At 70.7% G+C, this 57,671-nt stretch carries 51 protein-coding genes, 1 pseudogene and 1 riboswitch (2 of these 53 cut by a window edge); of the genes and pseudogenes, 19 read left to right on the forward strand and 33 right to left on the reverse strand.

The annotated features are described in order from the left end of the window. On the forward strand, nt 1-176 hold the end of the coding sequence (locus O1W71_RS11180) for a sulfurtransferase (protein ID WP_269267908.1). Its footprint begins 676 nt before the window's first position; only the last 176 of its 852 coding nucleotides appear in the window; its start codon lies off the left edge, out of view; the stop codon is at nt 174-176. Between the two features lie 36 nt (nt 177-212). Further along, on the forward strand, nt 213-680 hold the full coding sequence (gene rraA, locus O1W71_RS11185; protein WP_114588582.1) for a ribonuclease E activity regulator RraA: 468 nt from the start codon (nt 213-215) through the stop codon (nt 678-680). Nucleotides 681-684: 4 nt separating this feature from the next. Here rraA and O1W71_RS11190 read toward each other — a convergent pair whose 3' ends face one another. Beyond that, entirely contained in the window at nt 685-1,221 is a 537-nt protein-coding gene (locus tag O1W71_RS11190; protein ID WP_269267909.1) for a hypothetical protein, read from the reverse strand. 95 nt (nt 1,222-1,316) lie between these two features. Here O1W71_RS11190 and O1W71_RS11195 point away from each other — a divergent pair, with 95 nt between their 5' ends. Continuing rightward, nucleotides 1,317-3,272: an ABC transporter ATP-binding protein gene (locus O1W71_RS11195; RefSeq protein WP_269267910.1), complete on the forward strand. Its 1,956-nt coding sequence runs from the start codon at nt 1,317-1,319 to the stop codon at nt 3,270-3,272. Between the two features lie 107 nt (nt 3,273-3,379). On the opposite strand, the gene O1W71_RS11200 is transcribed toward O1W71_RS11195, so the two are convergent. After that, entirely contained in the window at nt 3,380-5,278 is a 1,899-nt protein-coding gene (locus O1W71_RS11200; protein WP_269267912.1) for a phosphoenolpyruvate carboxykinase (GTP), read from the reverse strand. A gap of 118 nt (nt 5,279-5,396) precedes the next feature. Between O1W71_RS11200 and O1W71_RS11205 the strand changes: the two genes are divergently transcribed. Then, on the forward strand, nt 5,397-6,839 hold the full coding sequence (locus tag O1W71_RS11205) for an XRE family transcriptional regulator (protein ID WP_269267914.1): 1,443 nt from the start codon (nt 5,397-5,399) through the stop codon (nt 6,837-6,839). Nucleotides 6,840-6,928: 89 nt separating this feature from the next. Here O1W71_RS11205 and O1W71_RS11210 read toward each other — a convergent pair whose 3' ends face one another. Beyond that, a complete protein-coding gene (locus O1W71_RS11210; protein WP_269267915.1) occupies nt 6,929-8,053 on the reverse strand; it encodes a winged helix DNA-binding domain-containing protein in 1,125 nt (374 codons plus the stop codon). Nucleotides 8,054-8,300: 247 nt separating this feature from the next. Between O1W71_RS11210 and O1W71_RS11215 the strand changes: the two genes are divergently transcribed. The 3 genes from O1W71_RS11215 to O1W71_RS11225 are packed head-to-tail and all read left to right on the forward strand — an operon-like array spanning nt 8,301 to nt 10,785. Beyond that, nucleotides 8,301-9,155 (forward strand): ABC transporter substrate-binding protein, encoded by an 855-nt coding sequence (locus tag O1W71_RS11215; RefSeq protein WP_269267916.1) that lies wholly within the window; start codon nt 8,301-8,303, stop codon nt 9,153-9,155. 20 nt (nt 9,156-9,175) lie between these two features. After that, nucleotides 9,176-10,021: an amino acid ABC transporter permease gene (locus tag O1W71_RS11220; protein ID WP_269267917.1), complete on the forward strand. Its 846-nt coding sequence runs from the start codon at nt 9,176-9,178 to the stop codon at nt 10,019-10,021. A 41-nt stretch (nt 10,022-10,062) separates the two neighbouring features. After that, entirely contained in the window at nt 10,063-10,785 is a 723-nt protein-coding gene (locus O1W71_RS11225; RefSeq protein ID WP_269268044.1) for an amino acid ABC transporter ATP-binding protein, read from the forward strand. Between the two features lie 85 nt (nt 10,786-10,870). Here O1W71_RS11225 and O1W71_RS11230 read toward each other — a convergent pair whose 3' ends face one another. Beyond that, the gene (locus tag O1W71_RS11230) at nt 10,871-11,752 is read right to left on the reverse strand and encodes a bifunctional methylenetetrahydrofolate dehydrogenase/methenyltetrahydrofolate cyclohydrolase (RefSeq protein ID WP_112617598.1); all 882 of its coding nucleotides are present in this window, start codon (nt 11,750-11,752) and stop codon (nt 10,871-10,873) included. A gap of 142 nt (nt 11,753-11,894) precedes the next feature. Then, nucleotides 11,895-13,169, reverse strand: coding sequence for a serine hydroxymethyltransferase (gene glyA, locus O1W71_RS11235; RefSeq protein ID WP_269267919.1), 1,275 nt, complete (start codon nt 13,167-13,169; stop codon nt 11,895-11,897). A gap of 40 nt (nt 13,170-13,209) precedes the next feature. Then, a riboswitch (ZMP/ZTP riboswitch) is annotated at nt 13,210-13,293 on the reverse strand. 71 nt (nt 13,294-13,364) lie between these two features. Here glyA and O1W71_RS11240 point away from each other — a divergent pair. The 5 genes from O1W71_RS11240 to O1W71_RS11260 all read left to right on the forward strand — a co-directional run bounded on the left by O1W71_RS11240 (nt 13,365) and on the right by O1W71_RS11260 (nt 18,291). After that, a complete protein-coding gene (locus tag O1W71_RS11240; RefSeq protein WP_269267921.1) occupies nt 13,365-14,909 on the forward strand; it encodes a family 20 glycosylhydrolase in 1,545 nt (514 codons plus the stop codon). Further along, entirely contained in the window at nt 14,897-16,057 is a 1,161-nt protein-coding gene (gene nagA, locus O1W71_RS11245) for an N-acetylglucosamine-6-phosphate deacetylase (protein WP_269267922.1), read from the forward strand. The genes O1W71_RS11240 and nagA overlap by 13 nt, the downstream gene beginning before the upstream one ends. Nucleotides 16,058-16,118: 61 nt before the next feature. Further along, nucleotides 16,119-16,517 (forward strand): YrdB family protein, encoded by a 399-nt coding sequence (locus O1W71_RS11250; protein ID WP_269267923.1) that lies wholly within the window; start codon nt 16,119-16,121, stop codon nt 16,515-16,517. Then, nucleotides 16,514-17,881 carry an FAD-binding oxidoreductase gene (locus O1W71_RS11255; protein ID WP_269267924.1) on the forward strand — a complete coding sequence of 456 codons (1,368 nt, stop codon included), beginning with the start codon at nt 16,514-16,516 and terminating at the stop codon, nt 17,879-17,881. Before O1W71_RS11250 ends, O1W71_RS11255 begins: the two co-directional genes overlap by 4 nt. Next, nucleotides 17,878-18,291, forward strand: a complete 414-nt coding sequence (locus O1W71_RS11260; RefSeq protein WP_162815470.1) for an NUDIX hydrolase — start codon at nt 17,878-17,880, stop codon at nt 18,289-18,291. Before O1W71_RS11255 ends, O1W71_RS11260 begins: the two co-directional genes overlap by 4 nt. 107 nt (nt 18,292-18,398) lie before the next feature. On the opposite strand, the pseudogene O1W71_RS11265 reads toward O1W71_RS11260, so the two are convergent. From O1W71_RS11265 to O1W71_RS11285, 5 genes and pseudogenes are all read right to left on the reverse strand, one after another. Then, nucleotides 18,399-19,163, reverse strand: a pseudogene (locus O1W71_RS11265) (ROK family protein); the annotation flags it as partial. After that, nucleotides 19,160-20,125: a carbohydrate ABC transporter permease gene (locus tag O1W71_RS11270; RefSeq protein ID WP_269267925.1), complete on the reverse strand. Its 966-nt coding sequence runs from the start codon at nt 20,123-20,125 to the stop codon at nt 19,160-19,162. The pseudogene O1W71_RS11265 and the gene O1W71_RS11270, both read right to left, overlap by 4 nt. After that, nucleotides 20,122-21,099, reverse strand: a complete 978-nt coding sequence (locus O1W71_RS11275) for a carbohydrate ABC transporter permease (protein ID WP_269267926.1) — start codon at nt 21,097-21,099, stop codon at nt 20,122-20,124. Before O1W71_RS11275 ends, O1W71_RS11270 begins: the two co-directional genes overlap by 4 nt. Nucleotides 21,100-21,158: 59 nt before the next feature. Next, complete coding sequence (locus O1W71_RS11280; protein WP_269267927.1) at nt 21,159-22,418, reverse strand: sugar ABC transporter substrate-binding protein; 1,260 nt, start codon at nt 22,416-22,418, stop codon at nt 21,159-21,161. A 94-nt stretch (nt 22,419-22,512) separates the two neighbouring features. Next, a complete protein-coding gene (locus O1W71_RS11285; RefSeq protein ID WP_269267929.1) occupies nt 22,513-23,661 on the reverse strand; it encodes an ROK family transcriptional regulator in 1,149 nt (382 codons plus the stop codon). A gap of 172 nt (nt 23,662-23,833) precedes the next feature. On the opposite strand from O1W71_RS11285, the gene O1W71_RS11290 reads away from it, so the two are divergent. The 3 genes from O1W71_RS11290 (at nt 23,834) to O1W71_RS11300 (ending at nt 26,355) form a co-directional block, all read left to right on the forward strand. Then, nucleotides 23,834-24,271, forward strand: coding sequence for a hypothetical protein (locus O1W71_RS11290; protein WP_269267931.1), 438 nt, complete (start codon nt 23,834-23,836; stop codon nt 24,269-24,271). Nucleotides 24,272-24,394: 123 nt separating this feature from the next. Beyond that, a complete protein-coding gene (locus O1W71_RS11295) occupies nt 24,395-25,834 on the forward strand; it encodes a L,D-transpeptidase family protein (RefSeq protein ID WP_269267933.1) in 1,440 nt (479 codons plus the stop codon). A 68-nt stretch (nt 25,835-25,902) separates the two neighbouring features. After that, nucleotides 25,903-26,355, forward strand: coding sequence for a GNAT family N-acetyltransferase (locus O1W71_RS11300; RefSeq protein ID WP_094260231.1), 453 nt, complete (start codon nt 25,903-25,905; stop codon nt 26,353-26,355). A 75-nt stretch (nt 26,356-26,430) separates the two neighbouring features. Here O1W71_RS11300 and O1W71_RS11305 read toward each other — a convergent pair whose 3' ends face one another. Next, entirely contained in the window at nt 26,431-28,647 is a 2,217-nt protein-coding gene (locus tag O1W71_RS11305) for an NADP-dependent isocitrate dehydrogenase (protein ID WP_269267936.1), read from the reverse strand. Between the two features lie 115 nt (nt 28,648-28,762). Between O1W71_RS11305 and O1W71_RS11310 the strand changes: the two genes are divergently transcribed. Together O1W71_RS11310 and O1W71_RS11315 are read left to right on the forward strand one after the other, a co-directional pair. Continuing rightward, entirely contained in the window at nt 28,763-29,743 is a 981-nt protein-coding gene (locus O1W71_RS11310) for an acetylxylan esterase (RefSeq protein WP_269267937.1), read from the forward strand. Further along, a complete protein-coding gene (locus O1W71_RS11315; protein ID WP_269267938.1) occupies nt 29,740-30,666 on the forward strand; it encodes an N-acetylglucosamine kinase in 927 nt (308 codons plus the stop codon). The genes O1W71_RS11310 and O1W71_RS11315 overlap by 4 nt, the downstream gene beginning before the upstream one ends. An 83-nt stretch (nt 30,667-30,749) precedes the next feature. On the opposite strand, the gene O1W71_RS11320 is transcribed toward O1W71_RS11315, so the two are convergent. The 8 genes from O1W71_RS11320 to O1W71_RS11355 form a co-directional block, all read right to left on the reverse strand. After that, nucleotides 30,750-32,561, reverse strand: coding sequence for an ABC transporter ATP-binding protein (locus O1W71_RS11320; RefSeq protein ID WP_269267939.1), 1,812 nt, complete (start codon nt 32,559-32,561; stop codon nt 30,750-30,752). Beyond that, the gene (locus O1W71_RS11325; RefSeq protein ID WP_269267941.1) at nt 32,558-34,423 is read right to left on the reverse strand and encodes an ABC transporter ATP-binding protein; all 1,866 of its coding nucleotides are present in this window, start codon (nt 34,421-34,423) and stop codon (nt 32,558-32,560) included. Before O1W71_RS11325 ends, O1W71_RS11320 begins: the two co-directional genes overlap by 4 nt. A 308-nt stretch (nt 34,424-34,731) precedes the next feature. Further along, nucleotides 34,732-35,277 (reverse strand): methylated-DNA--[protein]-cysteine S-methyltransferase, encoded by a 546-nt coding sequence (locus O1W71_RS11330; protein WP_269267942.1) that lies wholly within the window; start codon nt 35,275-35,277, stop codon nt 34,732-34,734. Then, nucleotides 35,274-36,788, reverse strand: coding sequence for an AlkA N-terminal domain-containing protein (locus O1W71_RS11335; RefSeq protein ID WP_269267943.1), 1,515 nt, complete (start codon nt 36,786-36,788; stop codon nt 35,274-35,276). The genes O1W71_RS11330 and O1W71_RS11335 overlap by 4 nt, the downstream gene beginning before the upstream one ends. A gap of 141 nt (nt 36,789-36,929) precedes the next feature. Next, nucleotides 36,930-37,586 (reverse strand): hypothetical protein, encoded by a 657-nt coding sequence (locus O1W71_RS11340; protein WP_269267944.1) that lies wholly within the window; start codon nt 37,584-37,586, stop codon nt 36,930-36,932. 4 nt (nt 37,587-37,590) lie between these two features. Then, nucleotides 37,591-38,292, reverse strand: coding sequence for a hypothetical protein (locus tag O1W71_RS11345; RefSeq protein WP_162815471.1), 702 nt, complete (start codon nt 38,290-38,292; stop codon nt 37,591-37,593). Between the two features lie 3 nt (nt 38,293-38,295). Next, nucleotides 38,296-39,987 carry an alpha/beta hydrolase gene (locus O1W71_RS11350; RefSeq protein ID WP_269267945.1) on the reverse strand — a complete coding sequence of 564 codons (1,692 nt, stop codon included), beginning with the start codon at nt 39,985-39,987 and terminating at the stop codon, nt 38,296-38,298. Then, the gene (locus O1W71_RS11355; protein ID WP_112617461.1) at nt 39,984-40,277 is read right to left on the reverse strand and encodes a hypothetical protein; all 294 of its coding nucleotides are present in this window, start codon (nt 40,275-40,277) and stop codon (nt 39,984-39,986) included. The genes O1W71_RS11350 and O1W71_RS11355 overlap by 4 nt, the downstream gene beginning before the upstream one ends. 255 nt (nt 40,278-40,532) lie before the next feature. On the opposite strand from O1W71_RS11355, the gene O1W71_RS11360 reads away from it, so the two are divergent. After that, nucleotides 40,533-41,960: a dihydrolipoyl dehydrogenase family protein gene (locus tag O1W71_RS11360; protein WP_269267946.1), complete on the forward strand. Its 1,428-nt coding sequence runs from the start codon at nt 40,533-40,535 to the stop codon at nt 41,958-41,960. A gap of 27 nt (nt 41,961-41,987) precedes the next feature. Here O1W71_RS11360 and O1W71_RS11365 read toward each other — a convergent pair whose 3' ends face one another. The 8 genes from O1W71_RS11365 to O1W71_RS11400 all read right to left on the reverse strand — a co-directional run bounded on the left by O1W71_RS11365 (nt 41,988) and on the right by O1W71_RS11400 (nt 47,132). Then, on the reverse strand, nt 41,988-42,713 hold the full coding sequence (locus O1W71_RS11365) for a hypothetical protein (RefSeq protein WP_269267947.1): 726 nt from the start codon (nt 42,711-42,713) through the stop codon (nt 41,988-41,990). An 80-nt stretch (nt 42,714-42,793) separates the two neighbouring features. Then, nucleotides 42,794-43,474 (reverse strand): hypothetical protein, encoded by a 681-nt coding sequence (locus tag O1W71_RS11370; RefSeq protein WP_269267948.1) that lies wholly within the window; start codon nt 43,472-43,474, stop codon nt 42,794-42,796. A gap of 77 nt (nt 43,475-43,551) precedes the next feature. Then, nucleotides 43,552-44,037: a hypothetical protein gene (locus O1W71_RS11375; protein WP_269267949.1), complete on the reverse strand. Its 486-nt coding sequence runs from the start codon at nt 44,035-44,037 to the stop codon at nt 43,552-43,554. A gap of 32 nt (nt 44,038-44,069) precedes the next feature. Beyond that, nucleotides 44,070-44,744 (reverse strand): hypothetical protein, encoded by a 675-nt coding sequence (locus O1W71_RS11380; protein ID WP_269267951.1) that lies wholly within the window; start codon nt 44,742-44,744, stop codon nt 44,070-44,072. Between the two features lie 10 nt (nt 44,745-44,754). Then, nucleotides 44,755-45,396 (reverse strand): hypothetical protein, encoded by a 642-nt coding sequence (locus O1W71_RS11385; protein WP_269267952.1) that lies wholly within the window; start codon nt 45,394-45,396, stop codon nt 44,755-44,757. Further along, nucleotides 45,396-46,523: a hypothetical protein gene (locus O1W71_RS11390; protein WP_269267953.1), complete on the reverse strand. Its 1,128-nt coding sequence runs from the start codon at nt 46,521-46,523 to the stop codon at nt 45,396-45,398. Before O1W71_RS11390 ends, O1W71_RS11385 begins: the two co-directional genes overlap by 1 nt. Then, entirely contained in the window at nt 46,520-46,822 is a 303-nt protein-coding gene (locus O1W71_RS11395; RefSeq protein ID WP_269267954.1) for a hypothetical protein, read from the reverse strand. The genes O1W71_RS11390 and O1W71_RS11395 overlap by 4 nt, the downstream gene beginning before the upstream one ends. A gap of 22 nt (nt 46,823-46,844) precedes the next feature. Continuing rightward, complete coding sequence (locus O1W71_RS11400) at nt 46,845-47,132, reverse strand: WXG100 family type VII secretion target (protein ID WP_112617469.1); 288 nt, start codon at nt 47,130-47,132, stop codon at nt 46,845-46,847. Nucleotides 47,133-47,721: 589 nt separating this feature from the next. Here O1W71_RS11400 and O1W71_RS11405 point away from each other — a divergent pair. Then, nucleotides 47,722-49,146 carry an HNH endonuclease signature motif containing protein gene (locus O1W71_RS11405; RefSeq protein ID WP_269267955.1) on the forward strand — a complete coding sequence of 475 codons (1,425 nt, stop codon included), beginning with the start codon at nt 47,722-47,724 and terminating at the stop codon, nt 49,144-49,146. Nucleotides 49,147-49,514: 368 nt separating this feature from the next. On the opposite strand, the gene O1W71_RS11410 is transcribed toward O1W71_RS11405, so the two are convergent. The 6 genes from O1W71_RS11410 to purH form a co-directional block, all read right to left on the reverse strand. Beyond that, nucleotides 49,515-49,772 carry a hypothetical protein gene (locus tag O1W71_RS11410; RefSeq protein ID WP_269267957.1) on the reverse strand — a complete coding sequence of 86 codons (258 nt, stop codon included), beginning with the start codon at nt 49,770-49,772 and terminating at the stop codon, nt 49,515-49,517. A 4-nt stretch (nt 49,773-49,776) separates the two neighbouring features. Beyond that, nucleotides 49,777-49,932: a hypothetical protein gene (locus tag O1W71_RS11415; RefSeq protein ID WP_269267958.1), complete on the reverse strand. Its 156-nt coding sequence runs from the start codon at nt 49,930-49,932 to the stop codon at nt 49,777-49,779. Then, nucleotides 49,929-50,819, reverse strand: coding sequence for a hypothetical protein (locus O1W71_RS11420; RefSeq protein WP_269267960.1), 891 nt, complete (start codon nt 50,817-50,819; stop codon nt 49,929-49,931). Before O1W71_RS11420 ends, O1W71_RS11415 begins: the two co-directional genes overlap by 4 nt. Before the next feature lie 129 nt (nt 50,820-50,948). Continuing rightward, nucleotides 50,949-55,526 (reverse strand): FtsK/SpoIIIE domain-containing protein, encoded by a 4,578-nt coding sequence (locus tag O1W71_RS11425; protein ID WP_269267962.1) that lies wholly within the window; start codon nt 55,524-55,526, stop codon nt 50,949-50,951. A gap of 41 nt (nt 55,527-55,567) precedes the next feature. Beyond that, nucleotides 55,568-57,007 carry an RDD family protein gene (locus O1W71_RS11430; protein ID WP_269267963.1) on the reverse strand — a complete coding sequence of 480 codons (1,440 nt, stop codon included), beginning with the start codon at nt 57,005-57,007 and terminating at the stop codon, nt 55,568-55,570. A 94-nt stretch (nt 57,008-57,101) separates the two neighbouring features. Continuing rightward, nucleotides 57,102-57,671, reverse strand: the 3' portion of a protein-coding gene (gene purH / locus O1W71_RS11435; protein ID WP_112617475.1) for a bifunctional phosphoribosylaminoimidazolecarboxamide formyltransferase/IMP cyclohydrolase. Its footprint extends 1,035 nt past the window's final position; the window shows 570 of its 1,605 coding nt (coding positions 1,036-1,605); its start codon lies off the right edge, out of view — the gene reads right to left on this strand; it ends in the stop codon at nt 57,102-57,104.

Below are 57,671 nucleotides of genomic sequence, written 5' to 3' on the forward strand. Positions count from 1 at the left end.
TCGCGGCGCTGGGCGCAGAACCCGGCGCGACGGTCGGCGTCTACTGCGGCTCGGGCGTCAGCGCCGCGCACGAGGCCATCGCCCTCAGCCTCGCGGGATACCGGCCGGTGCTCTACCCCGGCTCGTGGAGCCAGTGGTCGCAGCATCCCGATCGACCCATCGCGACGGGCGCCTGACGGCTTGGACTCGGCGGTGGCCGCTACCCTGTCGACATGACGACCGCCACCGCAGACCTCTATGACGAACGCGGCGACGAGCTCGACTCGCTCGGCGTCCAGTTCCTCGACCTCGGCGGCCGGACCTCCTTCGCGGGACCGATCCGCACCGTGCGCTGTCATCGCGACAACGCGCTCGTGAAGCGCGTGCTCGCGACGCCGGGCGGCGGCGCCGTGCTCGTCGTCGACGGCGGCGGATCGCTCGAGTCGGCTCTCGTGGGCGACCTGATCGCCGCGTCGGCGGTCGAGAACGGCTGGGCGGGCATCATCGTGAACGGGGCGATCCGCGATCGTGTCGCGATCGCGTCGCTCGACCTCGGCGTCAAGGCGCTCGGCTCGAACCCCCGCAAGAGCGCGAAGGACGGCCTCGGCGAGGTCGACGTTCCGGTCACCATCGGCGGCGTGGTCTTCACGCCGGGCCGACACGTCTGGGCTGACGCCGACGGCGTTCTCGTCGAGCGCTGAGGGGCTAAGCAGTCCGCTCCAGCGAGAGCGCGTAGATGGTGGGGTCGCCGGCGAGGTCCATGGTGACACTCACGCCCGGCTGCTCGATGGTCACGTCGAAGGCGATCGTGCTGTTGTCGCACGTCACGGGATCGCCCGATGACGCGCTGTCGATCGGGCCCGCGGTCACCGTGATCGTGCCGGCACCGCGGCACGCGACCTGCGCCTGGTACGTCCCGGCGGGGAGCGACGAGAACTGCGACGTCTGGTGTGCGGACGTGTGCTGACTCAGCCACCCCGACAGCGTCCCCATGCCGGTGGTGTCCGAAGACCGGGGCACCGCTGTCTTGGCCCAGTCCGCGATCTCATCGACCGGCAGGGGCAACTGCTGCTCGTCGGTGCGCGCGTCGGATGTCGGCGTGGGAGATGGCGTGGAACCGACGGATGCCGACGGCTCTGCCGCTTCGCGGTCTGCCACCGGGCCGGTGCAGCCGGCGAGCGTGAGCACGACGAACGCGGCCGCGGCAAGCGGTGCCGCCTGACGTTTCGTGATCGAACGCATCCGGGCACTCTTCCATCGATGCCGCGGACGGACAACCACCCTCGATGAAAGAAGTACGGTCGAAGGAGAGAGCTTCGCCGAACCGAGGGAACCGCATGTCCGACACCCGCAGCCGCATGCGCGGCGGCCGCCGCCGCACCGACGAGGGCCCGCGCGCCCGCCTGTCGCAGCTGCTCCCGTACCTGTTCGAGCACAAGGGCGTGCTGGTGGCGGTCGCGGTGCTCAGCATCGTCGAGGCGGTGGCCACGCTCGGCCAGCCGCTCGTCGTCGGGCAGGTCATCGAGCGTGTGCAGGTGGGTGACACCCTCGGCATCCTCGTGTGGGCGCTCGTGATCCTCGTCGTCGTCTCGTCGGCCATCGGCGCTTACCAGCACTATCTGCTCCAGCGCACCGGCACCGCGGTGGTGTTCTCGAGCCGCCGCAGGCTCATCGCGCGCCTGCTCCGACTGCCGATCTCCGAGTTCGACGCCCGTCGCACCGGCGACCTGGTCTCGCGCGTGGGCACCGACACGACGCTGCTCTACGCCGTGCTCACCCAGGGGCTCGCCGACTCGGTCGGCAACGCGCTCATCTTCGTCGGCGCGATCGTCGCGATGCTCTTCATCGACCCGCTGCTGCTGCTGCTCATCGTCATCGTGATCGGAGCCTCGGTCGCCGTCGTCGTGGGGCTCAGCACCCGCATCCGTCGCGCCACGCGCGAACAGCAGGAACGGGTCGGCGAGCTGGCCTCGGGTGTCGAGCGGGCGATCGGATCGATCCGCACGATCCGCGCGGCGGGCGCGACCGAGCGCGAGGAGGCCGCCGTCACGGAAGCCGCGCGCCAGGCGTACGACGCGGGCGTGCGCGTCGCGAAGGCGTCGGCCCTCGTCGTCCCCGTCGCGGGCGTCGCGCTGCAGCTGTCACTGCTCGTCGTGCTCGGCGTCGGCGGATACCGCGTCGCCTCGGGCGCCATCTCGATCGCGAGCCTGGTGACGTTCGTGATGTTCCTGTTCTTCCTCGTGCAGCCGCTCGCGTCGTTCCTCGGGGCGATCACCTCGGTCAATCAGGCGCTCGGCGCGCTCGGCCGCATCCAGGAAGTGCTCGACCTGCCCACGGAGGAATCGGCCGATCCGGATGCCGCAGCCGCCGTAGCCGTCTCGGGCGACAGCGATGTCGCGATCGAGTTCCGAGACGTGCACTTCCGCTACCCCGAGGCCGTCGTCGCCGCCCGGCGCTCGGCATCCGACGAAGCGTTGCGCACCCTCGCGGACGCCCGCGTCGACACCTCGGCGGTCGCTGCGGTCACGGCCGATGAGACGGGTTCGCCGGCGAACGGCGCAGACGCCGCCGCCTCGTCCGCAGCGACAGCCGGAGCGACCGCCGTCCCCGAGGGCGAGGTGCTCCGCGGCGTGAGCTTCCGCGTTCCCCGCGGTGCGCGCGTGGCCCTCGTCGGCCCGTCGGGTGCGGGCAAGTCGACGACCCTCGCCCTGATCGAGCGGTTCTACGACGTCACCGGCGGAGCGGTTCTCGTCGGGGGTGACGACATCCGGTCCCTCCCCCGGGCCGAGCTGCGCGCGCAGCTCGGTTACGTCGAGCAGGACGCCCCCACCCTCGCCGGCACGATCGCCGACAACCTGCGCCTCGCCTCGCCCGAGGCTACGGACGCGGAGTGCGAGCGTGTGCTGCGCGCCGTCAACCTCGGCGATGTGCTCCAGCGCAGCGAGCTCGGTCTTCAGGCGCCCGTCGGCGAGGCGGGCGTCATGCTCTCGGGCGGCGAGCGTCAGCGCCTCGCGATCGCCCGCGCGCTGCTCGCTGCGCCCCCGATCCTGCTGCTGGACGAGTCGACGTCCTCGCTCGACGGACTCAACGAGCAGCGGATGCGCGAGGCGATCGACGCCGTCGCGACGGGCCGCACCCTCGTGGTCATCGCGCACCGGCTCTCGACCGTCGTCGACAGCGACGTCATCGTGGTGCTCGACCACGGCCGGGTCGTCGGCCAGGGCACGCACTCCGAGCTCGTCGCCACGGTCCCGCTGTACCGCGACCTCGCGAAGCACCAGCTCCTGGTTTGACGGGCCGCGCCCGCCCGCCCTTCCCGCGAGAACGCACCATCGCCGCGAACGTGCACCCTTTCCGGTGCGTTCTCGCGGCGACGGTGTGTTCTCGTGGCGGGCCGGGGTCAGGCCCGGTGGCCGAGGCGGTAGCGCAGGGCCTCGAGCTCGGCACGCAGCGCCGCGGGCAGCCGGTCACCGAAGGTGTCGTAGAACTCCTCGGTGAGGTCGGCCTCGCGCAGCCACGAGTCCGTGTCGACCGCGAACAGCTCATCGAGATCGCGCTGCGGTACCTCGATGCCGTCGAGGTTGAGGTCCTCGGTGCGCGGGAGGCGTCCGATCGGGCTGTCGACCGCGCCGACCTCGCCGTTCAGGCGCCGCACGATCCAGTCGATGACGCGCGAGTTGTCGCCGAACCCGGGCCACAGGAAGCGCCCGTCGCTGCCCTTGCGGAACCAGTTCACCTGGAAGACGCGGGGGGCCCGGTCGAACCGCAGCTGCTGCCCGACCTTCAGCCAGTGGGCGAAGTAGTCGCCCATGTTGTAGCCGCAGAACGGCAGCATGGCGAAGGGGTCGCGGCGGAGTTCCCCGAGCGTCCCCTCGGCCGCCGCCGTGCGCTCCGACGAGATGTTCGAGCCGATGAAGACGCCGTGCGTCCAGTCGGTCGCCTCGACGACGAGGGGGACGTTCGTCGCCCGGCGACCACCGAAGAGGATGGCGTCGAGTGGCACGCCCTCGGCGGCATCCCAGTCCGACGCGATCTGCGGGCACTGAGCGGCGCTGACGGTGAAGCGCGAGTTGGGGTGCGCGGCCGGCCGACCCGAGTCGGGGGTCCAGGGCTTGCCCTCCCAGTCGATGAGCTCGGCGGGCGCCTCATCCGTGAGGCCCTCCCACCAGACGTCGCCGTCGGGACGCAGCGCCACGTTCGTGAAGATCGTGTTGCCCCAGAGCGTCTCGACCGCCGTGACGTTGGTCGACTCGCCGGTGCCCGGCGCGACGCCGAAGAACCCGGCCTCGGGGTTGATCGCCCACAGCCGGCCGTCGGATCCCGGACGCAGCCACGCGATGTCGTCGCCGAGGGTCTCGACGCGCCACCCCGGGATGGTCGGGCGCAGCATGGCGAGGTTCGTCTTGCCGCAGGCCGAGGGGAACGCCGCGGCCACGTGGTACGCCTTGCCTGCCGGGTCGATGACCCGGATGAGCAGCATGTGCTCGGCGAGCCAACCCTCATCGCGGCCGATCACCGACGCGATGCGCAGCGCGAAGCACTTCTTGGCGAGGATGGCGTTGCCGCCGTAGCCCGACCCAAACGACCAGACCTCGAGGGTGTCGGGGAAGTGGACGATGTACTTCTCGTCGTTGCACGGCCACGCGACATCCGCCTCGCCGGGTGACAGCGGCGCGCCGACCGAGTGGACGGTCTTGACCCAGGGCTTGCCGCCGGCGATCTCGTCGAGCACGGCCGCCCCGACGCGGGTCATGATGCCGATCGACGCCACCGCGTAGGCGCTGTCGGTGACCTGCACGCCGATGTGCGAGAGCGGGCCGCCGACCGCCCCCATCGAGAACGGCACGACGTACATGGTGCGCCCGCGCATCGAACCCGCGAACAGGGGTGTGATGGTCGCCCGGATGTCGTCGGGTGCGATCCAGTTGTTGGTGGGGCCGGCATCCTCCTCGCGCTCGGACGCGATGAAGGTCCGCGCCTCGGTGCGGGCGACGTCGCTCGGGTGCGAGCGCGCGAGGTATGACCCGGGCCGCCACTCGGGGTTGAGCTTGATGAGCTTGCCCTCGTCGACCATCTCGCGCAGCAGTGCGTCGTTCTCGGCCGCCGACCCGTCGACCCAGTGGACCCGATCGGGCTGCGTGAGCGCGGCGATCTCGTCGACCCAGGCGACGAGATCGCCGAGAGGACCGGATGCCGCCGACGGCCGGGCGCCGAGGTCGGGCCGCGCGCGGCGGGGAGCGGCGCCCGCTGCGGTTGTGCCGGTGGCGGCGGGGCGGGTGAAGAGGTCGGCGATGGCCATGTCGGTCTCCTACGTCGGCGGCGAGATCGGTGATACCTGACGATTCCAACGCACGAATACCCCGTCTTGCGGCATCCAATGCCTTCAAGAAACCCGATTCTTTCCCTATGATCAAGGAATGGCCGCATCCGGAATCGAACTCGCGACCCTCGGGCACCGCATCCGCCACCACCGCGTCGCCCGCGGGCTGACACTCGACGAGCTCGGCGCACAGGTCGGCGTCGCCGGCAGCCAGCTGAGCCTGATCGAGAACGGTCGACGCGAGCCGAAGCTCTCGCTGCTGCAGGCGATCGCGTCGGCGACCGGCACCGACGTGACCGACCTGCTCTCGCCCGAACCGCCGAACCGCCGGGCCGCCCTCGAGCTCGAGCTGGAGCGGGCGCAGGCCAGTTCCGTATTCCGACGGCTCGGCATCGCACCGGTGCGCGCGGGCAAAACGATGAGCGACGACACGCTCGAGTCCATCCTCGGACTGCATCGCGAACTGCAGCGCCGCGAGCGCGAGGCGATCGCGACCCCGGAGGAAGCCCGGCGTGCGAACACGGAGCTGCGCCTGCGGATGCGCGAGGTCGCGAACTACCTCCCTGACATCGAGCGCCTCGCCGAGAAGCAGCTCAAGGCGGCCGGACACACCTCGGGTGCGCTGACGCACCGCACCGTGAGCATCATGGCCGAGCAGCTGGGGTTCGAGTTGCTCTACGTCGCCGACCTCCCGCACTCCGCCCGCTCGGTCACCGACCTCGAGAACGGGCGCATCTACCTTCCGCCGGCCTCGATCCCGGGCGGTCACGGCCTGCGGTCGATGGCGCTGCAGGCGATGGCGCACCGCTTGCTCGGCCACACTCCCCCGAGCGACTACGCCGACTTCCTGCAGCAGCGCCTCGAGATCAACTACTACGCCGCGTGCTGCCTCATGCCCGAGACGGCCTCGGTCGCGTTCCTGTCGCAGGCGAAGAAGGACCGCAACCTCGCGGTCGAGGACTTCCGCGACGCGTTCGGGGTGACGCACGAGGCAGCCGGGATGCGCATGACGAACCTCATGACCCGGCATCTCGGCATCCCGCTGCACTTCCTGCGCGTGGATGGCGCGGGGGCCATCACGCGGGTCTACGAGAACGACGGCCTGCCGCTGCCGATGGACGTCACCGGCAGCGTGGAGGGCCAGGTCGTGTGCCGGGCCTTCTCGGCGCGGTCGGCGTTCGAGGAGCAGAACCGCACGGTCGAGCACTACCAGTACACCGACACCCCGGGCGGGACGTTCTGGTGCTCGAGCCAGACCGGGACCACCGCCGAGGGCGAGTTCTCGATCACCGTCGGCGTGCCGTTCGACGACGCCCGCTGGTTCCGCGGCCGCGAGACGCAGAAGCGGGCGACATCCACGTGCCCCGACGAGTCATGCTGCCGGCGGCCCGACCCCGACCTGACGTCGCGATGGGAGGGCAAGGCCTGGCCGAGCGCCCGCGTGCACATGCAGATGTTCTCGCCGCTGCCGCGCGGCAACTTCCCCGGTGTCGACGACGGCGAGGTCTACGCCTTCCTCGACCGCCACGCCGCCGGCTGACTCGCCGGCAGCGCTCGAGGTCCCACTTCGGCCGGGAATGACCCCGTGATACCCGGCCGGAGTGGGACCTCGGCGGGGCACGCGGGAGCTCAGCCGGCGAGGGAGCGTGAGACCCGGGCGAGCGACGCCTCGATCGCGGATGCCGCGACCGCTGGGTCTGTCACGAGCGCGGGCTCAGGTGGCAGATGGTGCCGCCCGGCGGCGGCGGAGTGGCGCCACGTGCCGATCACCTGTCCCCGGGAGACCAGGATCGGCGCGACTTGACCGTTCAGGGTGGGGCCGATCCGAGCCGCGAGGTCGGGGGCGCAGACGGTCGTCCGGTCGGCGTAGGAGAGGAAGTACTCGTCGAAGGCGGGGAGGGCGACGACATCCCCGCTGTCGCGCTCCGGGTCTACCCCGGCAACGGATGCCGGCACGCCGGGCCCCGCGCCCGGTGCCGCGAACAGCCCGGCCTCGATCTCGACCACGCGGTCGCCGGCCGCCTCGGCCGCACGTCGTGCCATTCCGATCGGCAGCCCCGCCCACCAGCGGAAGTCCTCGACGCGGGCCGGTCCGTGCGAGCGGATGTAGCCGGCGAACATCTCGGCCAGCGGATTATCGGGCACCCGTCCGGACGGCAACTCGTCCACGGCGACCAAGAACTGGTCGCGGGTCGGTCCGCCCTCGCGCGGCACCACCGGGCCGAAGGCGAGCACCCCGCGGACGGCGAGCGCCGAGAGGATGTGGTTGCCGCGCGAGCGCTCGGTCCCGATGCCGGCACCGCGCAGGAGGTCGGCGAACTCGTCGCGCGTGAGCCGGTTCCCGCCGCGCAGTGCCTGTCGGGCGGCACGCTCAGCCGTCGCCAGCACCGCCTCGTCGATCGCGAGCCCGCGCAGGATGCCCGCCGCGGCACGCTGCTGCCGGTCGGCGGTCACCGCAAGCATCCCGGCGAGGTCGACCGAGCGCACGATGTGCAGGGTGCCGCGTTGGGTCCATGAGCGCACGAGCGTGCCGTCCTCGAACGCGGCATCCACCTCGCTCAGAGCAGGCTCGCCGTCGGTGCGGACCGCCAGCGCCCATCGACCCGACCAGAACTCCTGCGCCTGCACGGCGAGCATGTGGGCCCCGGCCTCGCCGAGTGACGACGCGCGTTTGCTCAGCAGGTGCGAGCGCAGCCGCTGCGTCGTGATCGCGCCCGCTCTCCTGCACCCTCCCCCACCGCCGTCGTCTCGCACGCCGCCGATCCTGCCCGACCCCACCCCCGCGGGTCCACCCCCTGCGAGGTCCCACTTGGGCCGGGTGTGAGCCGCGCTCACCCGGCCCAAGTGGGACCTCGCGGGGTTCGGGCCCGCAGCCGGGCCTGCAGGGAGGCCGCGTAACACGACGACCCGCGCGCGCCGCGGCATCCCGGCCGGGTGAGAATGGATGCAGCCGCCGGTGACAGCACGCCGATGCGCGGCATCCGCACCCGGAGGTTCCCCGATGTCCCGCTCTCTCGTCCGCGCCGCCTCGATCGGCGTCGCCGCTCTCGCGATCGTCCTCGCCGGCTGCTCGTCCTCTCCCGCACCCGCTGCCTCGGGCGACGCCGCGTCGGGACCCGCCGCCGAGGACTACGTCACCCCCGGCAAGCTCACCTTCGCCACGGGCGAGACGGCCTACGAGCCGTACTTCGTCGACGACGACCCCGAGTCGGGCGAGGGCTTCGAGGCCGCCGTCGCCTACGCCGTCGCCGACAAGCTCGGCTTCGCACCGGACGACGTCGTGTGGGTGCGCACGAGCTTCGAGGCCGCGATCGCGCCGGGTCCGAAGAGCTTCGACATCAACGTCCAGCAGTACACGATCACCGACGAGCGCAAGCAGGGCGTCGACTTCTCCTCGCCCTACTACTCCGCGAGCCAGTCGATCGTCGCCATCCGGGGCGGCGTGGCCGACGGCGTCTCCGACATCGCAGGGCTGACCGACCTCACGATCGGCGCGATGGCCAACTCCACGAGCGCGCAGACCCTCGCAGAGGTCGCGCCCGACGCCGAGGCTCGCCTGTACAACTCGAACGAGGATGCCGTGGCCGCGCTCGGCGCGGGGCAGATCGATGCAATCGTGCTCGACACCCCCACCGCCTACCTCGCGGTCAACTTCTACATCGAGAACTCGTTCTTCGTCGGCGAGCTGCCGAAGGCGGGCATCGAGGACGAATGGGGCCTGCTGCTCGCGAAGGACTCGCCGCTCACCCCCGCCGTGACGGCCGCCGTCGACGAGCTGCGCGAGGACGGCACCCTCGCCGAGCTCGAGCAGAAGTGGCTCTCGGGGCTCACGGAGGGCGTGACGCTCCTCCAGTGAGGGCGCGCTAGCGTCTATCCGTGATCACCTCCGTCCCGAGCGCGCTCGAACTCGAGCGCCGAGCGTATCGGCGCGGCCGCGAGCGCCGGTCGGTCCTGATCGCCGTCGCTTCGACACTCGCCTTCGCCGCGGTCGTCTGGGTGACCGTGATCAACACGGAGGGCTGGGCGACCGTCCAGCGGAGCTTCTTCGACCCCGCCGTCGCGCTGCAGGCCCTCCCCGAGGTGTGGCAGGGCTTCCTCGTGAACCTGCAGGTGCTCGCCATCTCGGTCTTCACGGTCGCCGCGGTGGCGCTGGTGCTGGCGCTGCTGCGGACCCTGCGCGGACCGGTGTTCTTCCCGCTCCGGCTGATCGCCGCGGCCTACACCGACCTCTTCCGCGGCCTGCCCTTCGTCATCGTGCTGTATCTGATCGGGTTCGGGCTGCCGACGATCCTGAACACCCGCATCGATCCGGTGCTTCTGGGAGTCCTCGCCATCACGCTGACGTACTCCGCCTACGTCGCGGAGGTCGTGCGGGCGGGCATCGAGTCGGTGCATCCGTCGCAGCGTCTCGCCGCCCGCGCACTCGGACTCAGCTACCCGCAGACCCTCGTGCGGGTCGTGCTGCCGCAGGCGCTGCGCAAGATGACCCCGCCGCTCATGAACGATTTCATCTCCATGCAGAAGGATGTCGGACTGATCTCGATCCTCGCGGCGTTCGACGCGATCGCCGAGGCGCGGGGCGTGGTCGCGACGACCTACAACTTCACCCCGTACGTCGTGGCAGGCGTGCTGTTCGTGCTGCTCGCGATCCCGACGATCCGGCTGACGGACTGGTACACCGCGAGGCTCCGACGCCGCGAGCAGACGGGATCGATCCTGTGAGCCGGAACCGCCCCGGCACCGCGCCCGGCACCGTTGCCGACGTGCTGCACGCCCGCGGCATCCGCAAGTCGTTCGGCGACAAAGAGGTGCTGCGCGGCGTCGATGTGTCGCTCGCCCGCCACGAGGTCGTCGCCCTCATCGGCGCGAGCGGTTCGGGAAAGTCGACGCTGCTGCGCTGCCTCGGCCTGCTGGAGCCCATCGACGACGGGCAGATCCTGCTGGCCGGCGACGACATCTCCGACCCTCGCGTCGACGCGAACGCGGTGCGCGCGCGGCTGGGCGCGGTGTTCCAGAGCTACAACCTCTTCCCGCACCTGTCGGTGCTCGACAACGTGACCCTCGCGTCGCGCGTCGTGCACCGCGTGCCTCGGCGCGAGGCGGAGGCGCGTGCGCGCGAGCTGCTCGCGCGCATCGGGCTGGCCGACAAGGCCGGGGAGCACCCCGACCGGCTCTCGGGCGGTCAGCAGCAGCGGGCGGCGATCATCCGCGCGATCGCGACGGATCCCGAGGTGCTGCTGCTCGACGAAATCACCTCGGCGCTCGACCCCGAGCTCGTCGGGGAGGTACTCGAGCTCGTCCGCGACCTCGCCGTGGCCGGGTCGACGATCCTCATGGCGACGCACGAGATGGCGTTCGCGCGGGATGTCGCCGACCGCGTCGTCTTCCTCGACCAGGGCGTCATCGTCGAGGAGGGCGCGCCGTCGGAGGTGTTCGGCGCTCCCCGCGAGCCCCGGACCCGCGCCTTCCTCTCCCGCTTCCTCTGAGCTCCCGTCGACTCGCCAGAAAGTGCGGATGCCGGCCCGCCCGGATCCGCGTTCTCTGGCGAGTCGACGGGTGGAGGAAGCAGGCTCAGGCGGTCGCGCGCTCGGCGGCCTCGACCACGTTGGTCATCAACAGGGCGACGGTCATCGGGCCGACGCCGCCCGGGTTGGGCGAGAGGAAGCCCGCGACCTCGGCGACATCCGGCGCGATGTCTCCGTAGACCTTCGACTTGCCGGTCTCGGGGTCGTTCTCGCGGGTCACGCCCACGTCGAGGACGGCGGCGCCCGGCTTGACGTCCGCGGCGGTGACGAGGTGCTTCACGCCCGCGGCACCCACGATGACGTCGGCCTCGCGCAGGTGCGCGCCGAGGTCGGCAGTTCCGGTGTGGGTCAGGGTCACCGTGGCGTTGATCTCGCGGCGGGTCAGCAGCAGACCGATGGACCGGCCGATCGTGACACCGCGCCCGACGACGACGACGTTTTTGCCCGCGAGGTCGTATCCGTTGCGCTGCAGCAGCTCGATGACGGCACGCGGCGTGCACGGCAGCGGCGTCGTAATGGGGTCGTTGACATTGAGCACGAGACGCCCGAGGTTGACGGGGTGCAGGCCGTCGGCATCCTTCGCGGGATCGATGCGCTCGAGAACCCGGTCGGTGTCGAGGTGCTTGGGCAGCGGCAGCTGCACGATGTAGCCGTGGCACGTCGGGTCGGCGTTGAGGCGGTCGATGACCTCCTCGACCTCCGCCTGCGTCGACTCGGCCGGCAGCTCGATCTGGATCGAGTTCATGCCGATCGCCTCGGACTCGCGGTGCTTCATCCCGACGTACAGCTGAGATGCCGGGTCGGCCCCGACGAGCACCGTCGCGATGCCCGGGGTGACTCCGCGGGCCTTCAGCGCGGCGACGCGCTCGGCGAGTTCGGTCTTGATGGCAGCGGCGGTGGCCCGCCCGTCGAGCTTCTGCGCGGTCATGTCGTTCTCCGTTCGAGATGGTCGCGGTCGCCGGGGCGCGGTCGCCGAGAACATACGCTCCGGGCGAGAACGTACCGTGCCGGGTGCGTTCTCGCGGGGAGGGTGCGTTCTCGGCGACCGGCCGGCGACCGGCGACGCCGGGTTACTGCTGCAGGCCGGGGTACAGCGGGAAGGCGTCGGCGAGCGTCGCGACGCGAGCACGCAGGGCCTCGAGGTCGGCGCCGGGCTGCAGCGCGAGCGCGATGATGTCGGCGACCTCGGTGAACTCGGCGTCGCCGAAGCCGCGGGTCGCGAGAGCGGGCGTCCCGATGCGCAGGCCCGAGGTGACCATCGGCGGGCGCGGGTCGTTGGGCACCGCGTTGCGGTTGACGGTGATGTGGATCTCGTGCAGCAGGTCTTCGGCCTGCTTGCCGTCGATCGCGGCGTCGCGCAGGTCGACGAGCACGAGGTGCACGTCGGTGCCGCCCGAGCGGACGGCGATGCCGGCATCCGCGACATCCTGCTGCGTCAGTCGGTCGGCGATGATCGCGGCGCCGCGCACGGTGCGCTCCTGGCGCTCCTTGAACTCCGGCGTCGCTGCGAGCTTGAACGCCGTCGCCTTCGCCGCGATGACGTGCATGAGCGGGCCGCCCTGCTGGCCCGGGAAGACGGCGGTGTTGATCTTCTTCGCCAGGTCGGCGTCGTTGGTGAGGATGATGCCCGAGCGGGGGCCGCCGATGGTCTTGTGCACCGTCGACGAGACGACGTGGGCGTGCGGCACCGGCGACGGGTGCACACCGGCGGCGACGAGACCGGCGAAGTGCGCCATGTCGACCCAGAGGTACGCGCCGACCTCGTCCGCGATCGCACGGAAGGCGGCGAAGTCGAGCTGGCGGGGGTAGGCCGACCAGCCGGCGATGATCACCTTCGGCTTGTGCTCGAGGGCGAGGCGACGGACCTCGTCCATGTCGATCAGCGAGGTGTCGGGGTTCACGCCGTAGGCGACGATGTCGTAGAGCCGGCCCGAGAAGTTGATCTTCATGCCGTGCGTGAGGTGGCCGCCGTGGTCGAGCGAGAGGCCGAGGAGCGTGTCACCGGGGCGCGCGATCGCGTGCAGGACGGCGGCGTTGGCCGTCGCACCCGAGTGGGGCTGGACGTTGGCGAACTCGGCGCCGAAGAGCGACTTCGCGCGCGAGATCGCCAGCTCTTCGGCGACGTCGACCTCTTCGCAGCCGCCGTAGTAGCGGCGTCCGGGGTAGCCCTCGGCGTACTTGTTGGTGAGCACCGAGCCCTGCGACTGCAGCACCGAGACGGGCACGAAGTTCTCGGAAGCGATCATCTCGAGGTAGCCGCGCTGGCGGTCGAGCTCGCGCTCGAGCACCTGCGCGATCTCGGGGTCGACCTCCGCGAGCGGGGCGTTGAAGTACGAATCGGTCATGACGATCTCCTGACGACGGCTTTCACGAGCAGAGAAGTTCCACATCGGCCCAGGCGTGCGGTCGAATGCCGTGTCGGTCGCTCCCCGGTGGTGGCCCACCTCAACGCCAGTCGCGACGCGTCCGAGCATAACGGATGCCGCACTGATACGCTGGCTCAAAGTTTGTTAGGCACCCTTACAGATAGGGGCGCGCTGATGTCGCTGCCGCTGGTCCCGTTGCCCGCCTCGGTCACGCCCGCGAAGGGGGTGGCGTTCACCCTGACGGACGCCGTCTTCATAACCGGGGATGCGGATGCCGCGGGCGTCCTCCACCGGCTCGTCCTGACGCGGACCGGCCACCACCTCACCGCGGCCCCCGGCGCCGCGGAGCCCGACAGCACCGCGGAGCCCGACAGCACCGGGGAGCTCGACGGCGCCGCGATCGACCTCTCGGTCGACAGCGACGGACCGCCCGAGTCGTACCGGCTGTCGGTCGACCACCGCCGCATCTCGATCCGGGGCGCCGACTCCGCGGGCCTCTTCTACGGCGTGCAGACTCTCGGCCAGCTGATCACCCGCTCGTCCGACGGCTGGGTGATTCCGGGGGTCGACATCGACGACGCCCCCCGGTTCGGGTATCGCGGCGTGATGCTCGATGTCGCCCGCCACTTCCACGACGTCGCGACCGTCACCGCCTACCTCGAGCGGGCGGCGAGCCTCAAGTTCAACGTCCTGCACCTGCACCTCAGCGACGACCAGGGATGGCGGCTCGCGCTGACCCGCCGCCCGGAGCTCACCGCCCGGGCGGCGGCGAGCGCGGTGGGCGGCGGCGCCGGCGGCTTCTTCACGGCCGACGACTACCGCGCGATCATCGCCCACGCCGCGGCGAACCACATGACCGTCGTGCCCGAGTTCGATATGCCCGGCCACACCCACGCCGTCGGGCTCGCCTACCCCGAGGTCGCCGCGCCACCGGCGCTGGACGGGTGGGATGCCGCGGGCGGCCCCGCTCCCGTCGCCGGCGAGGCGTACACGGGCATGGGCGTCGGCTTCTCGTCGCTGCGCATCGGCGCACCCGAGACCGATGCCTTCGTCGACGACGTCCTGACGGAGCTGGCGGAGCTGACCCCCGGCCCCTACCTGCACTTCGGCGGTGACGAGGCGCACGGCACCCCCGCGGAGGACTTCGCGGCCTTCGTGGCCCGCACCTCGCGGGTCATCGCCGACCTCGGCAAGACGCCGATCGCCTGGCACGAGGCCGGCGCCGCCGCGGATCTCGCGCCCGGCACGATCGGCCAGTACTGGGGCCTCGTCTCGCCGACCGACGGTGCCGACGAACGTGCGCGGGCCTTCGTCGCGCGCGGCGGCCGCGTCATCCTCTCGCCCGCCGACGCCGTGTACCTCGACATGAAACCGACGGCCGATGCTCCCCTCGGCCTGACCTGGGCGAACGGTCCGACGAGCCTCGAACGGGCCTACTCGTGGGAGCCCGGCGAGGTCGTGTCCGGCATCTCGCAAGACAACATCCTCGGGGTCGAAGCGCCGCTGTGGACCGAGACCGTCCGCGACCTGCACGACATCGATGCACTCGCCTTCCCTCGCATCGCGGCGGCCGCTGAAGCCGCCTGGTCGGCTGCCACCGGCAGCGCAGACAGCCGCACGTGGGAGTCCTTCCGCGAACGCGTCGGCGCGCTCGGACCGCTGTGGACGACCCTCGGCATCCGCTTCCCCGCTTCCCCGGAGGTCGCATGGACGGCCTGAACCGCGTCATCCATTCCGTTCGGCTCGTCGACGGGGGCCGCGAGATGCCCGACTCCTGGCTCGTCGTTCGCGACGGGCGGGTCGCCGCGCAGGGCACCGGCGACGCGTGGCGCGATGCCGTCGCCGAAGAACCGGTCGACGAGGTCGTCGATGCCACCGATGCCGCCGGCCCCGGCGCGATCCTCACTCCCGGCTTCATCGACATCCACGGCCACGGCGGCGGCGGCGCGGCATACGACGACGGTGCCGAGGCGATCCGCACCGCGCGCGCGCTGCACCGGGCGCACGGCACGACCCGAGCGGTCGTCTCGCTCGTCACGGCATCCGTCGACGACCTCGCCCGACGGGTCGCCGCCATCGCCGACCTCGCAGAGACGGACGCCGCGGTGCTGGGGTCGCACCTCGAGGGGCCGTTCCTCGATCCCGGACACCACGGCGCCCACGATCCGGAGCTGCTCATCGGACCCGCCGCCGACGCCGTGGCGCGGCTGCTCGAGGCCGGCCGCGGCACCGTCCGCCAGGTGACGATCGCCCCCGAGCTGCCGGGCGCCCTCACCGCGATCGAGCGCATCGTCGCCGCGGGTGCGGCCGCCGCCGTCGGTCACACCGACGCCGACGCCGAAACCGCTCGACGGGCCTTCGACGCCGGCGCCACGATCCTCACCCACGCCTTCAACGCCATGCCGGGCCTCCACCACCGTGAGCCCGGTCCGATCGGCGCGGCCACCGCCGACCCACGCGTCACGCTCGAGGTCATCGCCGACGGCGTGCACCTCGCCCCCGAGGTGGTGCGGATCGCCTTCGCCGCCGCACCGGGGCGCATCGCGCTCGTCACCGACGCGATGGCGGCCGCCGGATCGGCCGACGGAGACTATGTGCTCGGGGCGCTCGCGGTGCGCGTCGAGAACACCGTGGCGCGGCTCGCAGACGGCACGATCGCCGGATCCACCCTGACGCAGGATGCCGCGCTGCGGACGGCCGTCGTCGCGGGGGTGACGCTGCCGACAGCCGTGACGGCGCTGACGGCCACGCCGGCGCGCGCGATCGGACGTCCCGACCTCGGCAGGCTCGAGATCGGGAGCCCGGCCGATGCCGTCCTGCTCGACGCCGACCTCCGCGTCCGGCGCGTGTGGACCGGGCGCGCGTGACCTGTTCGCCCGAGGTGCCTCCCGGGGCGGCGACGTGAGGCCGGCGCCTAGAATCGGAGGCATGTCCGAACTGCCGAACGTCCGTCCCGCCACCCCCGAGGCGCCGCAGCAGGCGGCCGGCACGCGACGGGCTCTCTCGGTGATCGACCTCCTCGCCTTCGCCTGCCAGCTCTTCGCCTTCGCCACCTTCGCGATCTGGGGCTTCGCGGCGTGGGACTTCCCCCTCAACCTGGTCTTCGGCATCGGCGCTCCGGTCGCCGCGATCCTCCTGTGGGCACTGTTCGTCTCGCCGCGTGCCGTGCTCATGGTGCACCCGTTCGTGCGCGCCCTCGTCGAGCTGTTCGTCTACGCCTCGGCCACCATCGCGTGGTGGAGCATGGACCAGGCGTGGGTCGGTCTCGTCTTCGGGGTCATCGCGGTGACCTGCGGTGTGATCGCCGGTCGCCGGCGCCTGTCATGACCGCTCCCGACGTCGTCGCCCGGCTCGTCGCCGAGCTCGGCGACCGCGTCGACGTCTCGGATGCCGGTCGGGCCGCCGCTCGGGCGGACAAGTCGGGCCAGGCGGCATCCGGATCGCCCCTCGCCGTCGTTCACGCCCGCACCGTCGAGGACGTCCAGGCGACGATGCGCATCGCCTCCGCGACCGGCACCCCGGTCGTGCCGCGGGGCGCCGGCACCGGCCTCGCGGGCGGCGCCAACACGGGCGCGGGTGAGATCGGGCTCTCGCTGCGTTCGATGGACCGCATCCTCGAGGTCCGCCCCGACGACCTCATCGCCGTCGTCGAGCCCGGCATCCTCAACGGGCAGCTGAACGCGGCGCTCGCGGAGCACGGCCTCTGGTGGGCGCCCGATCCCGCGAGCCGCGACATCTCGACCGTCGGCGGCAACATCGCCACCGGCGCGGGCGGCCTGCTCTGCGCGAAGTACGGGGTGGTGCGAGACGCGGTCCTCGGCCTCGATCTCGTGCTGGCAGACGGTCGCCTGATGCGTCTCGGACATCGCACCGTGAAAGGCGTGACGGGCCTCGACCTGACCTCGCTCGTCATCGGGTCGGAGGGCATCCTGGGCGTCGTCGTCGCGGCGACGCTGAAGCTCCGCCGCCTCGTCCCCGGCCAGGCCCGGACGATCGCCGCGACGTTCTCCGATGTGCGCTCCGCCGCGGTCGCGGCATCGGCCGTCACGGCGGCCGGCATCCAGCCGGCGATCATGGAGCTGATGGACGCGACCTCCCTCGCCGCCTCGCACCGCCTGCTCGGGCTTCCCGCCCCCACGCCCGGTGCCTCGCAGCTGACGGTCCAGACCGACGGCCCGGGCGCGACGGCCGAGGCGGAGGCCGTCGTCGCGGTGCTCGCGGCCGCCGGCGGCACCGTGCGCCTCGCCGCCGATGACGCCGAGGCCCAGCAGCTGTGGACGGTGCGGCGGTCGATGCATCCCGCGATGGAGACCCTCGGAACCGCGCTCATCGAGGACGTCTCGGTACCGCGCAGCGCCCTGCCCGCGATGTTCGACGAGATCGCCCGCATCGAGGAGCGCTTCGGTCTGACGATCCCGACCGTGTGCCACGCGGGCGACGGCAACTTGCACCCGAACTTCATCTTCGACGGCGACGAGGTCCCGGAGGTCATCTGGGAGGCGGCGGAAGACCTCTTCGAGTCGGCGCTGCGCCTCGGCGGAACGCTCACCGGCGAGCACGGCGTCGGCGTCCTCAAGCGGCGCTGGCTCGCGGACGAGCTCGGCGACGACCAGTGGGAGCTCCAGCGGCGCATCGCGCGGGTCTTCGACCCCACCGGCATCCTGAACCCCGGAAAGGTGTTCGCGCCGTGAGCGACTCCGTCCCGGCCGGGGAGGTCCACGTGAGTGCGGCGGTCGTGACCGACGGCGACGGGCGTACCCTGCTCGTCCGGAAGCGCGGCACCGAGCGGTTCATGGCGCCCGGTGGCAAGCCCGAGCCGGGCGAGTCCGCCGGCGCGGCCCTCGTCCGCGAGCTGCACGAGGAGCTCGGTGTCGTCGTGGCCGAGCCCGACCTCGTCTACCTCGGCCGGTTCGAGTCGGATGCCGCGAACGAGCCGGGCTTCCGCGTCGTCGCCGAGGCGTTCGCGATCACGCTCGACCCCGCGTCGGTCAGCGCCGCCGCCGAGATCGCCGAGGCGCGCTGGCTCACCGCTCCCGAAGCCGCGGCGTTGCCGCTCGCACCGCTCAGCACCGAGCACCTGCTTCCGCTCGCCTGGGCCTGAACGGCGGCACCCAGCGCCCCCACGGGCACGTCCCGGGGCGCGAGCTCGACCCGCTCGTCCAACCGCAGCGACCGCAGGAACGGCGACGCGCCGGCGGATGCGGCGAGAGCGGCCCGCACCGGGACGAGCAGCCGATCGGAGAGCGCGGCGACGCCCCCGCCCAAGACGACCACGTCGACGTCGGTCGTGAGCACCAGCAGCCGGACCGCCGCCTCGACGCCGCGCACCACGTCCGCTCTGATGCCGTCGGCGCGCTCGTCCCCGGCATCCGCGGCGTCGAAGACCGCGAGCACGGGCAGCGGCGAGGAACCGCCCCAGCGCTCCGCGACGGCTCCCCCGCCCGCGAACGCCTCGATGCATCCGCGCTGTCCGCAGCGGCAACGGGGCCCATTCGGGTCGATGGGGATGTGCCCGACCTCACCGGCCGCACCGCGCCCGCCGCGGCGCGGGCCCGTCTCGTCGACGATGCCCGCGGCGATGCCGGTTCCGAGGTTCAGGAAAGCGAGCGATCCTCCCCCGGCACGGCGTTCCCGCGCCCCCACCGCCGCGTACCGCACGTCGTTGTCGATCACCGGTCGAATGCCGATCCGCGCCGCGACGGCTCCCGCGAGGTCGTACCGGTCGATCCCGAGGTTCAGGGCATGCTCGACGACGCCGCTGCCCGGCAGGATCTGCCCGGGCACGCCCACGCCGACCGCGACGACCGATTCAGCCCCCGCGAGGTCGGCGACGACCGCCGCGACGCCGTCGGCGACGACATCGCCGCCCCATCCGGTGGGCCGGCGCAGCCGGGCGATCTCGTCGCCGTGGTCGTCGACGGACACGGCGAGGATCTTCGTGCCGCCCACGTCGACACCGATGCGCAGCGTCATCCCTTCACGGCCCCCGACACGAGGCCGCCCGACATCCGCCCCTGCACGATGAGGAAGAAGATGACGACGGGGATCGAGATGAGGGTGGATGCCGCCATCACGGCGCCCCAGTTGGTGGCGGCCGTCGCGGATTGGAACGACAGCAGCCACGGCGGAAGCGTCAGGTTGTAGCCCTTCATGAGCAGCAGCGCCATCGTGAACTCGTTCCACGACTGGATGAAGGCGAAGATGCCGGTCGCGACCAGTCCCGGAGCCAGCAGCGGGAACGTCACCTTCCAGAACGCCTGGGTGCGGGTGCACCCGTCGATCATGGCCGCCTCTTCGAGATCGGCCGGAACCCCGGCGACGAAACCGCGCAGCGTCCAGATCGTGAACGGGATGACGGCGGCCACGTAGACGATGCCGAGGCCGATCAGGGTGTTCATCAGGCGCCAGTCGTCGATCATGCCGTAGATCGTGAACATCATCGCCTCGCCCGGGATCATCTGCACGATGAGGACGGCGACGATGAACGACCGCCGGCCGCGGAAACGGATGCGGGCGACGGCGATCGAGGCGAGGAAGGCCAGCACCAGGGTGACGACGAGGACGCCGACGGTCACGAGGGTCGACGACAGCAGGCCGTGCACGAAGTCGGTCTGCCCCGGAGCCGCCTCGCGCGTCCACGCCGTGGCGTAGTTGCCGAGCGTGAAGTCGAAGGGGAGGAAGCTCGGGGTGCGGCTGATGATGCTCTCGCCGCGCGTGAACGACATGTTCAGCATCCAGTAGACCGGGAAGACCGAGAAGACGAAGACGATCAGCGCCGCGAGATTGAGCCCCGCTCGCGACAGGATGCGGCGACGCGGCGGTCGTCTCACGGCGAGCGAGCGCGGCCGCGGGCGCTTCGCCCGGCCGACCTCACCGACGACCTCGTCGACGCCGATGGTGCCGAGCTGGGTCGCCGGGGTGACCTGGGTGCTCACAGCTCCTCCTCCTTGAGGGTGGTGCGGATGTATCCCCATGACAGACCGAGGAGCAGCGCGACCATGAGCACGCCGATCGCGCTCGTGACGCCGAACTCCCCCGGGCCCTGCCGGAAGATGTAGGTGCCGAGCACGTTGGTCTCGGAGATGAGGCCGCCACGCTGCTGCAGCGCGTAGACCTGCGTGAAGATACGGAGGTTCCAGATGACTTGCAGCACCACGACGACCGTCACGACGTTGCGCAGATACGGGAACACGACGAGTCGGAAGCGCTGCCACCCGACCGCGCCGTCGAGGGATGCCGCCTCGAGCACCTCGGCGGGGACCTGCCCGAGCGCCGCGTACAGGGTGAAGGCCGCGAAGGGCACGCCCTGCCAGACCACGATCACCGTCAGGACGAAGAAGAACGACCACGGATTCGCCAGCCACGAGTGGTTGGTCCAGTCGGTCGAGCCGGTCATCGTGTTCAGCGCCCAGTTGACGATGCCGTACTGCGAGTCGAAGATCCATCCCCAGACCGTGGTCGCCGCCAGCGGCGGCATCGCCCAGGCGAGGAGGAGACCGAGCGAGACGAGGATGCGCCACCCGCGCCGCAGGCGCGTCATGAGCACCGCCACGAGGGCGCCGAGCCCCACGATCAGCACGGTCATGGCCACCATCAGCCCGAGGCTCCGGACGAGGACGGCCGGGAAGTCGGACTGCGTGAAGACCTCGAGGTAGTTCTCGAGACCGATGAAGTCGGGAAGCGTGCCCTGCACCTTGTTGCGGATGGCGTAGTCGGTGAACGACTGCACGAGCATCAGTACGGCGGGGTACCCGACCATCACCCCGAGGATGATGAGCGAGGGGCCGAGGAGCGTCAGCGCGCCGACGTTGTCGCGGCGACGCCGAGACCGTTGCCGCGCGGTAGGCGGCGGCCCGTGCTTCGCCCGCGGCTCGGGCCGTCGCGGCGTTCGGGTGAGCACGTTAGTCATCGTGCTGTCCTCTCTGCGGTGTTCGTGGGGCGCGGACTCCCGCGCCCCACGACTCACGACTACTTGTTGAGGATGGCTTCGATCTGACCGTCGAGCTCGGTCGCGATCGCCGTGACGTCGCCGCCCTGCGCGATCTTGACGAGAGCGTCCTTGATCACACCGGAAGACTCGACCTCGGACCAGTTGGGGCTCGCCGGAACGGCCTTCGACGATGCGACGGCCTTCGCCGCCTCGACCGTGATCTCGTCATCGGGCAGGAAGTCGGCGAACGAGGTCAGCGCGGGGATGAGCCCGTTCTCGGCGAGGATCTTCTGGTACCCCTCCGAGAGGATGATCTTCAGTGCGGCCTCGGCCTTGTCGGGAGCGTCCGACTTCGCCGCGATCGCGATGTTCGAGCCTCCCGCGAAGACCGGAGCGACCTCACCGGCGGTCATGCCCGGAAGAGCGAACGCCTTCAGGTCGGCGCCGACCGTCTCGGGGCAGCCCGGGGCCTTCGCGTCGTCGGCGGGCGCGAGGATCGACCACTTCACCCACGCCGGAGCCGAGAGGAAGCCGATCTCGCCGGCGCAGAACGGAACCTGCGGATCGGTCTCGTCCGCGTCAGCCGGCGCGATCGTCGCGTTCTGGTAGACGTCCTGGAGCATCGTCAGACCGGCGATGCCACCCGAGCTCGAGAAGCCGCCCCTCCAGGAGCCGCCGTCCTGCGTCGCGATCTCGCCGCCGTTCGCCCAGACGTAGGGCAGCGCGTTGTACCAGTCCTTGCCGGGGGCGTAGATGCCCGACTTCGTCGCGGTCGTCGCAGCGATGCCGTCGGCGACGTACTCCTCGAGCGTCGTCGGCACCTCGCCGCTGTACGAAGCGGGCGAGTAGAAGACGATGCGCGACCCCGCGTAGTAGGGAGCGGCGTACAGGCTGCCGTCCGCCGACCCGAGCTCGACGAAGCTCTGCAGCAGTTCGTCGCCGCCGAGGTCCGCCTGGAGGTCGGAGATGTCGAGGAACAGACCCTGATCGATGAAGCCGGGCGACTGCGTGTTGCCGACCTCGACCAGATCGGGCGCGTCGTTCGACGACAGCGCGGCGACGTAGTTGTCCGCGGTGTCGGCCCAGGTCTTCTCCTCGATCGTCAGCGTCCAGCCCTCGTTCTCTGCTTCGAACGTCTTCTTGAGGTAGTCGCGGGCGTCCTGAGGCGTGTCGGTGCCGACCAGCCATACGGTCAGGTCGCCGGTCTCGGCGCTCTGTCCCGCGTCGTCGCTCGCGCAACCGGCGAGCAGCAGGGCGGAGACACCGAGGAGCGACAGTGCTCCGAGGCTCTTCTTCATGGTGATTCCTTCTTCTCTGGTGTCGACGAGTCGGATGGCTCGCCCGGGTGTGGAGCTGGTGGTGCAGGTGGGGCTATGGAGCTGTGGAGCGAAGTCAGGAGACGCCGAGACGCCCTGACAGGACCATGACGGCAGCACCGCGCAGGACGATGTCCTGGCCCTGCTCCGTCATCCGCACCTGCAGCTCGTCGTGGAACGTGGCGAGCGTGCGTGTGCGCACCGTCTCGGCGGCGGCGCTCGCAAGCGTGCCGTCGAGAAGTTCCGCGGGGCCGGAGAGGACGATCTCCGACAGGTCGAGAGCACCCACGATGGGGGCCAGGGCGATGCCGAGACGTTCGCCCGCGTCTCGCAGCAGACCGTCGCGGTCGCTCGCGGCGCCGGCAGCGATACGCGCGGAGAGCGACGGAACCGAGATCCAGGCCTCGAGACATCCCACCTTCCCGCACGCGCAGTCGGGACCGCCGTCGGTGCCGACCGTCACGTGGCCGATCTCGCCGGCGGCCGAGCGCGCGCCGCGCAGCGGTTCGCCACCCGTGAGCAGGCCCGCACCGACACCGCGGCCGACCTTCACGAGGATGATGTCGTCGCCGGCACCGCCGAACGTGTGCTCGGCGAGCACCGCGGCGTTGGCGTCGTTGGCAACGAGCACCGGGGCGCCGACCGCCTCGCTCAGGATGCCGGTGAGGTCGAGGCGATCCCAGCCGAGGCCGGGTGCCGCGAGGACGACTCCGGTGTCATCGACGACACCGGGGGTGCCGACGCCGACGCCGAGCACCGGCGCGTGCGCGTCGTCGATCAGTGTTCGCGCGAGGTGCACGACCGCCGGCAGGATGTCGTCGTGGCCGCGGGGCACGGCGACCTCGTGACGAGCGACGATCTCGCCGTCGAGGGTCATCACCGCACCGAGGAAACGGTCGCTCCCCGAGAGGTCGAGGCCGACGATGCGGTGGCCGTCGCGAGCGAGGTCGACGAGGATCGCGGGCTTGCCCGGTCCGGCGGCCTCGCGGGTGCCTCGCTCACTGACGAAGCCGTCGCCGATGAGCTCGGCGACGAGGTCGGAGATCGTCACCCGGGTCAAGCCGGTCTCGCGAGCGAGGTCAGCACGGCTCATCGCTCCGCCGTGGAAGAGACGTTCGAGCACGAGCGCGCGGTTATGCGCCCGAGCGTGCTCGGGCAGGATCTTCGCGCCCGGGCGTCGGGTGCGCGTCGTGCGCCGCGGGGCCTCGGTATCGGTGCTCGCCATGTTTGTTAGTAGACCTTACGAATGTGGCGGACACAAGAGATGTGCCCAGGTTTGCTAGCGATGTTTACAAACCCGTTACATCCGCACATTGCCTCCCCTGCAGATGTCAAGGGGAACGTCCGATCGTCGCGCCTCCGTAGGGTGGAGAGATCGCTGCATCGAGGAGAACCCCATGAACCGTCGCCTGACCGCCCTCACCGTCACCGCGCTGGCGCTCGTCGCCCTGACCGGGTGCACCGGCGGAGACGGCTCCGCTGCTGGCGGCTCGACCCCCGCGAGCACCCAGTCGGTCGAGGAGGCGTGCACCCAGGTCAACGACGTCATGACCGAGGCGACGCAGGGAATCCAGGAGATCGACCCCTCCGATCCCGCCGCCGCCGCCGGCGCGCTGCGCACGATCTCGGACGGCATGGGCGACGCCGCCGCCCAAGTCACGAACGAAGAGGTGTCCGGCATCCTGCCCGACCTGCAGACGGCGTTCTCCTCGGCCGCCGAATCGATGGAGGCTGTGGCGGCCGGTGACACCGATCGTGCGACGGAGCTCACCACGGCGCTGAGTGACGTGCAGGGCAGCATCGACACCTACACCGAGCTCTGCGGCACGGAATGACGCACCGGCGCGATCCGGATCGCGCCGCCAGATAACGCTCTGGTTTCACTCAGGCCGCTCTCGGAGTGCCGTCGCGTACCATAAGAACCGAGTGCGCTTTCACGCGCAGACGGGGGTACAGCGGTGACGGATGTCGCGTCGAAGCACGATCACGAGAGCACGGCCGAGCGAGGCACGCCCTCGGACGATGCCGGGCAGCGCGTCGAATGGGCACCCGCGGAGCCGGCGCCCAAGAAGCGGCACCTCGGCTTGTGGATCGGCATTCCCGTCGGCGTCGTCGCGCTCGGCGCCGCCGCCGCATCGTTCTTCTTGATCGCCCCCGGCACCTCGATCGGCGGTGTTCCCGTCGGTTTCATGACGCCGGGCGCCGCCGCGGCCGCCGTACAGGACCGCCTCCACCAGACCACTGTCACGCTCGGCGACGGCGGAGACAGCGTCTCCGGTGCCGACCTCGGAGCACAGGTCGACGGCACGCAGCTGGCTTCGTCCGCCTTCGACGCGCGACCCGCCTGGAACGTCACGCAGTGGTTCGGCGAGCCCATCACCGCCCCCGTGACCCTCGATGAAGCCACGGCCACCACCGCCCTGCGCGGCGCCGCGGGCGACCTGTACGTCGAGCCCACGGCGGCATCCGTCTCCTTCGACGGATCCTCCTACGTCGCGAGCCCCGACGTCCCCGGCGCGGGCGTCGACCCCGAAGTGGCCCGCGCAGGCTTGCAGAGCGCCTTCGACGCCGGCACGACCGATACGGTCATCGACCCCGAGCTGACCCCCGTGACGGCACTGACCACCACCGCCGCCGCGGAGGAGACCGCCGCATCGCTCAACAGCATGCTCGACGGCGTCGGCTTCTACGTCGGCGACGAGCGCACGGTCCCCGTCGACCGCGCGACAGCCGCGAGCTGGCTCACGGTCGGCACGAAGGACGACGGCTCGTTCGAGGTCACGGCCGACCCCGCCGCCATCCAGCCCGTCGTCGACACCCTTCCCGGACTCGTCGACCGTGCGCCCGTGAACGGCGTGGTATTTGCCAACGCCGCCGGTGAGATCATCGACGACTCCGACGCCGGCCTCGACGGTCGCACGCTGACCTCGACCGACGGCATCGCCGCCGGTTTCGCGGAGCAGCTCGCGACGGGTGATGCCGCCTACCGCTTGCCCGTCGAGGTCGTCCCCGTCACGACGGAGACCATCACGCGGCTGCTCGAGGTCGACCTGAGCGAACAGCGCCTCTACCTCAAGGAGAACGGCGCCGTGGTCGACTCGTGGCTCGTCTCCACCGGCCGCCCCGGCGCCGACACCCAGACCGGCTACTACACGATCGGGTGGAAGACTCCGCGCCAGGACATGCGCGGCACCGCGGCCGACTCGGGCGTGAGCTACGTCCAGCCCGATGTGAAGTGGGCGATGTACTTCAACGGCGACCAGGCGTTCCACGGCGTCTATTGGCACAGCAACTGGGGGAACCGGATGAGTGCCGGCTGCGTCGGGATGCCCGACTCGCGCGCCGCCCAGATCTACGAGTGGGCTGTCGCCGGAACCGACGTCTACGTCCACGCCTGATCGACGCATCCGGGCCCATCCCCCGATCGACCGATGCGCGGTCGATCGATCACCGTTAGCCTGTGACCATGGCTGACCTCCGAGTGGAAGAACTGTCGGCGTCGACGATCGTCGCGGTGAACAACCTGTCGCTGAAGCCCGGGCAGGAGCGATTCGTCGTGCCCGAGAGCTACGCGATCGCGGCGACCGTGGTCGACCCGGCGACCTCGTGGCAGCGCGTGATCCTGGACGGTGACGAGGTCGTCGGCTTCGTCAGCGCGGGCTTCGACCCCGACGCGCCGCACGAGCACTTCCGCTCGGTGCTGTGGCGCATCAACGTCGACGCTGACGACCAGGGCCGCGGTGTCGGACGCTTCGCCGTCGAACAGCTCGTCGACGAGGCGCGCAAGCGAGGCTTCGACTGCCTCAACGTGATCTACGAGGCCGGAGAGGGCGGGCCCGAAGCTTTCTTCACCCGTGTCGGCTTCACGCCGGTCGACGAGACCGAGTACGGCGAGGTCGTCGCCGAGATCCGCTTCTGACGGACTCCCCCACGCACGACGCGAAACGCCCCGGGCGCCGAAGCGGCCGGGGCGTTTCGCTGTGTCAGAGCGGAGTCAAAGCCCGTCGATGATGCCGTTCAGCGTCGCCGAAGGCCGCATGACGGCCGCGACCAGCTCGGCGTCGGGACGGTAGTAGCCACCGATCTCGGCCGGCGAACCCTGCACCGCGATCAGCTCCTCCACGATCGCCGTTTCGTTCGCGCCGAGGGTCTCGGCGACCGGCGCGAAGGCGGCGGCGAGTTCGGCGTCGACCGTCTGAGCCGCCAGCTCCTGCGCCCAGTACAGCGCGAGGTAGAAGTGGCTGCCGCGGTTGTCGATCGTGCCGAGTGCGCGACCCGGCGACTTGTCCTGCTCGAGGAACGTGCCGGTGGCGGCATCCAGCGTGTCGGCGAGCACCTTCGCGTGAGCGTTGCCGGTGTACTCGGCAAGGTGCTCGAACGACGCCGCGAGGGCGAAGAACTCACCCAGCGAGTCCCACCGAAGGTAGTTCTCGGCCACGAGCTGCTGCACGTGCTTCGGAGCCGAACCGCCCGCGCCGGTCTCGAACAGACCACCGCCGGCCAGCAGCGGGACGATCGAGAGCATCTTGGCGCTCGTGCCCACCTCGAGGATCGGGAAGAGGTCGGTCAGGTAGTCGCGGAGCACATTGCCGGTGACCGAGATGGTGTCCTCGCCGCGGCGGATGCGTTCGAGCGAGTAGCGCGTCGCGTCGGCGGGAGCGAGGATCTCGATCGTGAGCCCGTCCGTGTTGTGCTCGGCGAGGTAGGTCTTCACCTTCGCGATGAGGTTCGCGTCGTGGGCACGGTTCTCGTCGAGCCAGAACACGGCGGGAACGCCCGTCGCACGCGCGCGGGTGACGGCGAGCTTGACCCAGTCGCGCACCGCGACATCCTTCGTCTGCGTCGCGCGCCAGATGTCGCCCGCCTGAACCTCGTGCGACAGCAGGACCGAACCGGACGAGTCGACGACCTCGACGGTTCCGGCGGCCGGGATCTCGAAGGTCTTGTCGTGCGAGCCGTACTCTTCGGCCGCCTGCGCCATCAGGCCGACGTTGGGCACCGAGCCGATCGTGGCCGGGTCGAGCGGGCCGTGCTCGATGACGTCCTCGATCGTCGCCTGGTAGACGCCGGCGTAGGAGGAGTCGGGGATGACGGCGATCGTGTCGTCCTCGCCGCCGTCGGCGCCCCAGAGCTTGCCGCCGTTGCGGATGAGGGCCGGCATCGAGGCGTCGACGATCACGTCGGAGGGCACGTGCAGGTTCGTGATGCCCTTGTCGGAGTTGACGTACGACAGACGGGGCCCGGAGGCGATGGCGGCCTCGAAGGCGGCACGGATCTCGTCGCCGTTCGCGAGCTGCGAGAGGCCCGCGAGGATGGCGCCGAGGCCGTCGTTGGGGGTGAGGCCGGCGGCGGCGAGGTCATCGCCGTAGCGAGCGAACACGTCGGCGAAGAAGGCGCGGACGACGTGGCCGAAGATGATCGGGTCGCTGACCTTCATCATCGTCGCCTTCAGGTGCACCGAGTACAGCACGTCGTCCGACGCGGCCTGCGCGACCGTGTCAGCGAGGAAGGCGTCGAGGGCTGCGGCCGAGAGGAAGGTCGCGTCGACGACCTCGCCCGGCAGCACCTTCAGGCCCGACTTCAGCTCGGTGACGGTGCCGTCCTGAGCCGTGAAGCGGATGGCGAGGACGTCGTCGCCTTCGATGACCGTCGAGGTCTCGTTCGACTTGAAGTCGTCGTGGCCCAGCGTCGCGACGCGAGTCTTCGACCCGTCGGCGAACGGCTTGTTGCGGTGCGGGTGCTTGCGGGCGTAGTTCTTGACCGAGAGCGGGGCCCGGCGGTCGCTGTTGCCCTCGCGCAGCACGGGGTTCACGGCGGAGCCCTTGATGCGGTCGTAGCGCGCGCGCACGTCCTTCTCGTCGACGTTCTGCGGCTCGTCCGGGTAGTTCGGGATGTCGTACCCCGCGGCCTGCAGCTCGGCGATGGCCGCCTTCAGCTGCGGGATCGAGGCCGAGATGTTCGGCAGCTTGATGATGTTGGCCTCGGGCAGCGTCGCCAGGCCGCCGAGCTCGGCCAGGGCGTCGCCGACCTGCTGCTCGGGGGTGAGGTTCTGCGGGAAGGCGGCGAGGATGCGGCCCGCCAGCGAGATGTCGCGGGTTTCGATGGCCACGCCGGCCGCACCGGCGAAGGCCTCGACGATGGGCAGGAAGGAGGCGGTGGCCAGTGCCGGCGCCTCGTCGGTGTACGTGTAGATGATGGTCGAGTCGGGCACGTGTCGTCTCTCCAAAAAGCGCGTCGAGGGTCGTTCCTCAGCGTATCGCACGGGTGTGGTTCTCTCGATGTCGAGATATCTCTCACGCCTGCGGGCTTCACGCTAGGGTGAGCGCGTGCCGCGCTTCGATCTCTCGCTCGCCGAACTTCAGGACTACCGCCCGGAGGTGAGCGAGCCCAGCGATTTCGACGATTTCTGGTCCGCCACGATCGCGGGCTCGCGTGAGGCCGGCGGTGAGGTGACCGTGTCTGCAGCATCCGAGCTGTACGCGACGGTCGACGTGCACGACGTGACCTTCCCGGGGTACGGCGGCGACCCCGTGAAGGCGTGGCTGATCCTCCCCGCGCATCGCGAGGGGCCGCTGCCGGCGGTCGTGGAGTTCGTCGGCTACGGGGGCGGACGCGGCCTGCCGACCGAGCGGCTCGCCTGGGCCACTGCCGGGTACGCCTCGTTCGTCATGGACACCCGCGGACAGGGCAGCGTGTGGGGCAGCGGCGGCGAGACTCCCGACCCCCACGGCTCGGGCCCCGCCGCGCCCGGCTTCATGACGCGCGGCATCGAGTCGCCCGAGACCTACTACTACCGGCGCGTGTTCACCGACGCCGTGCGCGCGGTCGACGCGGTGCGGTCGCTGCCGGAGGTCGACGCCTCACGGGTGTCGGTCACGGGCGGCAGCCAGGGCGGCGGCATCGCCATCGCGGCCGCCGGCCTGAGCGACGGACTCGTCGCGGCGATGCCCGACGTTCCCTTCCTCTGCCACTTCGAGCGCGCCATCGGTTTCACCGGCAGCGACCCCTACCAGGAGGTCGTGCGCTGGCTCGCCGTGCACCGCGGCGCCGAGGCGCGGGTCTTCGAGACGCTGTCGTACTTCGACGGCGTGAACTTCGCCCGCCGCGCCGACGCGGCGACCCTGTTCTCGGTCGGACTGCTCGATCCGGTGTGCCCACCCTCGACCGTCTACGCCGCGTTCAACGCCTACGGCGGCGCGCACAAGGAGATGTCGGTCTTCCCCTTCAACGAGCACGAGGGCGGCCAGGGATACCAGTGGGAGGCGCAGGCGGGCTTCCTGCGCCGCGTGCTCGGGGGCACCGCGTGAGCGAACGACGCGTGCTCGCGATCGACGCGGGGCAGAGCGGCATCAAGGTGCGCGCGACTGCGGCATCCGGTGAAGACCTGCTCTTCCCCGGCATCCGAACCGGTGAGCCGCTGCTCCCCCAGCTCGCCGCCGTCGTCGCCGAGACCACGGCGCGCACGGGCTCGCCCGCTGACATCGTGGTCGCGGGCATCTCGGGGCTGACCGACGCGAACGCCGACGCCGACGCGATGCTCGCGCTCACGGCGGCGCAGGGCGTGCGCGGCGTCGTGCTCGCCCACGACTCGACGACCTCGTTCCTCGGCGCGCTCGGTGACCGACGCGGAGCCGTCGTCGCGGCCGGAACCGGAGTCGTCACGCTCGCCGTCGGCGCGGAGACCACTGCGCGCGTCGACGGGTGGGGGTGGATCATGGGCGACGCCGGCAGCGGCTACTGGATCGGCCGCGAGGCCCTGGATGCCGTGATGCGCGCCTACGACGGCCGGGGGCCGACGACCGAGCTGACGGCGACGGTGTCGGACCGGTGGCCTGACCTGTCGCAGGCGTACATGAGCCTGCAGGCCGATCCCGATCGGGTCCGCGTCGTGGCGAGCTTCGCCGCCGTCGTCGCGCGCGCCGCCGTCGCCGGCGACACCGTCGCGCAGGACATCTCGGTCCGCGCCGCGCACGAGCTCGCGCAGAGCGTGCGCGCGGCGATCGCCCAGGTGCGCACCGACGAGGAGACCTTCCCGGTGTGCGCGATCGGCGGCGTCTTCGGTTCGATCCCGCTGCTCGAGGCCTTCACCGCCGACCTGCACACGGGCGACGCATCGGTGCGCCTGGTGGCGCCCGTCGGTGTCGGCATCGACGGCGTGATGGCCCTCGCCGATCTCGACACCTCTCACCCCCTCGCCGCGGTCACGCACCGCGCTGGCGACATCCGCTGACCGGCACCGAGAACGCACCGTTACGCCGAGAACGCACCACCCCCGGTACGTTCTCGCGGGGGCGGTGCGTTCTCGGCGTGAGCTCAGACGAGCGACTCGCGCCAGGCGCTGTGCAGCTGGGCGAACTTGCCCGTGCCGGCGATGAGCGCCGCGGGGGTGTCATCCTCGATGATGCGGCCGTGCTCCATCACGAGCACCCGGTCGGCGATGGCCACCGTCGACAGGCGGTGCGCGATGATGATCGCCGTACGGTCGGCCAGCAGCGTGCCCAGGGCCTCCTGGATCTGCCGCTCGCTCGGGATGTCGAGCGACGCCGTCGCCTCGTCGAGGATCAGCACCGCCGGGTCGGCGAGGAAGGCTCGCGCGAACGAGATCAGCTGACGCTGCCCGGCCGACACGCGCCCGCCGCGCTTGTTGACGTCGGTTGCGTATCCGTCGGGCAGCCGCTCGATGAACTCGTGCGCCCCGACGGCCTTCGCCGCCGCCTGGATCTCATCCATCGTCGCGTCGGGCTTGCCGAGCGCGATGTTGTCGGCGACCGTCCCGCTGAACAGGTAGGCCTCCTGCGTGACCATGACGATCGCGCGGCGCAGATCTTTCGGATGCAGCCGGCGCAGGTCGACGCCGTCGAGCGTGACCCGCCCCTTCGTGGGGTCGTAGAACCGCGCGACGAGCTTGGCGAGCGTCGACTTGCCCGCACCGGTCGTGCCGACGAGCGCGATCGTCTGCCCGGCGGGCATGTCGAGCGCGAAGTCGGGCAGGATCGTCACGGCATCCGAGTAGCCGAACGTCACGTCCTCGAACCGCAGGTGCCCGCGGGCCTCCCGCAGCTCGACGGGATCGGTCGGGTCGGGGACCGTCGGGTCCTCCTCGAGCACACCCGAGACCTTCTCGAGCGCCGCCGTCGCCGACTGGTACGAGTTGAGGAAGAAGGCGACCTCCTGCATGGGCGCGAAGAAGTTCCGCACGTACAGCACGGCCGACAGCAGGAACCCGAGACTCAGCGTGCCGTCGACCACCCGGAATCCGCCCCAGGCCAGCACGAGGGCGAGCGAGACGGATGCCACGGCCATGAGCGCCGGCTCGAAGGTTCCGAACAGGCGGATCGAGCGCATGTTCACATCGCGGTAATCGCTCGACAGCCCACCGAACTCGGTGTCGTTCGCGGGTTCTTTGCGGAACGCCTTGACCGCACGGATGCCGGTCATCGACTCGACGAACTTCACGATCACCTTCGCGCTGATGACGCGCGACTCGCGGTAGACGACCTGCGACCGCAGGTAGAACCAGCGCATGAGCAGGAACAGCGGGATGCCCATGACCGCGAGAATGACGCCCGACTGCCAGTCGAGCAGCAGCAGCGCGATGAGCGTGAATCCGCCGTAGAGCAGACCCGAGACGAGCTCGTTCAGGCCGCCGTCGAGCAGTTCGCGGATGGTGTCGAGGTCGCTCGTCTGACGCGAGATGATGCGTCCCGACGTGTACGACTCGTGGAACTCGAGGCTGAGGCGCTGCGTGTGGCGGAAGATGCGCTTGCGGAGGTCGATCATGACCGCCTGGGTCAGGCGCGCCGCCACCACGGCGTACCAGCCGATGAGCGCGGCGCCGCCGACGGCGGTGATGAGGAAGACGACGACGACCGCGATGGTCGGCATCCAGTCGGCCTGCTCCTGCACGGCCGGCAGCGCGTTGGCGATGCCCCAGCCGACGAGCGCGGGGCCCGCGACGCGCAGCGCCGTCGAGATGACGAGCACGACCGCCGCCAGCGCCAGCTGCATGCGCAGCGGGGAGACCAGCGACCCGAGCAGACGCAGCGAGCGTCGCCGGATCTCTCGGCTCTCCTCGCGGGTGTAATCGGAGCGGTCCTCGCCGCTCGTCCCGGTGACGGTGCTCACAGGGTCACCTCCGCTTCATCGTGTCGTTCATGGTCGTGTCGTTCATGGTCGTGTCGTTCATGGTCGTGTCGGTCCTGCTCGTCCTCGAGGCTCGAGATCACGTGCCGGTAGTGCTCGCTCGTGCGCAGCAGCTCGGAGTGGGTGCCGACCGCGGTCACCCGCCCCTCCTCGAGCAGCGCCACACGATCGGCAAGGGTCACGGTCGAGGGGCGGTGCGCGACGATGAGTGCCGTCGTGTCGGCCAGCACCTCGCGCAGCGCATCTTCGACGAGCGCCTCGGTGTCGACGTCGAGCGCCGACAGCGGGTCGTCGAGAACGAGCACGGCCGGGCGCGCGGCCACGGCTCGGGCGAGCGCCAGGCGCTGCCGCTGTCCGCCCGACAGGCTCAGCCCCTCTTCGCCGATGACCGTGTCGACGCCGTTCGGAAGGGAGTCGACGAAGTTCGCCTGCGCGACCGAGAGAGCCTCGCGCATGACGCGCTCGGCCTCCTCACTGCCGCGTTCGAGGTCCTCGCGACCGAGCAGCACGTTCTCACGGACGGTCTGCGAGAACAGCGTCGCATCCTCGAACGCCATACCGACGTGACGGCGCAGCTCGTCGAGCCGCAGGTCGCGCACGTCGATGCCGTCGAGCAGCACGCGGCCTCCCGTGACGTCGTACAGGCGCCCCGGCAGCGTCGTGAGCGTCGTCTTGCCCGAGCCGGTGAGTCCGACGAGCGCCATCGTCTCCCCCGGCCGCAGCGCGAGGTCGATGCCGTCGAGCAGGTCGCGCTCGCTCTCGGGGGCGTCCTGGTACCGGAAATGGGCGCCCTCGAAGACGAGCTCGCCGCGCGGCTGCGCGATGGTCGCGGGGCTCTCGGGGTCGACGATGGTGTTCTGCTCGTCGAACACCTCGAAGATGCGGTCGGTGGCCGTCCGTGCGTCGACGAGGAACGAGAAGAGGAACCCGATCGACTCGACGGGCCAGCGCAGGATCGTCGCCATCGCGAAGAACGCGATCAGCGAGTCGACGCCGAGCTCGCCCGCCTGCACGAGGTAGATGCCCGCGCCGAGGCACAGGGCGAAGGCGATGTCGGGCAGCAGCACGAGCCAGAACCAGATCCAGCCGACCGCCTTGGCCTTCTTGACCTCGGTCTCGCGCAGGGTCTCGGCCTGGCGCGTGAACTTCTGCAAGGCGTGTCCGCCGCGGCCGAACGCCTTCAGCACGCGGATGCCGTGGACCGACTCCTCGACGGCTGTGGCGAGGTCGCCCGCCTGGTCCTGGCTCTGCCGGGAGAGCAGGCCGTAGCGGTTCTCGAAGATGAATCCCGCGATCCACAGCGGCGCCGAGACCACGACGAAGATCGTGCCGAGCAGCCAGTGCCACCGGAACAGGATGATCGAGCCGACGACGATCGTGAGCATGTTCACGACGAGCAGGACGATGCCGAAGGCGAGCCAGCGACGGATGAGGCTGATGTCCTGCATCATCCGGCTGAGCAGCTGACCCGACTGCCAGCGGTCGTGGAAGGCGACCGGCAGCCGCTGCAGGCGCGCGAAGAAGTCGGTGCGCAGTTCGTACTCGACCTTGGTCGCCGGGGCGAGGACGAACCAGCGGCGCGCCCAGACCATGAGGGCCTCAAGCAGACCGAGTGCGAGCACGGCGCCGGCGCCGAGGACGATGAGCCACGGGTCGCCCGAGGCGATCGGGCCGTCCGGCCCGACGATCACCTCGAGGACGAGCGGGATGCCGAGGGCGAGCAGGCTCGCGATGAGCGCGCTAACGAAGCCGAGACTCAGCCGGGGCAGCACCGGTTTGGCGAAGGGGAGCAGACGCGCGAGCGCGCGCGGCGTGGACAGACGAGGGGGCGTCGAGGAAGTCATGATCCTGAGGTGTGTCGAGCGGATGCCGAAGACGGCGAGGGGCGCGCGCGAGCGCGGCGAAGCGGGACCGGGGCCCCGCGGGAGGAAACGTCGGAGGCGGCGAAGCGCTTCCCGGAGCTACCGGGCGATTCCTCCGCGTGCGGGGCGTCCGTCGACCATGATCAGGAGAGCGACGGACTTCGTGATGACGATGGCCGGGGACATGGCTTCCTCCTGAGGTCGAGCGGACAGAGCACCCGCTGCACACACGGGAGCCCTCCAGGCTATACCTGAGTATTCGCTGAGTGCAAGGAAAAACTAGCGCCGGGTCAGCCGCCCAGCCGCGCCTCGCGCGTCAGGAGACTCTGCTTGACCTCGACGCCCCAGGCGAACCCGCCGAGCGCCCCACCGGTGCGGAGTACGCGGTGGCACGGCACGAAGAGGGCCGCGGCGTTGCGCGCGCAAACGGATGCCGCGGCACGCACGGCTCCCGGAGAGCCGAGCGCCGCCGCGAAGCCGGTGTAGGTCAGCGGCTCGCCCGGCGTGATCCGCCGGAGCGCCTGCCAGCCGGCGCTCTGCATCGCCGTGCCCGACTGGCGCACCGGCACCGCGTCGATCGCCGCGAGGTCGCCGGCGTAGTACGCGGCGACCGCGGCGGCGGCATCCGTGGGGGCCTCGACGACCCGCATGGGGCGGGCGGCGGGCCGGAGCCGGTCGACGATCGCGACCGGGTCGGCCGTCCACCCCGACGCGAGCACCTCGCCGCGCGACTCGAGGATCGTGAAGGGACCGTCGGGCGTCTCGACCGTCTGGATCGAAGCAGTCTCGACCCGGGTGGCGTCGATCGGGGCGGAGGCGTGGGAGACGGCGGTCATGCTCGGGCCTTTCGGGACGGCGGGAGGGTCGGCTCGGTCGTGCTCGCACGCCACGCCTGCGTGACGGGGGCGGCGTACCAGAGGTGAGCCATGAGGTAGCTGCGCCAGGGGGCGGCGCGTTCGGCCCAGGCGACCAGCTCGGACGGGCCGGCGGGGATACCGGCGGCGGCCGCCCCCGCGCGTGCCGCGACGTCGCCGGGCAGCAGGATGTCGGGGTCGCCGAGCACCCGCATCCGCACGTAGTCGGCGGTCCAGGGGCCGATGCCGGGCAAGGCGAGGAGCGCCGCGCGCTGCTCGTGCGTGTCGTCACCGCGAGACAGACGCAGCGAGCCGTCGGCGAGCGCGGTGGCGGCGCCGACGATCGCCCGGATGCGCGCCCCGGGCCCGCGCAGCACCTCAGCGCCGCGCTCGGCGATCGCCGCCATCGTCGGGAAGAGTGTCGCAGGGCCGGCGGCGGTCTGGACGGGCTCGCCGAGCTCGGCGGTCAGGCGCCCCTGCACGGTGCGGGCGGAGGCGACGCTGATCTGCTGGCCGATCATCGCGCGGATGAGCATCTCGTCGGGGTCCATCGCCGCGGGCAGGCGGACGCCCGGGATCCGCGCCACGAGAGGCGCGAGTGCGGGATGCCGCGCGAGGGCCTCGTCGATCGCTGTCGGATCGGCGTCGAGGTCGAACAGCCGCCGGACCCGCGTGATGAGGGTGGACAGGTCAGCCAGCGAGGCCAGCTCGGCGCGCAGGCGCACGCGCCCCGCGTCATCCTGGCGCACCTCGAACCACGCCGGTCCCCCGGCGAGACGGATCACGCGGGCGAACGAGCGTTCGTCGCCCGACTCGACCCCGGGGATGGCGTGGGCCCGCATCCACCCGAAGAGGCCCGCGGCGTCGAACGGCTCGCGCACCGGGAGGACGAGGTCGATGCGGCCCGGCATCCGCTCCGCCGCCTGGCGGCGCGCGCGCAGCTGGCCGGGAGGCATCGCGAAGACCTCACCGACCGTCTCGTTGAACTGTCGTACGCTCGCGAACCCCGCGGCGAAGGCGACATCGGCGATGGGGAGGTCGGTGTCGACGAGCAGGGCGCGTGCGGTGTGGGCACGGTGCGCGCGGGCCAGCGCGAGGGGTCCGGCCCCCAGCTCCGCGGTGAGCAGTCGGGTGAGGTGACGCGACGAGTAACCGAGGCGCGATGCGAGTCCCGGAACGCCCTCGCGGTCGACGACCCCGTCGGCGATGAGACGCATCGCTCGCGCGGCGAGGTCGCCGCGCAGGTTCCACTGCGGCGACCCGGGCGTGGCCTCGGGCAGGCAGCGTTTGCACGCGCGGTATCCGGCCTCGTGAGCGGCGGCGCTCGTCGGGTAGAAGGTCACGTTGGCGGGATGAGGTGTGCGCGCGGGGCAGCTCGGGCGGCAGTAGATGCCCGTCGAGCGCACCGCCGTGACGAACTGGCCGTCGAAGCGGCGGTCGCGCGCGTCGATGGCGCGATACCGCTCGTCGAAGGTCATCCCGTCACTGGTCATGCCCCCAGCCTGACACGCTCCGGTGACACCGGCTCGCGGAAATCGGACACGACCGTTCCGAGGTTTTGCTGCGTCGACTCGCCACAGAATGCGGATGCCGCCCCTCCCGCACCCGCACTTTCTGGCGATTCGACGAGGAGGTCAGCGGGGCGGGGGCAGGATGGGCGCGCCGGTGGCGTCGTAGTGGAGGGGGCTGCCGGGCGGGAAGGAGAACTGCGGCACCGATGACGGCCCCTCCGTCGCGGGAAGCCGACGCCAGACGTCGTCGGGATACTGCTCCTCCCCGAAGATCGCAGTGAGGATCTCCGAGCTCGACCCGGGCGTGCAGGCGGTCTCGCTGGAGACGAGCACACGGCCATCGACCGGACGGATCACCACCACGGTGCGCGCGGCATCGCTCTCGCCCACCACCGTCACTTCCCGCGCATCCCCTGAACCCCGCTCGACGGTCTCGGCGTCGACACCGAGCTCGGCGAAGCCCTCGGATGCCGCCGCCGCGATCTCCGTGGCTTCCCGGCCCGGCAGATCGAGCGCGCGCACCGCCGTGAACGAATATCCCGTGTCCGAGCTGACGCCCAGCTGACATCCGCTCGGGCGGGCTCCGTACTGTCCCTGGTCGACTCGCCAATCGGTCGGCTCGATGGCCATGATCACCGTATGCAGCTCGTCGGCCATCGCCGTGAACTGCTCGCGCGCCCGGGGGTACGGATCCGCGTCGGGCGTACCGGCGCACGCACCGGTCAGGCCCGCAGCGGCGACGATCGTCGCGACGACGGCGAGACGCTGACGAGCGCGCACGCGATCAGTCGCCGCTGGGCTGCGGCTGCACGGGGTTGCCGGACTCGTCGTAATACAGCGGCCCGTCGGGCGGGAACGAGAACGACGGCTCGGATGTCGGACCGTCGAAGGCCGGGAGCCGGCGCCAGACATCCGCGGGCAGCCGTTCTTCGCCGAAGACCTGCGTCGCGAGGTCGTGCGCTGATCCGGGCGCGCACTCCGTCTCGGCCGACACCCTCACCTGGCCCGTTGCCGGGCGAATGGTGACCACAGTCCGCTCGGCGATGCCGCCTGTCGCGACGACGGTCACCTCGCGCGCATCTCCCTGCCCACGGTCGGCGGTGTCGCTGTCGATACCGAGAGCATCGAAAGCGCCCGTGGCCGCCTGAGCGACCTCCAGCGGGTCACGGCCGGGAAGCTCGATCCCGCGGACCGCCACGAGACGATACCCGCCCTCTTCGCTGAGGCCCGACTGGCACCCGGTCGGGTGAGCACCATACGCGCCGTCGACCACACTCCACTCGGCCGGCTCGATGGCCATGATGACCGAGTGCACGCCGGTCGCGAGCGCCGTGAACCGCTGCTCGGCCTGGGCGTACGTCTCACCGGACTCGCCGCCACCGGCGCCTCCGGTCGATCCGGGATCGCCCTGCCCACCGCATCCGGTCATCGTCAACACCAATCCGACGGCGAGCGCCGTCATCGTCATCCGCGAGGTCGATCTCATCAGTCACGTCCGGTAAGGGTCAACGGGCAGCCACTCCAGCCAGTCGGGCAGATCCCAGAAGCCGCTCTCGCTGCCTTCGCCGTCCATCTCCGTCCCGGGCTCACCGGTCAGGATGATCTGCTGGATGTTGTAGAACGACTCCGATCCTTCCACGAGGTATCCCTCGCCGTCCCCGGAGGGAAGCGGCCCGTTCCCACCCGAATGCGCGGCATGCCCAGGTGTCGGGGCGAGGTCCTCGCCGTCGGCGCGGCCACCGTCGCTGCCGAACTCCGTCATTCCCGGAAGAGTCTCCGGTACGGTGCCGTGCGCGCCACCCCAGCTCGTGTCGCGGCCGATCCGCGCCCAGGCGTCGTTCTCGGACAGCGTCGCGTACATCCTCAGGCCCTCGGCGTTCTGAAGGTTCGACAAGATCTGCGGGTCGCTCGGGAATCCGGCCGATCCCACGGCGATGAACTGGTCGACGCCGAGAGCGTCCGGGCGTGACCCGATCGCGAGGGCGGCGGTGGTGCTGCCATAAGAGTGCGCGATGACGGCCTTCTCTGCCGTGGGGTGCACTGCGTCAAGACCGAGCAGAAAGGCACGAAGAGCCGGAGCGCCGTCGTTCGCCCGGCGCATGGACGGCTCCTCTGCGACGGTGGGCGAGTCGTACCCGAACCACACGACACTCGCGATGTTCGACCCGGCGGCGTTGAGCGCACGCGCAGAATCGCCCCATTCGCCCATCCCCGTCACGTTCGACAGCATCCCGGGCACGAGCACGTTGATGTCGGTCGCGGTCGCGAGGTCGCCGTATGCGAGAGCGGCCGTCACCTGAGCCGACCCGTCCGGATCGAACGAAACCAGAAGTGGCGGCGGTGCACCTTGCACGAGGGTGTTCCAGAGCGCGTCGATCTGGTCGCCGAACTCTCCGGTCAGGTTGGAGTTGTACAACGCCTCCAGGCGCTCTCGGTTGACCCGCCCGCGGACGTCGTAGGGGATGCCGTCGAGGTTGCCGATGATGTCGGGATGCGCTCGGGCGATCTCGTCCTGCAGCTCGGGGTGTGCGAGCCACAGCTCGAGCACCGCCTGCGGGGTGTCCGCCGCGAGCAGCTGGTCGAGCAGGTTCTGCGCCTGCGACGTCATCGCCGGCCCCGCACCGCCGGCGAGCTCGGCGAGCGCCGCGTCGTAGGCCGCATCCCAGGCGGAATAGTGGCTCTCGAACTGCTCCCACAGATCGGCCAGATCGCGCGCCGCGGCATCCCGGGCGGCGACGGCATCCTGCGCCGCATCGTTCGCGCGCCGGACGTCGGCCGGCTCGCCGGAGCGCGAAGTCCACAGCGCGTTCAGCCCCGCTTCATCGGCTGCGGCTGATGCCGATGCCAACGAAGCGTGGGCGGACTCGATGTCGTCGATGAGCCGGTTCGCCGCCTCCGCCGACGACGAGAACGCGTCCGCGTACCGCTGCAGCACCCCCGCGAGAAGCTCCGCCTCGGCGATCTCCGCGGCCAAGGCCCTGGCGACCTCCTGCGCTTTGGAGCGAGCCGACCGGATCGATGCACCGACACCGTCGAGGTCGGTCGCGGACTGGACGGTCGTACGGAGTTCACCGAGCGAGCCGGCGACACGGCTGAACGCGCTGCTCCACCAGCTCATCGACCCGGGATTGCCCTCGAGGCGTTCGAGCGGGTAGCCGCGGTTCGGAGAGGTGAGGGTCACGGCTGCTCCTGCCCGGTGAGCTCGACGTCGAGGTCGGAGTAGCGCGTCGCGATCGCGGTCAGCAACGCGCCGACCTCGGATGCCGCGGTCGTGCGCTCGAGCACGGCGCGATTCAGTCCGCTCAGCCGCCGGTTCATCTCGAGACGGAGCGCGACCCGGTGCGCGGGGTTCTCGACACCGGTGTCGTCGCCTTGGATGTCGGCGTTGTCCATCACCGCGCTCGAGACCCGCGTCTGGATCGCATCCGCGGCGCTCGTGAGCGCGTGATAGTAGATCTCGACGTCTGACATCGGGCCCCCTCCGCCTGCTCGGTCCGGCCGACGCTCACACGCTATCGGGGGCCTGGATGCCGCGTCCATGGGGAGAACTCCCCTGCGTCGCCGGCCGACGAATCGCCGCCCGACCGGACCGCGCACAGGCTTAACCCCATGCCATCCCCGCCCACGGGTCGGAGAGCCGCTCAGCCTGTTGGCGGCACGCGTAACCGCGCCGAGGACGAGCGCAAGTGCTGGCGCACAACCCGCGCGCGGGGTTAGCGTCGCGACATGAGCGAACGCACCTACGACCTCGTCGTCATCGGAGCCGGGCCCGTCGGAGAGAACGTCGCCGACCGCGCCGTGCAGGGCGGCCTGAGCGTCGCCATCGTCGAGAGCGAACTCGTCGGCGGCGAGTGCTCGTACTGGGCGTGCATGCCGTCGAAAGGTCTCCTGCGAGCCGGCGCCGCCCTCCGCGCAGCGCGTGCTGTCGACGGCGCGAAGCAGGCCGTGACGGGCGAGATCGACGTCGCCGGAGTCCTTCGCCGCCGCGACTCGCTGACCTCCGACTGGAACGACGCGTCGCAGGTCGAGTGGCTCCAGGGGGCCGGCGTCGACCTCGTCCGCGGGCACGGCTGCCTCTCCGGCGAGAAGCGCGTCGAGGTCACCGGACCCGACGGCTCGCTCACCACCCTCATCGCACGTCACGCCGTCGCGGTGTGCACCGGTTCGGCGGCTCTCCTCCCCGATATCCCCGGCCTGGCCGATGTGTCTCCGTGGACGAGTCGCGAAGCGACCGCCGTGCAGGAGGTCCCGGGCTCGCTCGCGATCGTCGGCGGCGGTGTCGTCGCCGCGGAGATGGCCACGGCGTTCGTCGACCTCGGCAGCGAGGTGACGCTCATCGCGCGCAGCCGGCTGCTCGGACCGATGGAGCCCTTCGCGGGCGACCTCGTCGCGCAGTCGCTGACCGACCGCGGGGCGCGCGTGCTGCTGCACACCGACCTCGTCTCCGCCCAGCGCGTCGACGACGGTCAGGTCGAGCTCGAGCTGTCGAACGGCACGCGCGTCCGCGCCGACGAGGTGCTCGTCGCGACCGGTCGCGTCCCGCGTACCGAGGATCTCGGGCTGGATGCCGTCGACCTCGAGCCCGGCTCGTGGCTGGAGGTCGACGACACGATGCTCGTCCGCGGATCCGAGTGGCTCTACGCGGTCGGCGACGTCAATCACCGCGCCCTCCTCACCCACCAGGGCAAATACCAGGCCCGCGCCGCGGGCGACGTGATCGTCGCGCGGGCGACCGGCGGCACCGTCGACGACGCCCCATGGGGCGCGCACGTCGCGACTGCCGACCACGGCGCCGTGCCGCAGGTGACGTTCACCGATCCCGAGGTGGCATCGATCGGCGAGACCGAGGCGTCCGCGCGTGCTGCGGGACGCAACATCCGTGTGCTGGATTACGACCTCTCTTGGATCGCGGGCGCGTCGACGCGGTCTGACGCCTACTCCGGTCAGGCGCGGGCGATCGTCGACGAGGACCGCGGCGTTCTCATCGGAGCGACGTTCGTCGGGGCGGATGTCGGCGAGCTGCTGCAGGCTGCGACGATCGCGGTCGTCGGCGAGGTTCCGCTCGCGCGATTGTGGCACGCCGTGCCGGCGTACCCGACGCTCAGCGAGGTGTGGCTGCGCTTGCTCGAGACCTACGGTCGCCCGAACACCTGACCCGGTCGGCCCGCCGCAGCCACCGGCTCACGCGCGCCGCTTGGCGTCGAGGAGGAACAGCGTTCCCGGCTCGCACCCGAGGGCCTGCTCCAGGGTGCCGGCGTCGATCAAGCCGCGCTCGTGCAGCACGGCGAGCGCCGCGTTGCGGTCGTCGACGATGGCCTGACGCTCACCCGCCGGCAGCACCGCGATGCGGGCGCGGATGTCGCCGACGCTGAGGCCTGTCTCGGGCGCGCCCTCGCCGTCGCCATCGGGCTCGCGGACGCGGAAGCGCACCAGCATTCCGAGGGCTGCCAGCCCGGCGACGCCGAGCGCGATGAGGACCGGAACCCGCCACTGCTGCCACCCCGTGTAGTCGTCGAGCTCGGCGACGCCGGGCATCGTGCCCAGCGCGAGAAGTGCCATCGCCGCCGCCACGAGGTGGATGGAGAACTCCGGCCACGAGAACCGGGCGCCCCGGACCAGCCAGATGACCAGGAGGGTGGCCTGGCTGACCGCCGCGACGGTGAACATCGCGCCCGCGATCGGCATCGCCCGCTGGGCCTCGATGCGGTGGAAGTCGAAGCGGTCGCCCATGAGCACGGCGAGGCCCGCGATCGGTGCGAAGAACGCGCCGATCACGAGGGACCACAGCACGACGTCGAGGATGCGATGTAACGATGACCTCTTCGCGTTCGCGTGCAGGCGTTGCGCCATCGCGGCGCCGTCGGCGCCGAAGTGCTGGAAGATCTCCGGATGCCGCTGGTAGGCCACAGCCTCGAGCTGCGCGAATCGGACGTCGGCGGCGAGCGAGTGGTCCTCCGCCCAGCCGCGAGCCGTGGTGTGGAGGAAGCCTATGAGTCACCACCGTACGGGGCGACGGGAAAGTCGGTGGACGCGGGCGGAGGTTCGATCGGCGTTCCGTCCTCGTTCCAGTACACCGGGCTGCCGTCCTCGGGGAAATAGAACCGGGGTTGCCAATCAGGCCCCTCGAAGGCCGGCACGCGCAGGGCGAGTCCGGGGTAGGAGATGCCGGCGAAGACCATGTCATACAGCTTCGCGGCGTCACCGGGGAAGCACCCGGGTTCCGCGGTCACTCGGATCGTACCCAGGGCAGGGCGTATGGTCACGACGCCACGACCGACGGGACCACCCGTCGCGATCACGTTGACTTCCTGGCGGTCTCCCTCGCCGTAGGTCGTGGTGGTCGCCGTCATGTCTGCGGCATCGAAGGCAGCGGATGATGCCGCCACGATCGCGTCGATATCCGGCGCATCCTGCTCCAGCAGTCGGGCCCACGAGAAGGCATACCCGTCGGAGCCGCTCTCTGTCCGGCACGGGATAGGCGAGGCGCCCCACGACCCCTGATCCACCTTCCACTCACCATCGTGGATCGCCATGATCACCGAATGCATGGTCGTCGCGTACGAGAGGTATCGATCCTCGCCGTCGCGGTACAGCGCATCTCCCGTCGGTGCTTCGGCTGCGGAACTGCATCCCGTCATGATCACTACCATTCCCGTGGCCAGCGCCATGGCAAACGTGCGTCGCGCTCGCCCTGTCGCGCGGAGGCGGTATGAGCTGCTCCGCGAGTGCCCCAGCTGGCCCGCCGTCATCGCTCACCAATCAAGGAACGTCGGGAGAGCATGGCGATGCCCACGACCAGGATGACGACCGCGAGAGCCGAGATCGGGGCCGCGGCCCATTGCGCACCCCAGACCATGTCCCCCGTACGCACGCCGCGCTCCGGCGTCATACCGGCGAACATGACCGCAGCGATCGCGGCGGCGATGCCAGGCCCGATAAGTCCGCGCAGACCCGGCACATCGTCGCGACGAGCGGTCGCCACCGAGACGACGGCCAAGACCACGGATGCACCGGCTAGCGCGATCAGGACTCCGGCGGGTATGACGAAGAGCGGATACGGCGCCGCGACGGCCCACTTGGCCCTTGTGGACTCGCTGACCTGCCCGCCCGAGAGGATCAGCGACCCCACGAGGAATACGATCAGCGCAGCGGGAGGAACCACGCCGACGATCGCAGAGGCACGCGTGGCGAACGCGTGCCCGCGGCTCGGCGGCGACGACGACGGGACCACGGTGTCAGCGTATGCGGCAGATGGAGCGCGTGTCAGCGAGCGCGCACCGAGCGTGTGAGCCACGACCACAGCGGGTCGCCCGCACTCAGGCCGTTGACGATACGCAAGACGCCGCCGCTCTGCCCGATTCCGCTGAGGGCGCCGCAGATGCCGACGAGCAGGGCCGGCACCGTGAAGATCGAGACGCCGGCGCCGAGGTCGCGTATGAACACTGCGACGCCACCCACAGCGACCAGCAACGCGAGCGCTACCGTGAGCAGGCGGACGAGGATGCGGGGCTCGAGGTTCACGGTTCGCGCCTGCACCCACCCGGCGGCTCGCGGCGCGCGCTGGCCGTTCACGTACGGCGCGCGCAGCCAATACGAGGCTGCGCGAGTAAGTGCACGGCCGCTGCGCCACAGCGCCACGAGCAGCGCTGCCCCGGCGAGGGCGACCCCGGCTGAGATCGCGATGGCGATGACGGTGTCCGGTGTCACGACCCCCATCGCCACGACGGTCGCGACCAGCCCGCCCGCGAAGAACACGCCGCCCGCGGCGGCGATGAATCCGACGATTCCGAGCGCCCAGCGCGACCATCGCTCGTAGTCGGCACGCAGGACGGCGACAGCACGATCGGCTTCGGACGGCCCCGCGGATGCCGCAGGCTCCCCCGCCTCACCTGTCTCGAGGAACGGGCGGGATGCTGCCTGGATGAAAGCGAAGGCCATGGACAGAATGCTACGTGGCGGCGGGCTCGGGCTCCGCGGGCTCGACACCCTCGGGCAGAGCCTGCGTGGTCGTGAGCGCAAACGCGACGTGCAGCGCCAGCTCGGCCGACTGCTGCGGGTCGGAGCACAACCCCATGACGACGGCTGTGCCCGCGCCGCCGGGAAGACGGATCTCGCCGACCGCGGTGAGGTGCGGCATCCCGCCGTCCGTCGACGCACCGAGGGTGATCGTGCCGACGCGACCGTCCGGGGTGGTGAAGCTCTCGCTGCGCCCGCCCTCGCCGAACCGCGCGAGCGGGAGCAGCCGGTGGAACGCCGTCGCGGCGGAGTCGGTCTCGGCCGCCCCCGGCACCACGTTCGTGCAGAGGAAGAATGCCGCCGGGCGCTCCCCCAGCGTCAGCGAGACACCGGCGAAGGCGAAGGCGGTGTCGGCGAACAGCTCGACGCCGGCACGGAAGCCGTCGATGATCGCCTCACGCGCGGCATCCGGGAGCCAGCCCTCGGCACTCACGAGGTACCAGTCGAGCCACTCCTGCGGCGAACGATCGCCGAACGAGCGGAACTCGATCCACCCCTGGGGCACGCGCTGCCAGACCCGTAGCGGCGCACCCTCAGCCGCGATCGGGTCGAGCGTCGCCTCCTGCTCGGTCATCAGACCTCCTCGTCGGTGCGCGGACCGTTGCCGCGCAGGGTGTTGTTGAACCGCTCGGAGAGGTTCTGCCACGGCCCGGTCAGGCTGTCGACGAAGTCCGTCCCCTTGCTGTGGGCGTCCATCGCGCTGTTCACGGTCCAGTAGGTGTTCGCGACCATGTTGGGCAGATTGACGTTGAGCGCCACGGCGACGCTTCCCGCCGCGGCTCCACCGCCGGCCATAGCCGGCGTCATGCCCTGGATCGACGGGATGAGCACCTGTCCACCGGGGCCGATCAGCGCCTTTGCAGCCTGCCCGAGCGCGCCACCCGCCAGCAGCCCGAGGGCGCCGGTGGCGAACTCGGCGAACGTTCCGCGACCGGTCGCCCACTGCAGGCCGTCGATCGCGACGAGCGCGATAGACATGATGAGCGCCACCGTGCCGAGGACGGGGATGAAGAGCGAGAGGATCGCAATGATCGGCAGCGCCGCCCGGAGGATGTCCTCCAGGATCGGCACCACGTTGTCCATGAGCCAGTTGCCTGCGTCGGCGAGCCAGTCGCCGGCCGAGCCAAGGAAGTTCATGACCGGGTTGCCGGCGTAGGAGTTCAGCGTGTCGCCCGCGGACAGAAGCGCTCCGGCCGCCGCGGCGGCGTCGGCGTCCACCTCGTCCTTGAGCTGACGAGCACGCGCGCGGATGGACTCCAGCTCGCCCTGCGCGTTCGCCAGCGCCGTCGACGCGTTCGATACGGCATCCGGGTCGGCGTCCTCGGCATCCTTGTTCGCCTGGGCCTGCGCGTGGGCCGATTCCGATGAGGCGACGCTCGCGGATGCCGCGGAGGCTTCTTCCGCGAGCGCGGCGGCACGCCGCTGATAGTTGGCGAGCTGATCGGTCCAGGTCGCCAGGGCGGTCCGCGATGTGCGCAACGCCTCGCCGGTGTCGCTGAGGTGCGGTCGGAAGTCCTCGCTGAGTGCGGCGCGGAAGGCCGTCGCCGACTTCCCGATCCAGGCGGCGTCGTCGGAGCCGTCCATCATCGAGAGCGCGTCATCGACACCGTCACAGCTGGTGGTGAGCGCATCCACGTATCCGGAGAGCGTCGCAACGTCTCCCGGGGCGGGGTCGAAGCCGAGAGCGGAGAAGTCGGTCACGACGCCGATCCTTCCTGCGGAACCATGCTGTTGCCGAGCTCGGTGTCGAGCTGCTGGAATGCCTCGAGAATGCCCTCGAGTCCCGTGCCCGCGTCTTCCGCATAGCGGGCGAGTTTGTCGATACCGCCACCCCACGAGTCGTGGAGATCCTCGAGACGCCGCCGCAGCACGTCTTGGGGCACGGCCGCGCCCGAGACGTTCGACATCGCCCGTGTCGCCCCGTCGAGAACATTCCGCATGTTCGCGTAAGCGTTGCGGCTGGCGCGCATCGCGCCGTAGTCGATCCGCACGTCGACCATGGTCACCTCCGAGAAGACGAGATCAGCTGCCGGCGAGCTGCTGGTCGAGGTCCTGGATCGCGCGCATCATGCCCAGCAGCGACTCGGACATGTCGTTGATGCCATCGACCGCGTTCTTCAGACCCGTCGTCAGCTCCGAGTAGCCCTCACCGAACTTGCCCGACGCGTGCTGCGTCTTGAAGTCATCGCCCAGAAGCGTGTCGACCTGCGACTTCAGGGTGTCCAGCTGACCCTGAATGTCATCACGAGCCTGCGCCAGCGAGCTCGCAACCTGCTCCATCTCGCCATAAGATGCACCGAAATCAGCCATGACGGCCCTCCTGAAAGTAGATGTCCCGACCCCCCTCCGGAGCCGACACCCACAACCTATCGGCACCGAACGACCCAGGTCGATGGGGAGAACTCCCCATCTCGGAATGTGCTAGGCAATCGCTTTCCTCCGGCAGCCCGTGGCGCAGTTCGGCCCTTCATGCCGAGAGGACGCGCCGTGATACCGCGGTCTTTTCCATCCCGCCCGTCGGTGAGCTCAGGTGAGGTGGCCGACACCCGCGAGCGCGGCCTTCGTGCGAGGCGACATGACCTCCGGCGCCATCGTCATCTCGAGCTTCTCGACATCGGACCACCCCCGCGGAATCGGACGACGCGCGAGAGGAAGACGTGCAGGGCGATGTGAGCCGCGGCCGCTGCCAGCCAGAGCGATCGCGGCGGGGGCGATGTTGACGACGGCGATGATGATGAGCGGAACCCAGGCGCTCGGGAGGCTCCACCGCGGTCCGAACGTGCGTGACGCGTCAGGTTCGGACGGCTGTGCTGCGGCATGTTCCGACGGTCGATCGCGCGGATGCCGCAGCCTGTGGACAGTTCGGATGGATGTCGGAGGTCGGTGCCATGATTAGAACATGCCTTCGAATCACGGATCCGGCAGCGGGATGGGCAGCGACGCCGACGTCGCCGCGCTCGCGGCGTTGGTCGCGGATGCGGAGGTGGCTGCGGATGCCGTGCGGGCGGCGCAGATTCATGAGGTGAGGGTGCTCGCGGCGGCCGGGGTGCTCGCGGAGCAGCAGTCGGCGGGCGCGTCCGAGCGGGTGAAGGCGCGGGAGATGGCGCTGCGTGGGATCGCCGCCGAGCTTGCCGGGGTGTTCGTCGCGACCGACCGGACGTTGCAGCGTCGGATCGACGAGGCCCGGGATCTCGTCGACAACTACCCGTTGACGATGGCGGCATGGGAGGCCGGGCGGATCGTCCGCGGGCACGTGCGGGTCATCCAGGACGTCGGATGCGTCATCCCGGCGGGTGACCGTGCGGAGTTCGAACGCCTCGCGATCGACAAGTGCGAACGCGACGCCCCGAACCGGGTGCGCGACGCGCTCCAGATGGTCGCCGAACGGGTGCACCCGCGATCGTTCACGGAACGCCACGAGGAGGTCGCGGCGGGGAGGTGCGTCTCGGTCAAGCCCGGCCCGGACGGGATGTCGGATTTGATCGCGACGCTGCCGACCGTGATCGCCGACGGAATCGTCGACCGACTTACGCGACAGGCGCGGGAGATCATCAACGCACGACCTGCGCGCGACGCCGCGGGCGTTCCTGACGAGCGAGCCGACACGCGAGCCGACGCGAATGGCGGCGCACCCGACGCCGAAACGACGCTTGATGTCGGGTCGTCGTTCATCGACGACGGCCGGAGCATCGACCAGGTTCGAGCCGACGTGTTCTCGGACCTCCTGCTGGCCGGAACACCGGCCCTCGACCCCACCGCGACCGGTGACGGCAACGGCACCCTCGGAGCGATCCGCGCGCACGTACAGGTCGCGGTGTCGGCTTTGACCCTGATGGGCAACGATGAGGAGCCGGCTGATCTAGCCGGACGCTCCCCCATCGACGCCGCCACCGCCCGCGAGCTGGCGGGCAACGCCACCTCGTGGGACCGGCTCCTCACCCACCCCGTCACCGGAACCGTCCTGGAATGCGACGCGTACCGGCCCACCGCGGCAATGATCCGGTTGCTGCGAGCCCGGGACCGGCACTGCCGGTTCCCCGGATGCCGACAACCCGCCATCCGATGCGAACTCGACCACGCCATCGCCGCATCCGACGGCGGCAAGACCCACGTGTGCAACCTCGCCGACCTCTGCAAACGCCACCACGACGTCAAACACCACACCAGATGGCACGTGGCACAACTCGCCGGTGGAACCCTCGTCTGGACCTCTCCGACCGGGCGGGTCTACCGCGAAGACGCACCACCACCACTGGTCACCTTCACCATCCCAGACCCGCCGGGCTCGGCTGAGAAACCTCCCGACACACCACCACCGTTCTGACGCGCATCTCCGCCGTCCCGACGCGCAGCGCCAGGGTACGGAAGATTCGGGATGCCGTTTGAAAGCGACCGTTTCGAGGCGACTGAACCGCGTCTCCGCGCTCAAGGAATGATCGTCGGCCCAGTCGGTGGCACTGTCGTTGAAGAACGTCATCCCACGTTCACGCTCTGCGGGCGGTCATCGTCCAGGTGCGCGGCGGACGGGCTCATGCGTCTGCGCCTCGGCGACGACGCCTCTTCGCGGACGAGGCAGCCACGCCGAAGAGCAGCACGACGAACGCGCCGGCGTAGATTCGTCGGCACTGAACGAACGCCAGCCAGGCGGCATCAGCGGACGGAACCCGTTCCGCTCCGCGTCGACACGATCGGTCACAGGTAGCCGTTCGGCAGTTGCCCGGCGCGACGCATCCGGTCGTAACGCGACACGAAACGCAACGCGCCGGCGAGTACCACGACCAAGGACACGACGTTGAGAACGAGGGCACTGACGTAACCGGGCGCGGCGCCATCGGTGCGAGTAAGCAGGAACAGCACCGTTGCCACGGCGCTGGCGATGGCAGGCCCGAACAGACCGGTGAGTCGACCGAAACGTGCGCGCCCGGCGCTTTCGTGAGGAAGCGCCGCCACGAGATCAGGATACGCGGAGGCAGGACAGGATCGGGATCGGGATCGGCGGGTCCCAGCCGACGAGGGGGTTGTACCCGGAGACTCCGGCGATGTCATTCGCCGTGAACACGCCCCAGACACCGGAATGGACCAGCTTTTCGTCATTGGCCTCGGCCGTCATCCCCCATCGCGCAACGCCGTGACGTCGATGTCACCGTCGAAATGAGTCCAGACGAACCAGGCGACCGGACCCAGACGGCGCGCTTGCGCGCCGGTCTCCGGCGGCGGAGCGATGGCCGCGATCCCGTCGAGCCAACGACGTTCGAGCGCGGCGGCGTCCGCCGCGGTGCGAGGGGTCATCGAGGCCAGTCGTACGGCCTCTCGACGGAGCTCGACGTGCGTCCGGCGACGACCGGCCGCGATTGCACGGGGGCGAGCCGGTACCGCCCCAGCCGCGTGACGACGCCGAAGCACCACGATCAGCACGACGAGTTCGATGAGCATGATCCCCGCGGCGATGAACCACAGACGCAGCTGCTCTTCCGAGAACGGCACCCCGCGCGACGCCGTGCCGACGATCATCCGATAGACCGCCATCGCCGCCAGGACGGTGGCCACGATCGCCGACATCACCATTCCGACGTACGCGGGGTATGTTCTGGAGCTTCGCGCGAGGAGTGCGGCCGCGGGAAGGAGCACCACAGCGAGCGCCGTGGCGATCACGACAATAGGCAGGGCGAGCTCCACCTCGACGACCACCCCGCGCACGGGTGGGAGAAACATCGACGCGGATGTGCTCACGGCGAGCAGGCCGACGCCGAGAACCCACGGCCACACCTCGCGAGAGGAATCCCCACTGACGGAGCCCGTCGCCTTCGGGACCGGGCGACTCTCCTCGGCGCCCGGCGGGACGGCGATGAACGCCTGCCGATCCCGAGCGAGGCGCATGACCGCGGGGACGAGTCGATTCGACAGATCGCGATCCACGGCGATTGCATCGCGGGCAGCCCGCGCCACGGCGACGACTGCGGTATCGTCGCCTGCCAGCCGAACCGTGCGTGTGTTCACGTGCTTCTCCTCAGGGATGCCCGGACGAGCGAGGATGCCGCGACGTTCTCCCGGCGCCCGCGATCCACGCCCACCGCCGCCCGCCCGCAGTGGCTGGCGACGCGCGGACCCGCCCCGACGACATCCGACTCAGCGAATGGTCTCGGTGACGGTGTCCGTCGACACGGCTTCCCCCGCGCCCGCCGCCGCAGGACGGGGCGCCGCGACGGTCTCGGACTCGACGAGCGGCATCTGCACCGTGACGGCACGACCGGCCTGCACGAAGATGCCGCGGCCCTCGGGGAAGTCGCTGCGCTTGACCTTCGGGAACGGCACCTTGAACACGGCGTCGCCGTCGAAGGCATCCGGTTTGAGGATGATGCCCTTGCGGCCGCCCTTGAAGTCGCCGACGAGGCCGAATCCGCTGGTCACCTGCGTGACGTCGGCGTCGCCGATGAGCAGGTGGTCGCTGCGGTTGACCGCCTGGAAAAGGGCCTTCAGCGGGCGCTCCGCCGGCGAGTCGGCGAACTGCGGCACGTCTTCGACGACGATGAGGATGCGGCGCCCCAGCGTCTCGTCGGCGACGAGTTCGGCGAGCTCAGTGGCGAGCTCCTTCGCGTCGTCGGGCGTCGTGGCGCTGCGCACCCACGGCGCGAAGTCGCGCAGCTGCGAGCGCCGGCCGCCGAAGTGGAACAGCGTCACCTCGGGGTCGAGGCGCGTCATCGACGTGATGATGGCCTTCATCGCGGTCGTCTTGCCTGCCATCGGCGGGCCCGCCACGACGAACGTTCCCACGGGGTCGAACTCGCGCGCGGCCAGGGTGTCTTCCGCGACGCCGAGCACCGGGAACTCGCCGATGCGGTCGGGAAGGTCCGCGGGCGCGAGACGCGTCGGCAGCGAACCGATCTCCGCGACCTCGCGCACGCCGCGCGATCGCAGCTCGTCGGCGAGTTGACCGAGCAGCTTCGTCTGCTCCGCGACGTTCGGCGTGCCGCCGAGGACGGCGATCTGCGTCTCGAACCCGTCGACGATCGCCCGCCCGGGCGCGGAGCGCTCGTCGAGGACGTCCTTCGGCGCGTTCAGCAGCGCGTAGGCGTTCTCGTCCGAGAGGCGCAGCACGACGCGGCGCGAGATGTTCGAGCTGACCGCCGTCGGCACCGAGCCGGAACGGTCGGCGGTGGCCACGACGTGGACGCCGAGCGGACGTCCCTCGCCGAGGATCCGCATGAACGCCTGGTAGAACGGCATCCGCGCCGTGGTGGACTCCCACTCCGCCCGGAACTGCGGCAGCCCGTCGAGGAGCAGCACGATGCGCGCCTCGTCACGGCCGGTGAGCTCGCGGTACTCCGCGATGGTCGACGCGTTGGCGGCGCTGAAGCGCTTGCCCCGGTCATCGAGCACCTTCCCGATCGAACGCATGATGCGCTGCACGCGCTCGGCGTCGTCGCCGGGGATCACCGAGCCGACGTGCGGCAGGATCTCGAGGCTCTTGAGCGATCCCGAACCGAAGTCGAGGCCGTAGACCTCGATGTTCTCGGCCCGCCGCCCCGTCGTCGCGGCGGCGATGGCGATCGTGCGGAGGACGGTGGACTTGCCCGAGCCGCTCGTGCCGTACACGAGCATCGAGCCGTCGCGATCGGGCTCGAAGTACACGGCCTCCTGCAGCTGACGCTCCGGGATGTCGCTCTTGCCGATGAGGATCGACCCGGCGCGGCCCGCGGGCAGCGAACGGATGTCGACGGTCGTCTCCAGGTCGTCGAGCCACGGCCGTCGGGGAGCCGGAATGGCCGCGCGGTTGGCCGCGGCGACGAGGGTGGCGACGATGCGCTTCTGGTCGTTGGGACCGGGATCGACTTCCGCGGCCGGATCCTCGGGCTTCTCGTCGACCTCCCAGCGCTGTACCGAACCGAAGCGGAGCTCCGCGACGCTGACGTCGGCGGCGACGACCTCATCGGTGCTCCAGCCACCGGCATAGGCCGACTGGAAGGGAACGAGACGGCCGGGGCCGGTCTTGGCGATACCGCGGCCGGGGATGCTGGGGTCGAAGCGAGCCGCCACCGGGTCGTCCACGACATCCTTCGAATCCGACTCGTCGGCCATGCGCAGGGCGACGCGGAGGTTCGTGTTGGCGCGGAGGTTGTCCTTGATGACGCCGGCGGGACGCTGCGTCGCCATGATGAGGTGGATGCCGAGCGAGCGACCGCGCTGGGCGATGTCGACGACGCCGTCGACGAACTCCGGCACCTCGCCCGCGAGCGCGGCGAACTCGTCGATCACGAGCACGAGTGCGGGCGGCGTCTCGGGGTCGCGACGCTTCTCGAGCTCGAGCAGGTCCTTCGCCTTCTTGCGGTTGAACAGGTGCTCGCGGTGGTGCAGCTCGGCCCGGAGGCTCGTCAGGGCGCGACGGACCAGGTGCGGGCTCAGGTCGGTGACCAGGCCGACGGTGTGCGGCAGCTCGACGCAGTCGGCGAAGGCCGATCCGCCCTTGTAGTCGACGAAGAGGAAGGTGACGCGGTCGGGGCTGTGGGCGGCGGCCATGCCGAGCACCCACGCCTGCAGGAACTCCGACTTGCCGGCGCCCGTCGTACCGCCGACGAGGGCGTGCGGCCCCTGCGTTCGCAGGTCGAGCGTCATGGCGTCGGTCGCACCCTGGCCCACGATGGCGCGCAGGTTGCCGGCCTTCTTCAGCCGCGGCAGCGCTCCCCCGCTGCGGTCGAGGATCGTGTTGTTCTCGCGCCAGCGCTCGATAGCGAACGTCGGGTCGGAGGCGAGCTCCGAACCGACGAGCGAGAGGAACATCACCGAGTTCGGGATGTCGGAGGAGTCCTCGATGATCGTGCTGGCATCGGCCACCGGAGCGAGTCGCTTCGCGAGCACCGTCATGAGCTCGTTCGAGACGCCCTCGACCTCTGTGACGGGGTACTCGACGCCGCTGCGGACGGTTCCCACACGCGCCGCGCCGAGTCCCGCCGACACGTCGACGAACGTGCGGCACACGGCGGGCAGTGCGTCGACGACGGGCGCGACGAAGATGCCGTAAACACCGACGTCGGCGCCGCGCTCGAGCACCTGCGTGAGACGGGCACGATCGACCGGCGCATCGGAGGTGACGATGACGAGCACCGCGGTCTGCCCCGGGAAGGTCGCCTCTTCGGCGGCGCGACGGACATCGGTGCCGTAACGCATCGGGTCCCAGTCGTCGTCGAACGGCAGACGGGGCGCGGCTGCCGCCTTCGATCGCCGCATCACGAGCTCCTCGAGCCCGGACAGCAGTGCGGCTCCGGTGGAGGCGGAATCCGACAGCGGCATGTCGCGGAACGGGCTGCGCTCGCTCGAGGTGTGCGGCAGCCACTTGAGCCACTCGAGCTCCTTCGCCCACTCGGGCTCGGTCAGCGCGACGGCGGCGAGATCGTTCGGGGAGTGCAGCCCGAACAGCTGCACGGCCAGCCCGCGGAGGGCATCCGCGGCCTCGCGTGCGCCGCCGGCGACGCCGAGCACGCCGACGCTCTGCAGCGACTCAAGGACGGGGACGCCGTCGATCATCCGGTAGCGCTCGCGCAGCCGGTCGACGCGCTCGACGTACTCCTGCAGCGCATCGGGGTTCTCAGCACGCTTGACGCTCGTGCGTGAAGGAGCCTCGGAGGTGCCCATCCGCACCGAGAGGAAGTTCCAGTGCTCGGGGCGCCGCGTCCACAGCATCGGGCCGAGCTGCATCGACTGCTCGAAGACCACGGCGACGGGCGGGACCTCGGCGTTGCGCACCTCGCGCTCACGCGGGCGCAGCCGGTACAGCTTCTCCTCGAGCTCCTCGAAGGTGCGCTCGAAGATCTCGACCTCTTTGCGCTGACGCTGGCCCAGCTGCGTCCGCTGCGAGATGAAGTTTCCGAGCAGCATCATCGGCGTCATGAAGACGATGAGCAGCGTGCGCGGCTGGTTGGTGATCGAGAACATCGCGATGCCCAGGATGAGGGGCGCGATGAGCATCGGCCAGGGGAAGAGGCGCGACACCGGATCTTTCGGCATCCGCGGCTCTTCGAGCTCTTCGCCGACGTAGCGCGCCTCGACCCGCGGGCTGCGGTTGAACAGGAGGCTGCCGCCCCGCTCGAGCACGGGATCCTGCTCGACGGGGGCGAAGCTCTCGACCATCGAGATGACGAGCTCGGTGTCGCCGAGCTGGAACCGCTGGCCGGGGATCACGCGCAGGCGCTGCACGAGACCTCCGTCGATGACGATTCCATTGGCGGAGTTCAGATCGACGAGCTCGACGGATGCCCCGATCTCGATGCGCGCGTGACGCTTGGACACCAGCCGGTCATCGAGCACGATGTCGTTGCCCTGCGAGCGGCCGATCGTGAAGTGGCCCTGCGGGAGCGAGAACTCGCGTCCCGCAAGCGGCCCGCCGACCACGTGGAGGATCGCGGCGACGGGGCCGCCGGCACCGCGGGTGGCGACGTAGTCCGCTCCGAGGTTCGTCACGGTGGCAACGAACCCCGAGCCGATCGGAGCATCGCTGACGAGCATGTTCGGGTCGAGCATGACGAAATCGGGCGACGTCGGCGGCGCCACCGTCAACGTCAGGACATCCGAGTCGCCCGCGGCGACTTCACGTCGCGGGTCACTGTCGACGATCCGACGCGCGACGTCGTGCACGGTGGCGGTCGAGTCGGACGTGACGACGATGTCCGTCCCGGTGTGATCGCGGCGCTGCAGAGTCAGCTTGAGTCTCATCGAGGTTTCCTGTCAGCCGTGCGACGTCGGTCGGCGGGGAGTCAGCGGATCGCGACGACCGCGGAGCGGTCGCCGAAGCGGATGGTGTCGCCGTCGCGCAGCTCGACGGGCTGGCCGGGGACGAGGACCTGCTCTCGGGCACCGCGCACGAGAACGCTTCCGTTGGTCGAGCCGCGCTCGACAGCCACGACTCGGCCGCCGGAGCGAAGGAGCGCCCAATGGGTCTTCGAGATCGATCGCGTGTGGTCCACGACCGGAACGGGTGAGACGTCCACATCGTCGGGACCGGTTGCCGGGGCCCGGCCCAGAACGACGCCCCCGCCCGGCACCGCGATCGTGTCGCCCGAGTCGAGCGTCAGCTCGACGACCGCGGACGGCGCGGCCACCCGCTCGGCGGCGGGAACGGGTGCCGGGGCCGACACAGCGGGCGCAGCCGGGGCAGGGGCAGCCGGGGCAGGCGCAGCCGCGGCAGGTGGCGCAACGGGCTCTTCGAGCAGCGACGGCGGCGTCCACGGCGCTGCACCGGCGGCGGGAGCGACGATCGCCCCCGGAGCAATAGCACCGGGGTTGGGTGCGCCGGCAGGCACTCCCGGCGCTGCGGGTGGCGGCGACGCCGCGGGCATGCCCGGTGCGGGTGCAACGAACGGCGCCGGCGCGACCGTGGTGGGGATGCCCGGGCGTTCCTCCTCCTCGACGGCATCCGTCTCGCCGATGATTCCGCTGCCGGGTGCGGAGCGAACGGCTCCGAGCACACCGCCCTTGTTTCGCGCGAGCGGAACGTACGACCCGGCGCCCGCCGAGGCGACGGGTGTCGCGAGCGACGGCAGCTCCGTCTTCACATCGAGCAGGTCCGTCGCGACCGTCTTCCTCGCGATGCGCATGCGCTTGTCGTCGTACGGGTTGAGCCCACGCTTGATGTCGACGAGCCAGACGGCGGCCGCGAGATCGGGCCAGCTGCGGCCTCGCCGGTTGGGGTCGAACAAGGGCGAGAGCGCGATGACGAGCACGGGGCCGAGAATCGGGACGATCATGCTCGCGCAGAGGACGAGGTAGCGCACGACAGCGCCTCGCCAGAAGCCGGGACGCTCGAGCGTGCGGACGTTCACGGCGCGCAAGCCCGTCAGCGCCTTGCCCAGAGTGACTCCGCGGCGGCCGAGCAGGATGAGCTGGGTGAGGACGAAGGCCGTCGACAGACCCGAGCTCACGGCCGCGAGGATGATCAACAGCAGCAGATCGTCACGGGCGGCGAGCGCCTCGACCGGCTCGGCCGCCAGAGCGATGCCGCTCAGCGCCGGAACCACGAAGACGAGCAGCGGCGACTGGATCAGGAGCAGGACCAGCGCTTCGATGGCCGTGGCCAGCACGCGCCGGCCGAACGGTGCTCGGCGCAGTCCGAGAGACGCGGCGTACTCCGGCCTCGGTCGGCCGTCCGCATCGAGCCCCTCGATCGTCCGAGCGCGCTCATCGATCTCCCAGATCACTCGTTCCTCCCCGAAACGATCCACACCCGAAGCGACCCTATCGCCCGTTCCGGGCCCGCCGATCACCTCTTGACTCGGCCGGCCCCGTTCGGCGTCAGTGGAAGAAGTGGCGCTCGCCCGTGAAGAACATCGTCACGCCCGCGGCCTGGGCCGCATCGATGACCTCCTGGTCGCGCACCGAACCGCCGGGCTGGATGATCGTCTTGATCCCCGCGTCGATGAGGACCTGCGGGCCGTCGGCGAAGGGGAAGAAGGCATCGGATGCCGCGACCGAGCCGGCCGCCCGCTCTCCGGCGCGCTCGACGGCGAGGCGGCACGAGTCCACGCGGTTGACCTGTCCCATGCCGATGCCGACCGTCGCCGACCCCTGCGCGAGCACGATGGCGTTCGACTTGACGGCGCGGCACGCCTTCCACGCGAAGATCATCCCCTCGAGCTCGGAGGGGTCGGGACGCTCCCCCGACACCAGCTGCCAGTCCGTGGCGACCGACTCGATGTCATCGGGGAAGCGGTCGGCATCCTGCAGCAGGAGCCCGCCCGAGACGAGCCGGACGTCCATGCGCTCCTGACGCCAGTCGGCGGGGAGCCGCAGCACGCGGAGATTCTTCTTCAGCTTGAACACCTCGAGCGCGGCGGGCTCGAAGTCGGGAGCGACGATCACCTC

Origin of the sequence: Microbacterium sp. H37-C3, assembly GCF_027157935.1 — a bacterium.
Lineage (GTDB): Bacteria > Actinomycetota > Actinomycetes > Actinomycetales > Microbacteriaceae > Microbacterium > Microbacterium plantarum.

Coding starts and splice junctions, on each gene's coding strand:
- rraA (WP_114588582.1), top strand. CDS start 213: ATGACGACCGCCACCGCAGACCTCTATGACGAACGCGGCGACGAGCTC.
- O1W71_RS11190 (WP_269267909.1), bottom strand. CDS start 1,221: ATGCGTTCGATCACGAAACGTCAGGCGGCACCGCTTGCCGCGGCCGCG.
- O1W71_RS11195 (WP_269267910.1), top strand. CDS start 1,317: ATGTCCGACACCCGCAGCCGCATGCGCGGCGGCCGCCGCCGCACCGAC.
- O1W71_RS11200 (WP_269267912.1), bottom strand. CDS start 5,278: ATGGCCATCGCCGACCTCTTCACCCGCCCCGCCGCCACCGGCACAACC.
- O1W71_RS11205 (WP_269267914.1), top strand. CDS start 5,397: ATGGCCGCATCCGGAATCGAACTCGCGACCCTCGGGCACCGCATCCGC.
- O1W71_RS11215 (WP_269267916.1), top strand. CDS start 8,301: ATGTCCCGCTCTCTCGTCCGCGCCGCCTCGATCGGCGTCGCCGCTCTC.
- O1W71_RS11230 (WP_112617598.1), bottom strand. CDS start 11,752: ATGACCGCGCAGAAGCTCGACGGGCGGGCCACCGCCGCTGCCATCAAG.
- glyA (WP_269267919.1), bottom strand. CDS start 13,169: ATGACCGATTCGTACTTCAACGCCCCGCTCGCGGAGGTCGACCCCGAG.
- O1W71_RS11240 (WP_269267921.1), top strand. CDS start 13,365: ATGTCGCTGCCGCTGGTCCCGTTGCCCGCCTCGGTCACGCCCGCGAAG.
- nagA (WP_269267922.1), top strand. CDS start 14,897: ATGGACGGCCTGAACCGCGTCATCCATTCCGTTCGGCTCGTCGACGGG.
- O1W71_RS11250 (WP_269267923.1), top strand. CDS start 16,119: ATGTCCGAACTGCCGAACGTCCGTCCCGCCACCCCCGAGGCGCCGCAG.
- O1W71_RS11255 (WP_269267924.1), top strand. CDS start 16,514: ATGACCGCTCCCGACGTCGTCGCCCGGCTCGTCGCCGAGCTCGGCGAC.
- O1W71_RS11275 (WP_269267926.1), bottom strand. CDS start 21,099: ATGACTAACGTGCTCACCCGAACGCCGCGACGGCCCGAGCCGCGGGCG.
- O1W71_RS11280 (WP_269267927.1), bottom strand. CDS start 22,418: ATGAAGAAGAGCCTCGGAGCACTGTCGCTCCTCGGTGTCTCCGCCCTG.
- O1W71_RS11285 (WP_269267929.1), bottom strand. CDS start 23,661: ATGGCGAGCACCGATACCGAGGCCCCGCGGCGCACGACGCGCACCCGA.
- O1W71_RS11290 (WP_269267931.1), top strand. CDS start 23,834: ATGAACCGTCGCCTGACCGCCCTCACCGTCACCGCGCTGGCGCTCGTC.
- O1W71_RS11300 (WP_094260231.1), top strand. CDS start 25,903: ATGGCTGACCTCCGAGTGGAAGAACTGTCGGCGTCGACGATCGTCGCG.
- O1W71_RS11325 (WP_269267941.1), bottom strand. CDS start 34,423: ATGACTTCCTCGACGCCCCCTCGTCTGTCCACGCCGCGCGCGCTCGCG.
- O1W71_RS11330 (WP_269267942.1), bottom strand. CDS start 35,277: ATGACCGCCGTCTCCCACGCCTCCGCCCCGATCGACGCCACCCGGGTC.
- O1W71_RS11335 (WP_269267943.1), bottom strand. CDS start 36,788: ATGACCAGTGACGGGATGACCTTCGACGAGCGGTATCGCGCCATCGAC.
- O1W71_RS11345 (WP_162815471.1), bottom strand. CDS start 38,292: ATGAGATCGACCTCGCGGATGACGATGACGGCGCTCGCCGTCGGATTG.
- O1W71_RS11355 (WP_112617461.1), bottom strand. CDS start 40,277: ATGTCAGACGTCGAGATCTACTATCACGCGCTCACGAGCGCCGCGGAT.
- O1W71_RS11360 (WP_269267946.1), top strand. CDS start 40,533: ATGAGCGAACGCACCTACGACCTCGTCGTCATCGGAGCCGGGCCCGTC.
- O1W71_RS11370 (WP_269267948.1), bottom strand. CDS start 43,474: ATGGCGCTGGCCACGGGAATGGTAGTGATCATGACGGGATGCAGTTCC.
- O1W71_RS11380 (WP_269267951.1), bottom strand. CDS start 44,744: ATGGCCTTCGCTTTCATCCAGGCAGCATCCCGCCCGTTCCTCGAGACA.
- O1W71_RS11385 (WP_269267952.1), bottom strand. CDS start 45,396: ATGACCGAGCAGGAGGCGACGCTCGACCCGATCGCGGCTGAGGGTGCG.
- O1W71_RS11395 (WP_269267954.1), bottom strand. CDS start 46,822: ATGGTCGACGTGCGGATCGACTACGGCGCGATGCGCGCCAGCCGCAAC.
- O1W71_RS11400 (WP_112617469.1), bottom strand. CDS start 47,132: ATGGCTGATTTCGGTGCATCTTATGGCGAGATGGAGCAGGTTGCGAGC.
- O1W71_RS11405 (WP_269267955.1), top strand. CDS start 47,722: ATGCCTTCGAATCACGGATCCGGCAGCGGGATGGGCAGCGACGCCGAC.
- O1W71_RS11415 (WP_269267958.1), bottom strand. CDS start 49,932: ATGACGGCCGAGGCCAATGACGAAAAGCTGGTCCATTCCGGTGTCTGG.
- O1W71_RS11425 (WP_269267962.1), bottom strand. CDS start 55,526: ATGAGACTCAAGCTGACTCTGCAGCGCCGCGATCACACCGGGACGGAC.